Origin of the sequence: Spirosoma sp. (assembly GCF_026391055.1) — a bacterium.
Taxonomy (GTDB): domain Bacteria; phylum Bacteroidota; class Bacteroidia; order Cytophagales; family Spirosomataceae; genus Spirosoma.
The window spans coordinates 403,700-461,370 of the sequence record NZ_JAPLET010000015.1 but is presented as its reverse complement, the minus strand read 5'-3'; the positions used below and the strand labels follow the sequence as shown (position 1 = coordinate 461,370).

Below are 57,671 nucleotides of genomic sequence, written 5' to 3'. Positions count from 1 at the left end.
GCCGGTACTTCACTGGCCGGGCAGGTGGTAGGCAGCGGTATTGTTGTCGACATCTCGAAACACTTTGGCAGCATTGTTGGCATCAACGCGGCCGAACGGTGGGTACGGGTCCAGCCGGGCGTTATCCGCGACGATCTCAACGCTTTCCTGAAACCGCACGGGCTGCTTTTCGGCCCTGAAACGTCCACCGCCAGCCGGGCCATGATTGGTGGGATGATCGGCAATAACTCCTGCGGACTGCACTCCATTATCTGGGGCACCACCCGCGACCACCTCCTCGAAGTCAAAGCCGTCCTGAGCGACGGGGCTGAAGTTACCTTCGGCCCGCTCAATCAGGAACAGTTCGACGCCAAATGCCGGGGCGAAAACGTCGTTAGCCCCCTCGAACAGCGCCTGTACGTTCAATTCCGTGATTGGCTATCCAAACCGGATGTGCAAAAACACATCCGCGAAGGTTTCCCCAAGCCCACCGTCAGCCGAAGAAATACGGGCTACGCGCTGGATGCGATGGTTGGCTTTTGGACAGAGGGGTCTTTAAGGAGTGAGGAGCCAGGAGTAAGGAGCGAGGAGCCCTTCTTCAATTTCTCCCACCTCATTGCCGGTTCGGAAGGGACGCTCTGTTTCATTACAGAGGCCAAGCTGAACTTGCTGCCGCTGCCACCTAAAGAATCGGCGCTGGTGTGTGCGCATTTCGATACCATTCGTCAATCGCTGGAAGCCAATCTGGTGGCCCTGGCGCATACCTGTTCGGCGTCGGAACTGGTCGATGATTACATTCTGCAACTCACCAAAACCAACATCGAGCAGACCAAAAACCGGACCTTTGTGCAGGGCGACCCGAAGGCCATTCTGATGGTCGAGTTTTTTGACGACACCGTTATTGGCGTTAGTCAGAAAGCGCAGGATTTTGTCGATGCGCTCCAGGAAAAAGGATTAGGCTACGCATATCCAATCCTGTTCGATACCGAAACGCAAAAGCCCTGGGCATTACGCAAAGCCGGGCTGAGTATCATGTATAACATTCCCGGCGACGATAAACCGGCGAATGTCATTGAAGATACCGCCGTCGATGTCCACGACTTACCGGACTACATCGACGAGTTAGACCGCATGGCCTGGGAAAATCATGGCCTCAAACTCGAATATTCGGCTCATGCCGGGGCGGGCGAAATTCATGTGTTGCCACTCATTAATCTCAAATCATCGGAAGGGCGCGCCAAATTTCGGGCGTTGCTGATGGATACCGCGCAACTGGTCAAAAAATACGGTGGCTCACTGTCCGGCGAGCACGGCGACGGGCGGCTGCGGGGCGAGTGCATCGCGTTTATGCTCGGCCCCGAAAATTTCCAGTTGTGCAAAGACGTCAAAGAACTCTGGGATCCGCACAATACCTTCAACCCCGGCAAGGTCGTCAACACGCCCCCCATGAACGAGTCGTTGCGTTCGGAAGCGGACGTGGTGATTCCGCAACCCAAAACCGTGTTCGACTTCTCGAAAGACGGCGGCTTGCTGGAACTGGCCGAGAAATGCTCCGGCTCCGGCGACTGCCGCAAAACCGAAATCTCCGGCGGCACCATGTGCCCCAGTTACATGGCTACCCGGCGCGAACACGACACCACACGCGCACGAGCCAACATCCTGCGGCACTTTTACAGCAATACCGAAAAAGCCGTTGAGAGCGACTACGAAGCGGTTAAAGACGTACTGGATTTGTGCCTGTCGTGCAAAGCCTGCAAAGCCGAATGCCCATCCAGCGTGGACATGACCCGCATGAAAGCCGAATTTACGCAGCAACACTACCGCGAAAAAGGCATTCCGCTACGAGCGCGCCTAGTGGGTAATTTCACTAAACTTATGTCGCTGGCGAGTATTGCTCCCTGGACGTACAACGCCATCTACAACACCCCGGCGCTCCGGAAGGCAGCCAACCGCGCCATCGGTTTCCACCCCGACCGCACCATGCCCGAACTGGCAAAAACGACCTTGAATAAGTGGATTAAAAGGAGGAGTGAGGAGCCATCCGGCGGCAAACCAGGCGTCAGCAACTCCTCGCTCCTCGCTTCTCACTCCTCACTCCTATTTTTTTGTGACGAATTCACCAATTACAATGATGTTGAGGTTGGTCAGAAAGCGATTTTGCTGATGCAGCGGCTGGGGTATTCAGTTACCATTCCCGAACATGTGGAAAGTGGCCGAACGTATTTGTCGAAGGGGCTGGTGGACGACGCAAAGGCCATTGCCATTCGCAACGTGACCTTGCTCAAAGACCTCGTCACGGATGATAAACCGCTGGTCGGTCTGGAGCCTTCCGCCATTCTGACTTTCCGCGATGAATATCCGGTGCTCGTTCCCGACGAACTTAAAGAAGACGCCGAACGCATCGCAAAAAACGTTTTCCTGTTTGAAGAATGGCTGGCTAGGGAAGCTGATGCCGGACGTATTGACAGAAGCCTGTTCACGACCGATGCCCAACTGGTGAAGGTGCACGGACACTGCCACCAGAAAGCGCTGTCGTCCATGATTCCGGTCAAAAAAGTACTATCGCTGCCTAAGCATTACACGGTGCAATTGATTCCATCGGGCTGCTGTGGCATGGCGGGCTCGTTCGGATACGAGGCCGAACATTATGACTTATCGATGCAGATTGGCGAAATGGTGCTGTTCCCCGCTGTCCGGCAAGCCGAAACGGCCATTATTTCGGCAGCCGGCACCAGTTGCCGACACCAGATCAAAGACGGTACTGGTCGCAAAGCCCAGCATCCCGCCGAGATTTTGTTCGACGCACTAGTGTAGCCTTTACAACTAAACCTTTTGCCTTGCTGGTGGTTCTCCATAGACCTTAAACATTCACATTGTCATGGAAAACAACGCAAATCTCTCCGATGGAGCCAGACAGGCCGACACAGTCTCCAGCGAACACGCTGAAACGATGTTCAGTGCAGATCAGGCCGAAACCAATATGGTGAAGCTGGTAGATGGCAAGCTGGTCGCTATGGGCGATACAGAGGATGATGTCTCTGATGATATGCCCCGTATTCGGCTGGGAAGCGACGAAGAACGGGCCTTAACCGGCGATGATAAAAAGAAATACGAGAACTCGGATGCGGCTCTACGGGCAGGCACAATGTTCGACCCTTCAGTAATGCCGGACGATCCAATTGCCGTTGGCGATATCACGGGCAACCCCGACGCCGGTTCAGCTGTTAATACGGGGCTCCCCTCGGAAGACGAATCGCCCGAAACGAAAACAAATTCATTTAATGGCTGGAATTTCATTGGCGGAAACTATCCTTCTGCCGACATGATTCCGCAAACACCAGGTACACCAGACCCCATGCAGCCAGTACCGGGCATTCCCGAGACGCCACCGGCACCACCGGTTCCTGGTCCTGAAATCCCGGATTTACCCGGTTCACCGAACCCAACCACGCCCGAGATTCAGGAGCCAGACCAGCCTGACCGCTCGCACGAGATCAATGCGGGTTCGTTGAGTACCTTCACTTCGGGTTTGCCCAGTGTAATGCCTCCTGACGACCTAGAAACGAGCGAAACCGTTGCCGGAACAGCGTATCAGGGAGCAGCCGCCGGTCCCGACGATGAGGGAATGGAAGATAAACCCGATACCGGCAATGCCGCCCGTCCGTACGATGTTAACGCGAAAGATACACATGCCAATCAGCCGGGCGAACGCCCCGAGGAAGCGAAGGAAGCCCAAAACCTCCCCCGCGAACTGGCCGATGAGAGCAGTGTGACCGCACAGGATATGATTTCCGGCCCGGACCGCTCCGACCAGAAATCGACGGAAGGGCTGGATCGCAAATACAACGACCCGCAAGCCGCCCGCGACATGGCGAGTTAATTTTCCAATACTATTTGCAGTGAGCGCAAAGGAGGAGCAAGGATCGCAGAGAAAAAGACTTAGCGACCTTTGCTCCTCCTTTGCGCTCTTTGCGGTTTAAACTTACATTTAGCCTAAAATTCCAAACTACATGAAAAAGCTACTTCTTCCCTGCCTTTTGCTCGGCGCCTTTGCGTTTACTGCACCTCCCAAATGGACGGCTCTATTCGACGGTAAAACCATTAAAGGCTGGCATAGCTACCACAAAGATGGCGTAGTTGGCTGGTCTATCGAAGACGGCGCCCTTACACCCGACGGTACCGGTGGCGACCTTGTGACCGACAAAGAATACGAGAACTTTGACCTGGAGTTCGAGTTTAAAATTCCTAAAGGCAGCAACAGTGGTGTTGTTTACAAAATCATCGACAACCCCGATATTAAATCGACTTACATGTCGGGTCCGGAATATCAGGTTATAGACGATAAGGGCTATCTGGATGGCGACGGCAAACCCTACAAGCTGAAAGACACCCAGATGACCGGTGCCAACTACGACATGATTCCCCCTTCGGATTTCAGCGTTGCCAAAGCACCCGGCGAGTGGAACAAAGGCCGCATTGTGGTCAACAAAAATCACGTTGAGCACTTCCTGAACGGCAAAAAGTTGGTCGATTACCAGTATGGCTCTGATGAGTGGAAGGCGCTGGTAGCCAAAAGTAAATTTGCCAGCTGGCCTTATGCAACTCCCCATGCTAAAGGCAAAATAGCCCTGCAAAACCACAGCCCCAAAGAGCGTGTTTGGTACCGGAACATTAAAATTCGGGAATTGTAATATCCCTGAATTCAACTTATGAGGCCCTATTCTATTCATTAGAGTAGGGCCTTTTCTTTACTCACTAACCCATTAAATAGCATCGATCAATAGAAGGTTTCCGACATTCAGGGGCGATCTGCGTCGTTGAAAGCAGTAACCGCTCGTTTCCTCAGGACGTTGGGCATAGTCACAGACTATGCCGATCATCTAGCCAACTAACTCATCAGCGAGATCAGTTCGCCACCAAGATCACTTTGAGCTTCAGCAACCGAACAGACTAAAAGACGCGATGACTCATGTCTCTTTAACTATTAGTCTATTAATTAGCATCCATTTAAGGATTATTGAATTGCCGCGTTTCTTCGCTCTCTTAACGGTCAAGTCTTGAGCCAAAAAGGCCTACCTTTATGATATGATAGCCCCCTCTTCGCTCTATCCGGTTACTCCCCCCTGATTTAAAGCACCTGCTTTTCGTAGCGCATGTGTAATGCTGGCCGATGCTCATCGGTTAGTGGGTCCTTTTTTGTCTATCAGGCTAAATTTCAATGAATCAATACGTGAATTTATTCGACTTCAAACAACGCGTCGACTATAAAAACGAAATACTTTCCGGCTTAACGGTAGCCCTTGCACTCATTCCCGAAGCCGTTGCCTTTGCCCTAATCGCCGGTCTTTCACCCCTGACGGGCTTATATGCTGCGTTTGTAATGGGTCTGGTTACGGCTGTACTGGGTGGACGACCGGGTATGATCTCCGGCGCAACAGGTGCCGTCGCTGTAGTGATCGTCGCGCTCGTTAAGAGTCACGGTGTCGAGTACATCTTTGCAACGGTAGTGCTGGCCGGGCTCATTCAGATACTGGCGGGTGTTTTCCGGCTTGGAAAATTTATTCGACTGGTGCCCCATCCCGTCATGTTCGGGTTTGTTAACGGGCTGGCCATTGTCATTTTCCTGTCGCAGATGGACCAGTTTAAGGTGGCCGATGCGACGGGTACCCTCTACTGGATGACCGGGCCACCCCTCTTCATGTTACTGGGGCTGGTCGCGCTGACGATGCTCATCATCTGGGGCCTGCCGCGACTAACCAAAGCCGTTCCGGCCTCGCTGGTGGCTATTATCACCGTTTCGTTACTAACCATTGGCCTTAACATCGACACCCGTACCGTTGGCGATATCGCGTCAATACAGGGCGGCTTCCCTCCTTTTCACATTCCGGCCGTACCCTTTACGCTCGAAACGCTCTCAATTATTTTCCCCTATGCGCTCATTGTAGCCGGTGTGGGCCTGATCGAAAGCTTGCTGACTCTAAATCTGATCGATGAAATTACCCAGACCCGCGGCCGGGGCAATAAAGAGTGCGTAGCACAGGGATTGGCTAATGTCACGAGCGGCTTTCTGTCGGGTATGGGCGGCTGCGCCATGATTGGCCAGAGCCTGATCAATATCTCGTCCGGTGCACGGGCCCGCCTGTCGGGTATCGTGGCTTCAGTTATGCTGCTGTTCTTTATTATCGTTGGCGCGCCGATCATTGAAAAGCTACCGATGGCAGCACTCACGGGCGTGATGATCATGGTCGCCATCGGCACGTTCGAGTGGGCCAGCTTGAAAACCTTCGGCAAAATGCCCTGGCACGATGTGTTGGTTATGGTACTGGTGGCGGGTATTACGGTGTTATTTCATAACCTGGCGCTGGCCGTACTAATCGGCGTCATCATCTCGGCGCTGGTGTTTGCCTGGGAAAACGCCCGCCGGATCCGAGCCCGGAAATACGTTGATGAGGCAGGGGCAAAACATTACGAATTGTACGGGCCACTGTTCTTCGGCTCCGTGATGGCGTTTCGGGAAAAGTTCGACGTAGCCGGTGATCCAAACGAAGTAATTGTCGACTTCAAAGATAGCCGGGTTGCTGACATGTCGGGCATCGAAGCCTTAAGCAAGCTGACCAGCAGCTACCAGCAGGCGGGCAAAACGATTCACCTCAAACACCTAAGCCCCGATTGCCGACGCTTGCTGGCAAATGCGGAAAAACTTATTGATGTGAATATTCTGGAAGACCCTGACTACAGAGTGCTGGCGGATGACTAAATATTGGTCATCCACCAGTGACAGTTGAGGAAATCCCTTAACGCACGTTTAGCGAAACGTGTCTCCGGCAATAATCAGTAGCCTCGTGCCGTATTATCCGCTCTGGGATCAGATGCGCCTTCGTAGGAGCCGTCGGGGCGCACCAGCACGCAGTCCATACGGCCAAGGGTGTTGCTGAGTTGTTCCAGACTATAGCCACGACTTTTCAACGCTTCGATAGTAGTGCTGGAAAAAGCCCCATTTTCGAAAATCGTTTTGTCGGGCAGCCACTGGTGGTGAAACTTCAGCGCATTGACCGACTGCTGCATGGTCATGCCGTGCTCAATAACGTTCAGAATCGTCTGGTATACCGATGTCATGATCGTTGACCCACCGGGCGTGCCTACCACCATGAACAATTTGCCGTCTTTCTCCAGAATGGTGGGAGTCATGGATGAAAGCATACGCTTATGGGGCGCAATGGCATTTGCCTGGTTGCCAATCAGTCCGTACATGTTTGGCGACCCCGGCTTTATGCTGAAATCGTCCATTTCGTTATTCATGAAGAAGCCGGCACCACCAATCACGACCCGGCTACCGTAGCCACCGTTGAGCGTGGTGGTAATACTCACGGCATTGCCTTCTTTGTCGACCACCGAAAAGTGAGTGGTTTCCAGACTCTCGTAACCTGGAATGGTACCGCCACGCACCGCCCGGCTATCGGTTGCTTTGGCCCAGGAGAAGTCCGTCCAGCGGGTGCGCAGGTACTCAGGGCTCATCAGTTGTGTAGCGGGAACTTTCACAAAATCGGGGTCACCCAGAAACTTGGCCCGGTCGGCATAGACCCGTCGTTCGGCTTCGATCATGACCTGCACGGTGCTGTCCCGATTCCATCCCCATTTACGCAGCGGGTAGGGCTCCGTAAAGCGCATCATCTGCACCAGGGCGATGCCACCACTTGAGGTAGGCGGCATGGTAATAACGTTGTAGTTTTTGTAGGCCGCCAGGATCGGATCGCGCCAGATGGAGTGGTAGTTTTTCAGGTCCTCTTCGGTGATCAGGCCTTTGCCGCTTATCATTTCTTCGGCTAGCAGACGAGCCGTTTCGCCCTCGTAAAAGCCCGCCCGCCCCTGCGCCTGAATGCGCTGGAGGGTTTTGGCCAGATCGGCCTGTATCAGCAAATCGCCCTTATGCCAAGATATAGTATCGGTTGGCGCGGTACTTTTTAGAAAATACGCTTTGCCGGGATTAATCGTGTTCAGGTCCGTTTTAATCCGGTTGAGCCCGAGGGCATCCCGTTCCGTAAGCGGAAAGCCTTTGCTGGCGAGGTCGATGGCAGGCTGTAACACCTGCGCCCAGGTTAACTTTCCAAACCGCTTATGGGCTTCGACCATCCCGTCAACCGAACCGGGTACGCCACTGGCCAGATGCCCGCTGATGCTCAAGCCCGGCCGTACATTGCCCAGCGAGTCGAGGTACATATTCTGGGTAGCCCGTCCGGGGGCTTTTTCCCGGTAATCGAGCGAGTAGGCTTTCCCGGCCTTGTCCCGATACACCATAAAGCCGCCCCCGCCAATATTTCCCGCACCGGGATACACCACCGCCAGCGCAAACTGCACGGCTACGGCCGCATCAACCGCATTACCCCCCCCCTTCAAAATAGCCAGTCCCACCTGCGAAGCCTCCGGGTGAGCCGATGCCACCATGCCATTGCGCCCGATTACACCCACCCGATCCGAGAAAAACGGCTTTACCGTTGGGTCCTCATCGCGGTATTGGTACACACCCTGGCTTTGCTTAACTTTCGTATCGGCGGTTGTGGTTGTGGTCGACTGTGTCTTGCAGGAAGCGACCACCAGGGTAAATCCGAGCAGGTAGTAATAAGGAACGAGACGTATATTCATGGAGATTCTATTGCGGTTGCATCGTGTTGATTTACAAAAATAACGTTATCCCGACGATACCCAAATCCACCACTTATCCGCCCGAAGCTTATACTTGTCCAAAATGGTTTGGGGAAGCAGCGTCATTATCGTACTTTCATAGCTGGAGTTAGAATGGCAAAACATCCGTTCGGTGAAATGGCCGTTCACTCTTTCACTCTTTCGCTCTTTAAATCAGGTGAAGTTCCTTCGTCAGACTTTTGAAAGTTTTCGGTTCGCATGGCAGGCACTGCGGTCGAATCTGCTGCGTACGCTGCTTTCGCTGCTGGGCGTGACCATTGGTATTTTTGCAATCATCGCCGTTTTCACGTTGGTCGATTCGCTGGAAGGAAGCATCCGTACCAGCCTGTCGTTCATTGGCGATAAAGTCGTTTACGTGCAGAAGATGCCCTGGTCTTTTGGCGGAGAGTATCAATGGTGGAAATTCTTTCAGCGGCCTGAGCCGAAGTATTCTGAATATAAATTCCTGAGTGAACGACTGGAAAATGCTAAGGCCGTTGTGGCTATGAGTTTCAGAGGGCGCGTCACGGTTAAGCGGGAGAATAACAGTATGTCATCCCTGATTCAGGGAACAACGCTGGATTATAACATAATCTCAGATGTGCCGATTGAGAACGGCCGTTATTTTACACAGCAGGAAATTGATGTATCCCGCAACGTAGCGATCATTGGCTCCGACGTAGCCGAAAACCTGTTCCCCGGCGAAGACCCCGTTGGCAAAACCTTCAAGATCAGCGGCCTTAATTTTACGGTCATCGGTGTACAACGCAAGAAGGGTGAAAGCCTGCTCAACGTAGGCGGCAACCCCGATATCAAATGTCTGATTCCTTATGGTGCCTTTGCCAAGATGTTCAACTCCATCAACCCTAACCTCACCATCACCGTCAAAGGGTACGACACCGATGAGGGACTTCTCGAACTGGAGAGCGAAATTCGGGGGCTCTTACGTACACGACGCGGTTTGCGACCCGTACAGGACGACAATTTTGCCATCAATCGGCCCGAAGCGGCTGCTCAGGCAATTGGGGGAATTTTTTCGGTTCTGACAGTAGCGGGATGGGTAATCGGCGGTTTTTCTATTCTGATTGGTGGTTTCGGAATTGCCAACATTATGTTCGTCAGCGTAAAAGAGCGCACCAATATTATCGGTATCCAGAAATCGCTGGGGGCCAAGAACTACGTTATTCTGTTTCAATTTCTCTTTGAGGCCGTTCTGCTGAGTCTCGTTGGTGGGCTGACCGGTATCTTTCTTGTGTACTTGCTATCGTTCATGAGTTTAGGTAGCCTGGAGCTGGTTCTTTCGGCGAGTAACATTGCTCTTGGCCTGGGCGTTTCGAGCGCCATCGGAATCATTTCGGGTATCGTTCCGGCGTTCTCGGCCGCCCGTCTTGACCCCGTAATCGCCATCCGGGCAAAATAATTTTACCAGTATATCCGGCTCAGAGAAGTCCGGACCCTTCCCGAATACGTATCTATACCCATAAAAGGCGATGTAGTTCTTTTAATGATTACATCGCCTTTGCTGTTTATTTAAGCACCTGAAAAAGTTTAATTATGGATGATTATGTATCATTTCAAATAAGTAAGAAACTTACTCAGACGTAATACAGTTACCTATACGAAAGCAAGTTTCCAATTTTCTACTTTTTGGCTTATTTAATAGTCTCGTAACGTACGTTTGCCAATAGTTTGCTGATTTCTTCTTATCCTTGTTTTTCTTTTCAGTGCCTTTCTACTCAGCAAACGCTCTCTTCAAGTAACATACTCTTCGTTCTGGTTTCTGTGCTCATCACTCTTTTCAGAAAAATCTATTCAACATTTTTAAGGTAAATCTGAGTTCATCCGCATTTTATAGTATTTATTCACCCGTTGAGACGAGGTTTAGCCGATCGATCCGGGTAGTCAGAATAGAACTCATTACATGGCAGCCTCAACCTGGGTTATCCCTTGTTTCGGTTCAACTAATTGTTAACCACTAATGACAGGAAGTACCCGAACCGAGTTGGCGTTTAAGCCTGATCTACTGTCAATTACCAACTCGCTGGCTATCATATCCGGCAAATGGCGTTTGTATATTATCCTGACCCTGGGCGAGGAAACCCTTCGGTATAGTCAGTTAAGCGACAGAATGCCGGAAATCAGCCAGAAAATATTGGCCAGTGAATTAAAAGCGCTGGTTGCCCTGGGCATCCTGAGTCGGGAAGCCTATGCCGAAATTCCACCGCGTGTAGAATACAGACTCACCGAACGAGGTCGATTAACCCTGCCCATTTTACGGCAGATACAGGAGATCGGCCAAACCCTTAACTAATTCATTGATGTCAGCTTCATTAAAATTCAAAGACAGAACCCGCTCACAATTCTTTTCAACAGTCCGCAAACGAGTCGACGCTTATTTTATCGAAAACGGTGTTTCGTCCAATGCCAATGCGGCTATGTGGCGGAAAGCCAGCTTTTTCCTGATCGGTTACGCAACCCTTTACGGCCTTATCCTGTCGAACCAGTTTGGGTTATGGACCATGTTCGGCATGGCAATTGTGCTGGGCATGTTTGCCGCCTTTATTGGCTTCAATGTCTCGCACGATGGTCTGCACGGGTCGTTTTCGTCGCGCGGCTGGGTGAACCGGCTCATGGGCAACAGTTTTTACTTGCTGGGTGCCAACCCCTATATCTGGAAAATTACGCACAACATCGTTCACCATACGTACACCAACATACCGGGTCACGACGAAGACATCGAACTGGCTCCGGGACTGGTACGGCTGGACCCCCAGGAGGATCTTAAACCCTGGCACCGGTTTCAGCAGTGGTATACCTTTCCGCTGTATGCACTGGCTTCGCTGTCGTGGGTATTTCGCAAAGACTTCGTAAAGTTCTTCAAGAATCAGATCGGGCATCACGATAATTCGTCGCATCCCCGGCAGGAGTATGTGAAGCTGTTTGCGTCCAAGATCATTTATTATTTCTTCTTTCTGATTTTACCCGTTCTTGTTCTTGACCTGACCTGGTGGCAGCTGGCCGTGGGCTTCATCATGATGCACATTGCCGAAGGCCTGGTATTGGGGCTTGTTTTCCAACTGGCGCACGCGGTAGAAGGGACCGATTTCCCCATGCCCGACGAGCGGGGTGACATACAGGAGGCATGGGCCGTTCACCAGATGCGTACGACGGCGAATTTTGCGCCCGATTCGGCAGCTGCTGCGTTCTTCTGCGGTGGCCTGAACCGGCAGATCGAACACCATTTATTCCCGAAAGTCTGTCACATACACTACCCGGCTATTTCTAAAATTGTAAAGGATACCGCCCACGAGTTTGGCTTGCCTTACCTCGAAAACCGCACCTTCGGCTCAGCGCTTTTGTCGCACTTCAGGCTGTTACGGACATTAGGCCGTACCGAGCCCGTCAGGCCGTTGGTCGCTCAGCCTGTGGCGGTAACACAACAGGAACCGGTGCCCTTTCTGTAGAAGGTGCCGGTTCAACAATACGTACGTAACTTCCCTTAACTCTTCCTATCATGGCATCGCAGCAGGATCTTGACTTCACGTACACAACGATTGACAAAGTTTTCCGCCTGAGTATGGGCGAGACCGGCGACTACAGCGGTGCCATGTATAATGGTGATTTCTCCCTGACGCTTGAACAGGCGCAGGAACAGAAGCACAAATTCATTGCGGATAGCCTTAATGTGAAACCCGGCTCCAAAGTGCTGGATATGGGTTGCGGCTGGGGACCGTACCTAACTTATGCTACCAAAAAACGGGGGGCGATCGGTAAAGGTGTTACGCTCTCCAAAGGCCAGGCCGAAGCCTGCCGGGCCAACGGATTAGATGTCGATATTAAAGATTGTCGACAAATTACCCCCGCCGATTACGGCACCTTCGATGCGGTTAGCTGCATTGGCGGAATGGAACATTTCTGTTCCATTGAGCAGTATCTGGCCGGTGATCAGGATAAAGTATACGCCGACTTCTTCAAAAACCTATACGAACTCCTACCCGTAGGGGGCCGGTTTTACATGCAGACGATGGTGTTCGGGAAAAACATGATCCCTTACGAAGAAATCAGCCTCGACGCTCCCAAGGATTCGGATTCGTACATGCTGGCGCTGATGATTGCCCAGTTTCCGGGGTCGTGGCTTCCGTACGGACCGGAGCAGGTGATTCGGAATGCCCAACCGCTGTTTAAACTCATTTCTCAAAGCAGTGGTCGGCTCGACTACATCGAAACCATTGGTCAGTGGCGTAAACGATTCAGGGCCTTTAACCTGACCAAATACGCGCTGTATGCTTCGCTGCTACCAAAATTATTGACCAACAAACCCTTTCAGGATTTGATTGCCGTGTTCCGAAAAAGCCCGAACCGGGTGTGCTTCCAGCGGGAAACGATGGAGCACTACCGATTGGTCTTCGAGAAAGTATAGCGTAGCAAGCATTCACCTCATCATCAGCCATGTCTGTCCGTGTCGCCATTCACCACCATACCCAATATGATTATGACCGGGTCGTTTTTCTGTCGCCCCACCTGATTCGGCTCCGGCCCGTGGCCCATAGCCCGGCCATCATCGAATCGTATACACTGACGATCCAACCCGCTAATCATGTTATTCACTGGCAGCAGGACCCTTTCGGAAATTTTGTCGCCCGCGTGGATTTTTGGGAGTCGATGTCCATGATGTCGGTTGATGTCGACATCATTGCCCGGCTGGAACCAGTAAACCCATTCGACTTTTTCCTGGATACCTATGCCCAGTCGTTTCCGTTTAGCTATGATGCACAGCTCAAAAAGGGGCTTTTGCCATACCTGGATGTTAATGAACCCGGCCCTCAGTTTAGCCAGTGGCTACAGAGCATTGACCGCAGCCCTCAGGGAACGATCGATTTTCTGATAAAGCTTAATCAAAAAGTAGTTCAGGATATTGCCTATACCACTCGCATGGAGCCCGGCGTACAAACGCCCGACGAAACGCTTGAGCTGGCTATTGGCTCCTGCCGCGATTCGGGTTGGCTGCTCGTGCAGGCGCTCCGGCATGTTGGGCTGGCTGCCCGCTTCGTTTCGGGCTATCTGGCACAGGTCTTTACGACAGAAACCCAACAGAACGACCCATCGAAAGAAAACTCACTGGCCTTGCACGCCTGGGCTGAGGTATTCATACCTGGTGCTGGCTGGATTGGCCTCGACCCCACCTCCGGCATGTTAGCCACCGAAGGGCATATCCCCCTAGCCTGTACTCCCGACCCCGACGATGCCGCCCCTGTAACGGGTACTACAGACCTCAACGAAACGACTTTTTCGTACGAGAACACGTTGGAAGTTTTGTAGTCAGGTAAGTTAGTGGCGCAAGCCTATGACGCGTCAGCCACTTATCTGACTACAAAACTTTCATGACTACAAAACTACACCTCAATCTTAAATAGGTGCATGGGCAGTACGTAGGGATCGAGTTCTACGTAGTTGGATTCGCCCTTCCAGGTGTAGTAAGCCTCGGTGAGCAGATCACGAACTTTGTACGACTGATCAGGCCCGATACCCAGTTGCCAGATAGGCACCTGTACCATGCCCGCCCGACGTTGGTACGCATCGGTGTTGACCACAATCAGTAGCCGATTTGTACCCGACACTTTCAGATACGCCATAATAGCGTCGTCATTGACGGAGCAGAACGTGATGTTGTTGGTGGTTTGCAGGGCCGCGTTTTCGCGACGGATACGGTTAACGAGCGTGATCAGATACGTTAGCTTGTTTGTCTTATCCCAGTCCCAGTGGCGTATCTCGTACTTTTCGGAGTTCAGGTATTCTTCTTTGTTCGGGAACGGAATGTGCTCCATCAACTCAAACGACGGCCCATAAATACCGTAGTTGCTCGACAGCGTAGCCGCCATAAAATAGCGAATCAGAAACTGGGGCTCGTGGCCCGACTGTAAGCTGTACGGGTTAATGTCGTGCGTTGTTGGCCAGAAGTTGGGACGAAAATAATGCTTCATTTCGCCCTGCGTTAGTTCGGTCATGTACTCCTCCAGCTCAGCTTTGGTATTCCGCCAAGTGTAGTAGGTGTATGAATGTGCAAACCCACGTTTGGCTAACTCCTGCATGACTCGCGGCTTCGTAAACGCTTCCGACAGGAAAATCATATCCGGAAACTCCTTCTTGACCTCAGCGATAATCCATTCCCAGAAAACGAATGGCTTCGTGTGCGGATTATCGACCCGAATGATGCGCACACCCCACGAACACCACACCAGCAACACACGCTTTAACTCTTCCCAGAGGTTTTGCCAGTCTTCCGTCTCAAAGTAAACGGGGTAAATATCCTGGTATTTTTTGGGCGGATTTTCGGCGTACTGAATGGTGCCATCAGGTCGTTTCTTAAACCATTCGGGGTGTTCTTTCGCCCACGGATGGTCGGGCGAACATTGAATGGCGAGGTCCATAGCGACTTCCATGCCGTAATTTTTGGCGATAGCAATCAGGTGTTTGAAGTCGTCGACCGTGCCCAGTTCGGCGTGAATGGCATCGTGACCGCCTTCTTCAGCGCCAATACCGTAGGGAACGCCCGGCTCGCCGGGCTGGCAGATAACAGAGTTATTTTTACCCTTGCGGTGCGCCGTTCCTATGGGGTGAATAGGCGGCAGGTACAGCACATCGAAACCCATGTTCGAGATGCGCGGCAGCAGGGCCTCTACATCCCTGAACGTGCCATGAAGGGGCACACCACCGGCCAGATCGCGGGAAGCAGACCGTGGAAACAGGCAATACCAGGTGCTGAAACCCGCCCGCGCCCGATCAACTTCAACACCGAGTTCGTGGGCGTAGCGTGTTGGGTACTGGCGCTCGGGATAGCGGTTTGCGTAAAATGTAAACTGATCGCTTTCGGCAACGGACACGGCTTCGTCGTACCGGCTCTCATCGCGAAACAGGGCGGCCAGTTCGCGCAGGGCCCGCACATCGGCCGACTCTTCGACCGGCCCGGCTTGTTTTTTCCCTTTTCCTTTTGCCGGAAGGGTTGCTGGCAGGCCACCCGCCCGCTCAATCATGCCATCGATGTATTTGGCTCCGGCCAGCAATTCGCTTGTAATTCGCTGCCCGTCGGCTACTTTCAGGTGTACTTCGTGCTGCCACGAAGCCGGATGATTAACCCACCCTTCAAAGGTGTATAGGTAACGTCCCTGTTTCTCAACAATAAACGAAGCCCCCCAGCGATCATTCCAGGAAGGAGCCATTGCCAGTTCCGTCCAGGTGGTATCGTCGACGTGCTTATACAGCAGAAGGGCCGTCAGGTAATCGTGCCCATCCGCGAAAATGTCAGCTTCAACCGCGATCACATCGCCAGGAATGGCTTTTATAGGAAATAGCCCACCGTCTAGTTCGGGGCTTACACGTTCGATAACAACGCGGGATTGGCCAAAGTCTGGCTGTCCAGCAAGAGAATTAGGTAGACTCATCACTCAATCGTTTGATTTATTAATCGTAAACGGCTGGGCAATGTTACAAAAAAAGCTGGTTCTACGTCATTTATGTGGTATTGCCCGCAAACCAGCCTCCAACGCACATACCGGCTGAACCCATTGATTGATGGACTGCTAGGCTGTCTGAGCGTCAGTGAGCAGTCAGTAATTGCAGATCTTCTTCTTTAGGCTGAGTCCAGAGTTGGTACTGCAACCGCGCCCACACCAATAGACAACCCACGGCTTTGATATTGTAGGGCTGAAAAAACTGTTTCTGCACTACCTGTGGAAAAATATCCGTTGGCGACAGAGACGTGAAGATGATTACAAGAGCAAGTAAAATTTTATCAAGCCGGGTCGGGTCGGAGAGCGTAAGCCACCAGAGTGCCACGCCCGTTACTGCCATCACGTACGTTGGTGACTCCGCCATTTTATTAAACACAATGATAAAGAGAAAGAAATAGGCAATCATCCGCCGTTGAAACAGGCCGTTCGTCCAAAGACTGAACCGCAGAAACGGCAACAGAAACAGCGTAGCACCAATCATCTCGATAATCCGGTAGTTGGCGTCCGTTTTAGCCATACCGAACCACGACTCGGCAATACCCATAGTCGATACCTGCAAGCCTAATTTACTGACCACAATAACCCGAAACCACTCCTGGTACTCGGCCATGAGATGATCAAAGGGAATGATGGTTGCGGGCGCAATTCCCAGCAGCACGATCCAGCCGATCATGGCTAGAATAAACTGGGGCTTTTTGGGGTAAAACAAAAAGAAGCCCGCAGCTGCCATGCCGTAAAATTTGATGAAGCCGCACAGCACAAAGAAAAAAGCAGCCTGCCAAACCCGCTCGTTCCGCAGAAAATATAGCCCAAGCAGCATAGATCCCACGATGAGGTTATTGCTCTGTAGGTTTTGTGCCGTAATAAGTGCCTCCAGAACAATAATGAGCAGCGCAACCCGCCGTTGCCGGGCCGGGTCTTTTTCATTGGAAAGGTACAGCCACACGCCCAGCAGTAGCACTACGGTATTCAGCAAGTTCCAGAGAACCGTTCCCAGCCAGTCGGGCATGTAATAGAACGGACCCATCAACCAGGCGAAGGTGGGGCTGTATTTATAATTATCGTCGTACAGATCCGGGTGCAGGCCGTATATACTTTTATCCAGCAGAAGGTTGTGAAAAGGCCGTGCAAACATCAGGTAATTGTTGTACTGATGCAGAAACAGACATTGATTAACGGCGGCAAAACAGAAAAGACCTATGTACAATCGCAATAAACGAGGCAGGGTCCAATACTGTAGAAATCGTTGGAGAAGCATATACAGCAAAAATGAGCCCCAAAATTAAGCAGGCTTCGTGAACATAGTAGCTTAAAGGCGCTAAGGAATACTACCCATATTTGCCTAATTGCGGCTTATTATATGAACGCTCCTGCCGAGTATACTAGTAAGGAAAAGCACGACGCATACGGGTAGACAACCATTTTCGTTCTTCAACTCTGTGGACCTAGGCTACTCCTAACGGGCTCCATCAACTTTTGCATTGGCAACGGCCATCTGCCCGATTGTATTACCCAAAGCCATTCCGGCCTCCGTATCGAACCGGGTATACGTACCCGCGTATAGCCCGGATAGAGCGGCTTCCGTTGCTTTTGCGTTCAGATTCGCGGCTTCATCGGGGAAAAGATGAGCCAGTACCGCAGCTGCCGAAGCCGACGCTGCCGCCTGGTCCGATACGTAGGTGGGGGTGTTGGGGATAACCGTCGCCGTTTTAATGGTTGGGTCCAACTGCGCAGGGCGGGGCGTAAAATAGGTATACTTCGTGCGCCAGGCCGCCGTTGTGGCATCCTGGATGGCCCGGTTCAGGAGGGCGTATGTTCGGGCTGTCCGGAGTTCATTCTGACCGTTTTGCCGGACGAGGTCTTCAGCCAGGAAATTCCAGAGCCCGGACAGCGAGTAGGTTCCCGGTCCATTATCCCAGTAGCTGGCAAGGCGCCACTGCTCACGCGTGCGGGCATTGGCAAGATCACGGACCTGGGCCAGTGCGGTCTGCAACTCAGTCGAGGTAGTCGCCGGGGGTGGGCCGGGAATAGCCCGGGCAATTGCGGTTGAGTCGAACCAGGTCTTTACCTGTCCCGCTAGCGGCAGAACCGGAGTACGGGCGGGCAGTTCGAGACTTGTCCACTTACGATCGTAAGGTGCCGAAGCGAGTTTGGTTTGCCAGCTGTTTGTGGGGTCCTGTGCACTACTAAACCGATCGATTTTGGCCCGGTCAAGGACATTGGCCGTCACGGCTGCTGCCAGATCTTCTCCCGCTTTCAGATCCGTAGGTACATTGGCACCGGCCCAGATACGGCTCTGTTTGTGCTCGGTGGCTCTTGCCTTGAGCCAGGCAACTTCGTTCGGAAAGAAAAACGCCAGCACCTGATACGAAGCCTCCGCAATAGCCGCATCTTCCGAAGGGTACGACGGCACGTCCAGCACAGGTATCCGGGCAATAACGCCCTGCTGCTCCAGCGATGGCCGGTTGTACTGGTATTTGGCCCGCCAGGCAACCACCAGCGCATCGTACTGAGCTACACTCAACAAGGCATACACCCGTGCAGCAAACGGCGGACCGGCCATAGGATTGGCCGCAGGCGAGTCGTTAAGCTGACCCGTCAGAATATCGTAGCCGGGCGGGTTATTGTATTTGGCCACCAGTTGCCGGGCGATCTGATTCCAGCGCAGCACTCCCCCGGCAGCCCAAAAGTTAACCGCTGTGTTTTGTTCCGGGGTAGAACTCAGCACCCCATTTTTAACTCCCGTTAGCTCTTGCTGGTACGCAGCCGACATAACGGCGTCTGGCGGAGGTACGGGAATGGCAGCGGCTGATTTCAGTACGATAGGGCTCCATGCCCCGCCGTCGACGTCAGGGGAGCCTGGGGTGATAAACGGCAGAATACCCTCGTCGATAATCGGCTCCTTACAGGCCGATACACACAGGAACAAAGCAATTAAAAGTGTTGACGAAAAGGAAATTTTCATAGATGGGAGTGGTTGGTGGTTATTGGGTTGTACCTACGGGCCGCGTTCGGCTTTACCTTGTAGGTACAACCCAATAACCTAATTATTCGCGGTCCAATGACCAATGACTAAACCGGCATTGATCTGGGTGCTTTTGCCCGTATTGCGCCCGTCGAGGGTGGTGCTGTATCCAGCGGTCAGGCCAAACTGTTTGAGTAGCCGAAGGTAAGCCGTGGCCCCTACCCGCCTAAAGCCAATGGCATTGGTTGGAAAGGGAACGCCGGTACCAATATTTGTGCCTCTGTTATGCGGTGTCTGTTGCTGTCCCCATACATCGATGTTGCAGAATTTGGTTACGAAGCCCCCCCGAACGATGATTTCAGTTACGTCGGGGACATTTACTTTTGAGCTGCTGTTCGGATTAAGCTGATCGGGATCGTAATAATTGACCGGATGGTCGAGCGTTACCTGCCCGTTTCGGATGTAGCCCAGTTGACCGGTCAGGAAAAACGAACGAGCTTTAAAATGAAGCAGTGTACGGCCATCCAGGTTCTTCGACCCGCGTCCGATAGCCACTAGCGCATCGTTGACATACGGCTGAATGGGCATGGAGTAGCCAACAGCAAACTGCCAGGAGAGTTTCGACCGGCCTAGTTTATAATCGTAAGCCTCCCAGCGAAGTGCAGCTGTAACATCCTGAAAACCTTCCTGCTTCGAAAAATAGCCAGCACTGGCCTGTGTACGAACATAAGGGGCGGCCACAATCAGGTCGAGGTCGTAACCCAGGCCATAAGTGCCCACAACAGTCAGGGCTTCAGTCGTAACCGTGCCCAGGTTCGGATTTTTCGTTTCGGTCTTGTTGACGTAATACGTATCGTACGTGGATTGGGAGCCAAATACGGCCAGACTCGCTTTTCGCTGACCACGCATAAATCCATCAATCAACCCCTGCCCCTGCGAAGATATTACCAGCAGAACGAGCAGTACAGTAGCAAAAATTTTGAATCGCATACGTCCATTTTAGGTGGAACAAAAGTACTCGTTCAGACGGAGCATATCCTATCAACGACGGTTTTCCTCGTAAGTGGTCAACCGTACACTAGAAATCAGTTAGAAAAGCTTCGTCAGGGGCGGTATAACCAGAGAGCCGGACGTTCGGCCCGGCTCTCTGCATCAATCTGCATCATCCCGCTTGGTATCGGGATGGAAACTGCGCCACGAATGCCAGAACTCCTGATAGGCTTTCGGCATGGCATCAAGTCGTTTTCCCCGCAGCGGACCTGCCACGCAATGCCCCCGCCAGGTCCAGACCGATTTTGTTTCCTGATCGGTGAGTTGCCGGCTGGCATAGTGAAACGTGAGTGTTTGTGCCCCTACCCGCCGACTCCAGGCTCCGAACGATACACTGTCGGGCGCAATGGTCAGCAGTATGGGTTCGCCCCCTACTACATCGCTCAGCGTACGTTTTTCTACCAGTTTATTCCAGTCGTATGCCTTCGAAAAACCGGCTTTCTCCACACCGATAACCCACGATTTAGGTTGCCACGAAGCCGAATCGCGCCGGGTGAGTTTCCCCTTCGACAGGCCTTTTTCGTAGTTTTTCATGCCGGCAAACTCGTCGGCAAAGGTTGAATCAGCCTGCAATACGCGCGTGTTGGGGTGTTGGGCGGCCCACTCGCCCAGAGTCATGTGCTGCCCTGCCAGTTCAGTCAGGCTGTTTCCTTTTAACGGCCCCAGAATAGCCTCGCCCGTAGCTTGCCGCCACCAGGAACCCGTCCGTTTGTCTTCGAACATGGCGTTGAAATGATCCATACCCACCAGCCTAAACTCATCGGGCCGACCTTTGATGATCGGGCTGAATACGCGCCCTGTCCGGCAAACGGTACAATACGTGATCATAACCGGCTGGCCGCCCACCGTGTCGCGTACCTGATGATGGTAGCCAATGAGTTGAATCGGGTAGGCCGTTGCCTGTCCAATAGCGGTGAACCCCAGCACCAGTTTATTGAGCGGAATTTTGTTCTCACTCATGGAAACGACCCGCTTATTGATAGGTTGCTTAAACATCTGATCGGCCATCATCTCCTGATTCACTTCATAGAACACAACGCCATAAAGCGCTACCAGACCACCCGCCATATAGCGGTGCCACGTCCGCCGGGGTTTTGTAAACACCAGAAACGTCGGGTAGATCAGCAGCAACCACCCAACGACACGTAACCAGCCAATATTCCGGTGTAGCCAGTAGGCGAGTTCAACCCGGCCCAATGACGTGTGGCCCGAGTCGGATTCGCCGAGACCAAGCTGGCTACCGGGGAACGGCATGATAAAATAGACGCTCAACACCTCAAGGGCGATCAGCAGGAAAATAAACACCAGAAAAAACAACAGGGAACGCTTCATCGGCAAGGTTAAGTTGGCGACCCGGCGGTCGGCATGTAATGGTCTTCGTGGGTGTAGCCGTACTCGGCCACTTTCTGCGCCCGGTATTTATACAGAGCAGGGTCTTCGGGTGCCCAGGTGGCCAGACCATCGACATAGCGATTGAACATACAGAAAGCAGCGGCAATCAATACTGTATCGTGGACGTCGTGATCGGTAGCCCCCTCGGCGCGGGCCGCTTCGACCTGCGCCGGAGTCACCGCTTTACCTCCCTGCTGAACGCTTCCGGCAATAGTTAATAACGCCTTCATTTTCGACGAGATAGCGGCTTGCTGATAATCACATTTGACGGAGTTGACCAGCGACCAGTCGTCATCGCCGAGGTGCTGGCTGGCCACCGCGCCGTGTATCGTCTGGCAAAAAAAGCAGTCATTCAGCGACGATACATAGGTAGCAATCAATTCTCGCTCGCCTTCACTCAGGCCCGATTCAAACCGGTGGGCGTTTGATCGCAGTAGCACATTGACCAGGTCATTGAGTGGGCGGGCGGTTTCAGGACTAAACGCCATGGGTCCGCGAATGCCGGGCAATCCGGCGGGTAGTTCGATATGTGGCATTGTATGGGTTATCTGTCAATTGAGTATGTCCTTGTGGATAGATAGCGGAAAGCGTGTGTACAAAAGTACCCCAGCCACTTTGTGGCTGGGGACTAATTACTATACCTATGATAAATGCGTAGCAGGGCTGGCCTGCGGTGTTGGTAATTGATAGCCCATTGTCCCCATCCGCTCGCCCATGGCGTCATACGCAGCCGGGTCGGTGGGGGTCAGGGTAGCGAGTCCATCCACGTATCGATTGTACATGCAGAAGGAAGCCGCAATTAGTACTGTGTCATGAATATCGCCGTCGGTGGCACCTTCTGCCCGGGCTGCTGCAACCAGTTCCTCGGAAACGGTACGTGCATCCGCCCGAACGTGATCGGCAATGATCAGCAAGGCTTTTAGCTTGGCTGAAATTGGCGACGTTTCAGTATCGGCCAGAGTTTGATCGACAAGATCACGCTGGTCGGCGTAGAGGTAACGGGATGCCGCAGCGTGGCTCATCATGCAGAAATCGGTCTGGTTCTGTTTCGACACGAAGGCCGCAATCAGCTCGCGTTCGGCATTGGCCAGGGTGCTGTCGGGTGATCCGGCCCGTAACAGGGCCTGCGCCAGCGCATACAGATGCTGACCCGTATCGGGTCGGTAAATGACAAGGCTCCGAATGCCCGGAACGCCGTCTGGAAGTGGAATATGTGGCATATGTTAAATCGGACCGCCGAAGCGGAGCGATAGAATGAAAAAGTGAAAGAGCGAAACCGAATATTACTCACGTATCCAGATAGCACCAAAGGCGATCAGGAAGGCGGCAGAGAATACAACCAGTGCATTCCCAATACCACCCAAAGCCGTGGTCAGGCTACCCACGAAAAGCACAGCCGTAGCCGTAAACAGTCGCCCGATGTTAAAACAGAAACCCGTTGCCGTTGCCCGTATGAAAGGCGAAAATAACGTAGGTACGTAGCTCGACAGCGACCCCTGGCTAATTCCGAAGAACAAAGACAACAGAGCGACTTCGACATATACGACCGTCGAGAACACATGGTTAGTAAGAAAGAGCAATCCACAGGCCAATATACAACCGGTAAAGGTCAGGAGCAGCGTGGGCCGTGGACCAAGGCGAGCTACCAGAAAGCCCGATGCCACACCGCCCACAATGCCGCCCATTCCCAGAAGCATCATGGTAATGCCGCGTTCGGCCTGGCCGGTCTGGCCTGGGGGCAAAAGTGACTGCACCCAGGTTGGTATCCACGAGAAAATACCCCAAAGACCAATCAGGACGGAGCCAAAAATAATGGCCCCGCTAATCAGGTTGGGCTTATTTTCGGCACTGAACAGATTGGGTTTGTTTTGGGACAATTCGCTTCGCCCCTGTTGCCAGAGAGCTGATTCGGGTAGAAATACCCACACCAGAAATCCGACCGTAAGTGGCAGTATACCGATACAAAAAGCCAGTCGCCAGTCACTGAATCCGCTCACCAGGCCACCCGTCGCCACAATACCCACCGGGAAAGCGGTGGCCAGCACGCCCAACGCAATTGCCCGTGAAGTTACGGGCCAGACCTCCGATAAATAGACGGTCGAGATCAGCAAAATCCCCCCCACACCCGCACCCGTTAAGGCTCGGAACAGAAACAGCAGGTATTCGTTGGGCACGAATACCGTTGCCAGCATAGCGCCACCGCATAACCCCGTTGCCAGCGCCAATCCCCGTACACGCCCCAACCGGTCGGCGAGTGGGCCAAAGAGCAGCCCGCCCGTCATCCATCCATATAAAAAAGCGGCACTCACCCAGGCACCTACTTCCCCGACCTGCTCCGATGAAGCAGATCGACCGAGGAGTTCCGGCAAGGCTATTGGCAAATACGTAGCCATGAGTGTACTGGCCGTTCCCCCGAACAAATAAGCGACCAGACAAAGAGCGAAACTACCCCAGGGCAATTTTATGTGTTGTTGCTGATTAACAGAAATTTGAACCGTTTCCATATGTTCGTTTTTAGTACTGATAATATCTACCGCAACATACCCTGATCGAACGTCAGCGACAGGTAATACAAACCACCCACAGCCGGTGAACCATAAGCCTGCACGATGTACTGGTTAGTCAGGTTCGACGCGCCTATTTTGAGTAACGTCTTATAGGTTGGCAGTTTGAGCGTGACCTGTGCATCGATTAGATGATAGGCCTGAATACCGCCGGGGCGCAGGTCATTGAACGAGCCTACCCAGTCGAATGCATCCTGCCAGTGCCAAGCCACATTGAACCCTACATTCCGCACGATATTCCGATGCCCAACCGTCACATTGGTTTTATATCGGGGGGTGTTGAAAGCCGGAATATTGTTCGGATCAGCATTTTGCAGGTTGAAAGCCGACCAGGTGCCATTGCCCGTTAGGGTATAGCCGCTGGCGCTGGCGTAGTTCAGCCCAAGTGTGGCTCCTTGCGCCGTTACGCGGTCAGGCGCGTTGGTATAGAGTTGAAACGCCTGATAGGCCGAATTTAGAATATCTTGGGCAGCTGCGGGGTTGATGCTGCCATCAGCCGCCAGTACAGGACTGTTGGGCCGAATGACCACCGTGTTCAGAATAAAATTACGGTACGCACCGAAGTAATAATTCGCGTCGAGCGACAGCCGACTCGTCAGCAAGGCTCGGTAGCCAAGCTCGAAACTCTGTACTCGCTCGGGGGCGATGTACGGCACATTCGACTTGATCAGCTTGTTTTTGTTGTTCAGCACCGCCTGCTGGGGACCAACACTGTTGACTTCACCCATAAACCCGTTTACGAAGCCGCCAATACTGGTTGAGTTGAATGAGTTTTCGTATACCTTCATGCCCGCGCTGTTACTCGGCGCACCGCCCAGAATGGTGATAGGGCCAACGTTGAGTTTGATAAACTGGTCGCTGGGAGTTGGATTTCGGTAGCCCGTCTGAAACGAAGCCCGGAAGTGATGCCGGTCGCTGGGTGAGAATACCGCCGACGCACGGGGCGTAAAGTACCCCGCGAAGTTCTGGTTCTTATCGTACCGACCCGATACGGTCAGTTTCAGCTTATCGGCCAGTAACGACTTGCTCAATTGGGCAAATGCACCAACCTCGCTGTACAGAATCCGTCCACCTTTATCGTCGAACAGGGTTCCGTTGGTAAACAGGCTGAACTGCCGGAAATTACCGCCAACCAGCAAATCCGTACCCGATAACCCGGCCGCTTTTAGCGCCGGAGTGAAGTTATACTGCGCATCGGCATGGTACATGTTCGTCTGGCTCAGAATACCTGCTCCAGCCAGTCCCTGAATACCGATGAGCCGCGCCTTTTGCTGTTCATATTCGGCAGAACCGGGCAGCAAACGACCCTGATCGGCAAACGAACGGGCACTGGCATTGTCGCTACCTGTTACGCCCTGAATTTTCCCCTGATAGGCAGCCGTATAACGGTCGAACCAGGTCTGGTCTGCCACGTTCGGGGCCACCACATTTCCGTTGAGGTCGCGCACCCACGTCCGGCCAATCTGCTGGCCCAGCGAACGCGTGTTGTACGAGTCGTGCGAATCTTCCTGGTTCGTGTAGCCGCGCACCATAAAATTGGCTCCCCGCAGTTCAATCCGGTGCTGAAGCAGTGAAAAGCCGTTTACCGAAAATCGATTACTGCCCGTATAATTAGCCGTTCCTTTCGCGTAATTGAACGAGTAAATAGCCTCCAGCTTAGGCGTAATGCGATAATGAACTGCCCCGTTCAGTTTCAGGCTGTAGACGTTGTAGTCGGTCAGATCTTTTTCCAGATAACCCGTGCGGGCTACTTTGCCAATGCCCGTGATGGTGCGGTTCACCTCGTCGCCATAGACATTCAGCCCGTTGTAAGCCGGGTTACTGAGCCCCCGTTTTTCGGGCGATGTGGTGGCATCAACATCCGTATAATCGGTAGCAAACCAGTCGAGACCTTTCATATACGACGCCACCAGTTTTACTGCCAGTCGGTTATTAAAGGCTTTGGCATAACGCAGGCCGTAATCCTGAAAAATAGCCGCCCCTGTGTTGGGATCGTTGATGTGGTTTACCCCAACTTTTGTCTGTACGCTCAATCCCTGGTACGTAAACGGATTTTTGCTGGTCATGAGCAGTGCCCCGTTGAACGCAGCCGGTCCATATAAAGCCGAAGCGGCCCCCGGAACCAACTCAACGCTCTCGGCATCCAGATCGCTCAACCCAAACATATTTCCAACCGAAAAGCCAAACCCGGCCGGTTGATTGTCGACTCCGTCGATAAGTTGAAGAAACCGGCTGTTTCCCGTGCTGGCAAAACCGCGCGTGTTAATCTGCTTATAGGTCAGGCCACTGGTAACCATATCGACCCCTTTCAGGTTGTTGATGCCTTCGTAAAATGTAGCCGAAGGCGTTTCGCGAATGGCTCGTGCGTCCATTTTCTCAACCGTTACGGGAGCAAGCAACAAACTCTCCTCCACCCGCGATGCCGCCACAACCACATCCTGCAAGGCATTCGTGGCTACTTGAAGACCCACCGAAACAGCCTGATCCCCATCGGCCACAGCAACTGTCCGGCTTTGGTAGCCAACCATCGAGATTTTTAGTGTTACACCCCCTCGTTGACTGGTCGTCAGCGAAAAGTGGCCGGCGGCATCGGCAACGGTGCCTATCTGCTGACCTTTAATAACCACACTGGCACCTGCCATTGGCTGGTTATTGTCGGCATCGCGCACCGTACCAAACACCCGACGCGACTGTGCCCAAGCGGTTTCTGGAACTATATATAGCATTGCCAGCAAGGCAATTAATACTCTTATTTTCATAGCTATTTGAGAAAAAAAGCAAATGAGGGGGTAGACCGACCAAAAACGGGTAGTTTTTGGTCGGTGAAAAAAGGCCAGTAAATGCGTGAGTCGTTTTTTTGAGGTTCGCTGGTTGGTGGGTTTGTAAAGCTGACCAACCAGAAAACTGCTTACAAATCAGTTAGTGGGTTTGTACTGGATACCCGCCCGGTGGCCGAACATAGCCCCGGCTGGTGATCCGCTCACCAAGCATCTGGTAGTATGCGGGATCGGCCGGGGCTACTGTTGCCAGCCCATCCACATACTTGTTATACAACGAGAACAGTGCGGTTATCAGCACCGTATCATGAATCTCGCGGTCGGTGGCACCGGCCTCACGAGCGCGGGCAACGGCTTCGGGCGTTACAGCTTTCCCACTTTGTTGGGTGAATGCCGCAATCTGAAGCAGGGCTTTCATCTTCTCGCTGACGGGTGCCGTTTCGATGTCCTGTTTCACGGCACGGGCCGTTACATCGTCGCCCAAAAGTAGGTCGGCGGCTTTGGTATGGGCCGCTTCGCAGAAGTTGGTGCAGTTTCGCGACGACACCAGCGCGGCAATCAGCTCACGCTCCCCCTGCGACAGGGTCGATTCTCCCCGTAGCAAAAGTTGCGTGAGTTCGCGAATGGGCTGAGCCGTATCCAGCCGATTTTCGAGCAATCCCGTAATGCCGGGAAGTTGTTCAGGCAGCGGTATATGTGGCATAGGGTGCGTTATTGATTCTGTTCTACAAACCTGACCCGTCGGCTTTACCCCGCGCTACGGCGTAAGACCCGATGTTTTTGCCACACGTTAACCCTGTAGTGCAATCGAAACGGTAGTGGATCAGTCCATATATCCGCGAGTCAGAAGCCTCCTGCGCTTTCTTCCAGAAATCGTCGGCCTGGTCGGGGAAGATGCTGCCCAACACCACAGCCGCTGCCGCCGAGAAGGTGGAGTGCCCTGAGGTATAGGATGGAAAGTTGGGTAAGCCAACCGACGTTTTCAGTCCGAACTGCTGCGGACGTGGATAGTAATAATACGATTTGGTATCCCAGCAGCAAACGCCCGCATCCATCAGCGCCGTAGCCACCAGCGCGAGTGTCCGGGCCATGCGTACCTCGCTATATTTCGCATCATTGGCCGCATTGGCAGCCGCCCGCATCCAGTGGCCGGGGGGCGTATACGTACCCGCGCCATCGGCCCAATAGTTAGCAATCCGGGCCTGTTCGCGGGTCTGGTTTTTATTGATGGCTTTCAGCTCGTCCAGCGCCGTGGTAAACTCCGGGCTTCCGATGGCGGGTGGCGGACCGGGACGTAGTTTCACTTTCGTAGCGGCATCGAAGTTCCAGTTCATGACCGCACCGTAGTTCGGCAACATGGGCGGACGAGCAGGGGTTTCCTGACTTACCCACACTTCAGTCAACCCCCGGCCTTTGGCAGCTTCGATCATACCGGCCGTCAGCGTCTGGTTATTGGCGGTACTCATGCCATCCGTTTTGGCGCGGGCCATCACCTTCGCAGCTACCTGACTTCCCAGATCGACACCGGCGTTCAGGTCGCTTATGACGTTCATACCGGCCCACAGGCGGCTGTTGCGGTGTTCGGCCAGCTTGGCATCCAGAAACGGCACTTCGCCGGGAAACATCGCTTTCAATACCGTGTAGGAAGCAGCCGCTACCACCGCATCCTCCGACGGATATGAGGGTAAAGCCGAAGCCGGCAGCGCAACCCGTACAGAAGCATCCGCTTTTGAAGGAGCCGACCGCTTGAACTTGTATTTATAGTTCCAGGTCGCTACCAGGGCATCGTACTGAGCTACGCTCAGGTAGGCAAACGCCCGTGCCGTATAGGGCGGGTTAGCGAACGGGAACCTGGGGTCGGCCAGTGGATTGGCGGCATCGGGCACGGGATATTTACCGTCGGGTGTGGAAGCTGGTGGCACGTTATACTTGGCGGCCAGTTCGCGGGCAATTTCACCCCAGCGATACACCGCTCCGGCACCCCAGTACACGACCGCTTCCTGCTGCGCCGTCGTTAAACTCGCCGACTGCGACTTAAGATCGGCCACTTCGGCCAGGTACTCCGCCGAGGTAACGGCCGATGGCGTAGCCACGGTTACGTCGGTGGGGGCAGTGAGCACGTACGTTTTCCAGGTACCAGCCTTCTCATCGACACTGGCGGGAGTATACCCTACTCGTAATGGTTCGGTAATGCTTTTATCGCAGGAAATAATGGCGGACGATACCCCAACCATCACGCAACTGATCAAGAGTAACTGACTATATTTTTTCATAATGCTACGGCTTCTGATTATTTCTTGAAATTGATTTGATACAACAGGCCCAGCATATAGCTAGTACTTTGGCCTACATTCATCCCGTCGACCACGTACCCGATGCGGGCGTTAACCCCGATGTTGTGCGGCTGCACTTTGGCATACCAGCCCACCGATGTGGCCTGCATGTTGTTGGTTGGAAACGGCATGTCGTTCCGGCGAATGTTGTCGCCGTTGAGACATGCCGTACGCTCAGCCCAGAACTCCGTCTGAATGCCCTTCCGCAATATCCCCAGCCGAACGGCCGCATCGTAGGTATTAGGCACCTGTACTTCGTTAGTGTTGTACACCCGATCATTGGCCTGGTAGGCGTCCTGGTCGATACGCGTATTACCGCGCCAGCCATAGCTGCCATGCGCCGTTATGTACAGACCGGTTTTGCGCTCCCGATAATTGAGCAGCAACCGCCCGGTTACAGTTCGACACTGCAAACCAATGGACATCGGTAGGAAGCTCGGCACGTAATTGCCCAATGGGACCGACCCGCCCACAACGGCATTGACCGAAAACCCACCGACCTGAACGGCTTTCACCTTCAGCCAGGCCGACGCATCCTGAATACCCCGCTGCCCCATCAGGTTACCCGCACTGGTACTCGTCCAGACGTACGGCAGACTCAGAATGACATTAACCCGCTTACTAATGCCAATGACGGGCATGAGCATAAAGCTCTGGGTGGTGTGCGTACCGATATTCAGGTTCTCGCGCTTCAGGCTTCCCTCCCAATACTGGTTCCAGGAGCTGTAGCCATACATGCCGGCCACGCAGATTTGCCGTTTGTTCATGTAAATCGCGTCCTGCGGCATCTGCGCCTGAGCCGCAAAAGGCGTTAGTAGCGCGGCAACGATCAGGCATTTTAAAGTTGATTTCATTGATTCGTTTTTTTGATACGATGGAGCTTCTATTGTTTCGGGAGTTATTACCTCCTCAAATCGTCAACCCAACAGTTAGTACTGCGCTTCGACCGTCCGACGACCACACGCCTGGTCCGGGGTAAAAGGTTGGGCGTTTGGTAAAGTATTCCTTGTTCAGCAGGTTGTTGACACTGCCCCGCATGGTGAGTTGGCGGTTGATGTGCCAGGTACCATTCAAGTCCCACAGGCTGTAGGCGGGCACCGGTCCCACGGCGCCATTGGCCGATGGAACCGGCGTATTGAGCGCGTCGGAGAAGGTTTGGCCGACGTAGCTGTATTGCAGCGTTACACTGGCGGTTCCATAGCGGGCCGTTAGTCCGTTGCGGCTGGTCCACCGTGGTGCCGACTCGACCTGATTTCCCTTCACCGTCCGGTTTTCCGTTCCGGCCGCTACCCGACCGTTGAGGTAGCGGGCGTTGTTGAACGCTGTCGACGTAAAGCCGCTGATCAGCACCTTTCCTAGCTGCGTAAGCTGTCCTTCAATGAGCGCTTCGATACCCGTGCTCCGGCTGTCACCGATATTGGTGCGGAAGATGTAATTCGACCCGTCGGTATTGGCCAGCAACAGGGTGCCCAGCCGGTTCCGATATAGCAGATCGAAGACCGTGACGTTCAGGTGTACACCCTGCCATCGACCATCGATGCCGATCTCTGCATTGTAACCGTAAGCATCTTTCAGATTTTTATCGATACGCTCGTAGACCGACGTGGGAATGATGTCTTTGAAAACAACTGGACGATACGCCTGCGACCAGCCTCCGTATACTTTCACGGCATCATTGACGCGGTATTCGCCGTTAACGCCCAGCAGCACAAAGTGGTGACTGATGTCTGTTGGCAGATTCTCCGGCATGTAATACGCGATAGTACCCCGCATTTCCGTTTTGCCGTGTTCCAGCCGCAGTCCCGGCGAAATGGTTAACCGGTTGGTCAGGTTGATCTGATTTTCAACGAAGGCCGCCATATTCCGGGTTCGGTAATGCAGGTCACGTCTGAACGGATTGGTCAGTGTGAGGTCGAAATCAGTGCCGGTCGTACCAACACCCAACTGCTGACGATGCAGATCGTTGTTCATCAGCTGCACGCCAGCCGCCAGCGCCGACCGGACACTGCCAATGGTATACTGATGCAACAGCCGAAGTTCGGACGTATAGCTATTGAAGTGATCGACGTCAACCTGCCGGGCTTTGTACAGACCCGTCACCCGACTAATGGTATCAGGAACGGTCGCAAAGGCATCGAGCTGAACACTGTTTCGGGCACCCAGCACCGCTGAAACCGTCCACGACAATCGTGTATGGTCCGAGAGTGTCCAATCGGCCTTAAGCGACGGGATATAAATATCCGGGTTGAAGTAGTTACGGCTTCGTGTCGACTGGCGCGGGTCCTGGGCAAACATGACATCGGTCAATGGGCCGGGAATCTGGTATGTGTACGTCGACCGGCCAAACTCGGCGGTCAGGCTCACCTTTCGACTTGCCTGAAACTGCAGGCGTCCAAACTGGGCTTCGGCATTGGACTGACTGTTCTGCCGATATCCATCCGAATGCCGCCGGTAATAATAGGCGTAATACGTCCATTTACCCACCTGGCCCCCAATTGCCGAATAGGAACTCCGCATCCCGAATGAACCAACCGAATTGATTGTTTCAAAACCAAACCGGCGCGTGGTATCGGCTCCTTTGGTTACGTAATTGAGCATACCGCCAAACTGCGCCCCGTACTGAAGCGACGCCGTTCCGCGAACGAGTTCAATGCGGTTGATGCTCTCCATTGGGGGCGAGTAGTGACTGGCCGGGTAGCCGTACATATCCGAGTTGGTGATAACCCCATTCTGGCGAATGTTATTTTCCCAGGACCGGTGCGGGTCTAGCCCTCGCGTAGCCATGTTGATCTGATTTCCTGTACCATCCATGTCGTAGACAAACACGCCGGGAATCCGGGCAAAGAGTTGCCGGGGAGTTTTTTCGGCAACGTTCGCATCGATTTCCGCCAGACGTATCACTTCGCTTTTCTTCCCACTCATCAAATACGTACCCCGTATAGTAGGCAGCGATTCCACAACCGTCGTCCGATTTCCTTTCACCGTCACCTGATTCAGCGTTCGGGCGGGCAGAGAATCCGTCGTCTGGGATCGATAGACCATTTTTTGACTGATTAGCTGAGCCGATGCATTGCTAGATAAGCACGCACTCAGCACAGCCAGCCATAGCTGTAATACCTTACTTTTCATAAGCAGATTGCAGGCTGAACGGAGGAAACAAGGTGATAGCCTTTTTCCTCCGTTTTACGCGAAAAGGCAGGAATTAAAACCAGCGTGATACGTTGATAGAGACCAGATAATCGGCGAAGGCGGCATCACCATGTTTCAGCCCCAGCGGATCAAGCCGGTCGGCGTAGCTGGTGATGCGGTTGCGGTACACAGCCACGGGCACCGTAGCAGCTATCGACGTTTTGTGACGCATGTACGACAGACCCGGCTCTACTGATACGATATAACCCGGACGGCGGAAACCCGAGCTACCGCCAAAGGCGTCGATAGCTGGAACACCCTCCACCCGACCACCCAGCATAACGGCCAGACCCGGCACCGCTTTGATCGACTGGCTCAACCCAACGCGGGCGGCAAACTGATCAGCAACGGAGAATGTGCCCGTTACCAGATCGATGGTTGTGGCCGTTGGGTTGCGCACAACACCGTTGGTTTCCCGCGGATTGAACAGGTAGAATCCGTTGGCATAGGCCGTCAGGGTTTTCGTGATGGAGGCATAGCCCTGAAGTTCAACACTAACGCCAACACCCCCATCGCCCAATTGAATTGACTGATCGACAGGCTGATTGATGGTATAATCAACCCCTTCTTTGGTCAGTTTATGGAAGTTGTCCGTTGCTGCGTAATTGCCCGTTGGCAATTTTACGCCCAGGCCTGCCGCCAAATTGACTTTGGGCAGTTTGGCGGGATTCACCAACCAGTAGCTACCCGAAATGCGCAGGTCGCCGATACCTTGTGAACCGGTATGAAAGCGTTTTTGCTGAGGGTTTTGTGCAATAGCGTTGCCGTAATGCTCATAGAGCGATGAGCGGTCATTGTCCTGAAGGGGCAAATTGACCGAAAACGACAACCGCTGGTTGACCATGTAGGTAAGCCCCAGGTCGATCGCATGCGACACGTTGATGACGTTGGTTCCCTGTTCAACGCGTTGTTTCTGTTCTTCATCGCCCACAAAGTGCTTGTAAGAGCGAAAGAAACGGTACCCTGCCGACACCTGCCAATGTCCGTTGCGTTGTTTGAAATAATCGGCAGAACCCGCCGGAGCCGCACAGCTCATGTGCCGAACGGCCACACAACCCTGCGCCGATGCAGATGCGTTAAGAAGTACGATATAGGCAAAAGCCAGAACGATTGTATAAATCGATTTCATGGAAAAAAATGTCTGAGATGGAAAATGAATGAGTTACGGTACGATCCATTCTGACATACATCGATGCAGTAGCCGGTTCGTGCGGTACACAAACAGATACTCTGAATCAACCCATCAGAGGGAATTGAGCCGTACGGTCGCGTGGGGTATCCGCAAACAAGAAGCCCGATAAGGAATGTATCTGGCACAGCCAGCCGCTATCTGAGGCTCGTTAACAGTGCTGGTAAGCATTGAACAATTCCCAATGGCTGTGCAGGAACGCACGGCCAGATAGCCAGCAAAAGCCAGTGTAAATACACTCGAAAACGCGAAAGGAAAGTCACCTCAGACTTCCGGAGGGGGTGAATGAACGGGCAGGGCGCGGGCCGCAATCACAAACAGCGTGTCTGGAATGCGGATAGCTTCGCGCCAGTTGGGCGAGAGAAAATCAAACACAGCCCGTGGATTGGGCGAGTATTCTTTCAACAGAAACTTCAGCAGCTGATTCGCTTTCTTGCTCGAATCGGTAGCACCGCTGATGTGGTCGTTCAGAAACGACAGTAAATCACTTTGCCAGAAGGAGCGGCTTTCCGACTGCAAACCGGAAATATTCAGGGTGTCGCCTTTAATTTCCAGGCTAACCACACTATAATATTGTCCCCGGTAACTGAATCCGTCTGATGTGGTTTGGGTAATCGTACTGGCATCCGGCGAATCCTTCAGCGGAATCTGAAACTCAACAAGGCTATCTACTGACCGATACACCATAAGCCGTTCCGAGAGGTCATGTTCAGCCTGCCACCACATACCGACAAACACCAGCACATAGGCCAGCGTGTGGTAGAGGAATAAGCCAAAAAGACCGATGGAAACTGCTTTCTTCACAACTATAGTCAGTGAAAATTTTCTCAAAAATAATACTAATTCTTAAACAAAAACAACATTCTCTAGTAAGCCAGTATTTTTACTTAATTATCGCTGTACAAATAGCGCGGCATAAGCTTACGAACATGGCTGCCCGTTTTCGAGAATCAGTACGAAAATAGCAAAAACTGTGGTTCACTGCTTTGCAACCTTACCGTTAAGAGGTTGGGCTCGTAGCCTAGATTCACATTGGTGCGTGCAATCAAAAGCTGTAGATTTGTGTTAGTTTGATACTGCATGATTTACGACAACCACAACCGCCCTATTTCCTACCTTCGGCTGGCCGTTACGGACCGCTGCAACCTGCGGTGCTTTTACTGCATGCCTGAAGAAGGAATCAAGTATCTGCCCAAACATCAGGTGCTGACCTACGAAGAAATGGAGCGACTGGTGCGCGTACTAGCCCAACTGGGTGTACAAAAAGTGCGTATTACGGGCGGAGAACCGTTTGTGCGGGCGGGGCTGATGGATTTTCTGCATCGCCTGGCCGAAATTGATGGTCTCAACGATATTTCTTTGACAACCAATGGCGTGCTGACGGCTCCGCACATACCGGCGTTGGCGGCTCTGGGTGTCAAGTCTGTTAATTTGAGCCTCGATACGCTCGACCGGGAGCGATTTCATAAAATCACCCGGCGCGACGAACTGCCCGCCGTACTGAAAACCCTCGATGCGCTGCTGGAAGCGGGGATTCAGACCAAAATCAACGCGGTTGTCATGGATGGGCAGAATACCCAGGATCTGGTGCCGCTAACCGAAATGACCCGCACCATGCCCGTAGATGTGCGGTTTATTGAAGAAATGCCGTTTAACGGCGAGGGGAGCCATTACCCCATTCTGAACTGGACGCACCGGCGTATTATCGACGAAATCCGGGCACACTTCCCCGACCTGCAAAAACTTCCAGACCCGCCGTTTTCGACCTCGGCCAACTACCAAATTCCGGGTCATCAGGGTACTATTGGCGTCATTGCAGCCTTCAGCCGGACATTCTGCGGCACCTGTAACCGCATTCGCATGACGGCCCAGGGTACCCTCAAGACCTGTTTGTACGATAACGGCGTACTGGACGTTCGGGCGTTGCTGCGTGGCGGAGCTTCTGATGATGAACTTACAACCGCTTTTCTGAAAGCTTTTTCTCACCGCCCCGCTAACGGTTTTGAAGCCGAACAGCAACGCGACACGGTCACCGAATCCATGTCGACCATTGGAGGTTGATTCAGGGCATGCTGGCGCGGGCATTGGTCGCATAGGCGCCCCTATCGCATCATGGCCGGAACGCCTTCCAGGTATTTATTAGTGAAAAGCGTATCGACGTCCATGCGCTGGATCAATTCACCATCTTTGTCGGTGAGCAGGTGGTTACGCATCATCCAGTTCGTAAATGATACCCAGACGTTCCGGTGCATGAAGCCCCAATGTCCTTCGCCGTCCAGATAATACCCGGATACCATTTGCTGACTCTGTTCCAGAAAATTACGTTTAGTAAGTGTTGGGTGATTGGCCGTTTTCATTAATAGACGAACAGCTTCGTCCGGATTTTTAATGGCGAACCGGTACCCCGCAGCTGTTGCTTCCAGAAACCGGCGCAACGCATCACCATTGTGCTCTGTCCATTGACTATGGGCCGTCAGAATAGGATTGTATCCGTACGGTATTTCGTATTCGTCGAACAAAAACTGGTTCAGATCGACACCCTGAATATCGGCCTGCACACCCTCCCAGGTCAGCCAACACCAGGCGGCATCCACTTCGCGGGTAAGCAAGGCCCGCCAGATACCCGCCCAGCCCATTTTATGGGATATAAACTGCCCACGGCCGTCGTCATTCTGAATAAGCTGACGAATCATATCATCTTCATAGCGGGCTCCATACGAGCCGTATACTTTACCATCCAGTTCACGGGGCCGACTGATCCCGCTCTCTTTCAGGGTAACGATAGCACTGATATCGCGGGCCAGCACAGCAGCTACGGCGATTAAGGGAACTCCGTTGGTTTGGTAGCTGATTACACTCTCCGAGGGTGTAATGGCCAGTTCGGCCGTACCCTGCGAAACGCGTCGGGCGGGCATTGTGCGGTAGTCGTCCTGATCAGGTGAAATGAGTTCAACATCAAGACCGGCCTGAGCATATGCTCCTTTGGCCAGGGCAACATAAAATCCTGTGTGGTTGGTGTTTGGCGTCCGATCGAGGGCTAAACGGATATGAGTGCTCATACTGTACGATGCAATTACGGCCTCTGGCGAGACAGGTAAACGACTAATTTCAATTCAGGCTGTTCAATTAGCATGCTAATTAACTGGAAACAAAGCGGTTAATCAACCACAACAAAATACTATCTGGTTATCAGTACACCTTACGGCTGCGCCACTACTTAACAATCCTAAAGGGGTAAGGTTTTAATGTATAGAGTTGGGTAGGCAACAAGCAGGAAATATCCAATTAAATACTCCTATTCGGCAAAAAAAGCGCTTCATCCAGCGCTTTTTCGTATTTTCCCTTATCAAAAAGATAGAAATAAAGTGCTTTGTGTACGCCACCAATTTTTCCTCCATCCGGTCGATTCAGCAAAGCGTAGCGCAAAAATTCCTTTATCATCTGAAGGCAGGATCTAACGTAGTGCCGACGAGGACGGCTCGGCGCATTGACGGATGCGCGACAAAAACAATAAAAGCGACCGAAGCCGCTCTTATCATCCCTGATACTCTTCAGCGACCTAGTCGAAGCTTTGAATCATGTTCCTGTACATGGTCGTTGCTTTCCACTGGCCCCCGGCAATAATCCGGCGAACGGTGTAGAGTGGCATGCTGTCGTCCCGCTTATCGGCCAGCGTGAACGCAGCCACATACCCCCGTTTCTGTAGTTCGGGCAGTGCCTGTTTATTCCATAAACCGAACGGATATGCAAAATACTTAATCGGCTTTCCGATGATCGTTTCCAGTTTCGCCTTAGGCTCTTCAAGCTGGATTTTCCAATCGTCGCCCTGGTATTTCTTTACGTTATGGTGATCCCAGGTATGGGCCCCAATGGCGTGTCCGCGATCTGACAAGTCTTTGATCTGGGCTTTGTCCATATACGGCTGTTTCCCATGTCGGCCAATGGCTACGGTCATAATGAAGAACGCGCCTTTAAAACCGTGCTTTTCGAGTTCGGGGGCAGCTACCGTGTACTGGTCGAGGTCGCCATCATCGAAAGTCAGCATGATTGGTTTTGAGGGTAACGGCGCACCGGTTGTCAGATACGCATACAGTTGGTCAGGCAAGATGGTATGGTAACCACTATCGGCCAGCATTTTCATCTGTTCGCGGAAAGCAGCTACCGGTATGATATAGTCTTTAGCCGATTTGGAATCGCTGGCACGCCAATCGCGAATCTGGTGATAGCATAAAACAGGCACCTGTGGCCGGGCCAGAATGGTAGCAGCACCGGCGATTTTATTGGCCGGAATGCTTGATGGATCAGGCGTAGCGGCTACAGGGGCTTCCGCATTTTTGTCAGCTGGTTTTTCGGCCGTTGACGGGTTGCCGGATGTGTTAGCTGCTGAATCGGCGGTGGTTTCGGCTGTTGCCGAACCTTTTGACTGACAACCCGACAGACCGTTGGCAAGCAAAATAGAGAGCCCAAAGGCCGCAGCAAAAGAAAGAGTTTGACGACTGAACATAGTTAATAAATATGGATCAAACATACTGAAAACCGCGTTGCCAGCAACGGAAACTTAGCGAACGAAAAATAATTAATTATATAGGACATATAGAAAATATAATTATAAATGCAGCATTTATCTGGGAATTGGTGCCAAGAACCCACTCCCGATCATCCACGCAACCACCGTTTACTAACTGAGTCATAAAACTTCCCCGGTTTTTAGCAACCCGCCCCCCTTAACTTAGTTAATGGCGCTAGTCTTACGCGTTAACCACATACATTTAGCATATGGTTTATATAGATTGATCACGAATTGCCAATGCATTTCATGAACGGGAAACGGCTCCCCGGATGAAATTCCTGTAAAGGATGAATGAAAACCGATAGTTTCATTTTCACTTAACCAATAGTCTGCCGGTAAGTAGCGAGGGGGTTATCCAACCGTTTGTCTGTAGTACACCGATCGCCTGATGGGTGTTAACGTTAGCTTCGTATTGAGGGGTCGGCCAGGTATTTTCCTCACTGACCAGGGCCTTACGAAGGATAATTTATTCGTACTTCAATAGCTTCTATTTATCTCTCAATCTACCTTTTAAAACATGAAAAAAGTATTACTCACATGGTCTGCGCTGCTGATCATGGCTGCTTCTTACGCTCAATCAAATACGTCCACACTCAGCCAGACCGGCAACGACAACAAGGCCATGCTTACCCAAACGGGAGAAGGGCAGCAGGTAATTGCGGTACAGGAAGGCAATAACAACCAACTGACAACTTCCCAAACCAGCACGTACGCCCAGGAAATAAACATCAGTCAGGTCGGCACAAACAATAAAGCCGTTGCTACTCAGGATGAGGGCCCCGGTCCTGGAACGTTCATTCAGATTTTACAGAATGGCACTAATAATGACGCACTAGCCAATCAGTCGGACTTCCTGACCTATGGCAGCGAAGCGTCAATAAATCAGTCGGGGCAGAATAATAAGGCAACGATCAATCAGCTTACGGCTATTGGGAGTTCGGCGGGTATTGAGCAGACGGGAGTTGGGGCAGGCAACACCGCTACCATTACCCAGACTAACCTGAGCTACCAGGATGCTGCCGAAATTCGTCAGAGTGGGCAGAATCAAACGGCCACTATTTTGCAGAACGGAACTATTTACCTGATTGGTGGCAACGAAGCCTACATTAATCAGACAAGTACGTTTGCCCAGACCGCTCAGATTACTCAGGAAGGAGATCAGAACCTGGCCGAAATCTATCAGGAAAATGGAGCCGGTCCGGGTAATGTGGCCAGTACATTCCAGTCTGGCTATGGCAACGTCAGTTACATTGATCAGTCTAACTTTGCGACAATCAATAGTACGGCGGTCACGTCGCAGGTCGGCCTTTTCAACCAGGCTACTATCGAGCAGTTTGTCTCTATCAACGGACAGGCTGTTATCAACCAAACGGGTGATGAGAACCAGGCTTACATTGGTCAGGGCCAGGCCGGACAAAATCTGAGTTACAATAACAACGCCCAGATTACCCAGTCGGGCGATTTTAACGTTGCGGGCGTCATTCAGACCGGCGAAGGCAACCAGGCTATTTTTCAGCAAACAGGTAGTGGTAACGCCATCCTCAACCTGACATCTACGAATTTTGTCCTTCAGCAGGGGAACAACAACTCCCTGACCGTTACCCAGACCGGCATGGACAATCTGTTGCAGATTCAGCAGACGGGCAACGGCAACATTGGCATCATTAACCAAAACTCAGGCACCGTATTGCCTTAGTGGTATGGCTGGTGGCAGGGCAGATTGATGCATCATCTCCCACCCTGCCGCCAGCCATTATCCCGATCCGTATTTCACTGAAACGACAAAAGGCCGGAACACATCCGGCCTTTTGTATTCGTATCAAACTTACCCGACTTAGGGCGTTACCGTTGGTAATTTTGCCATCAGGTCGGGGTTGCCGTCCGGATCGCCGGATACGGGTCCGCGGGAAACCGGTTTGCCGTAGAGCAGGATACCAGCTACGTGGGGCGTTGCCATTGAGGTGCCACTAATAGTCCGATAACCACCCGAACGCCAGGTCGAAAGCACATCGACGCCCGGTGCGCACCAGTCGATGGGCGGATTGCCGTAGTTGGAGAACGACGCAAATTTATCGTTATAGTCGTGGGCCGAAACCGTATACACGTTGGGGTGTTCCGTACGGCCCGGAGAGGAGTTATTTGCATTCTGCGACTCATTGCCTGCCGCCAGTGCAAACAAGATGCCTTTGCTGGCTGCTCCCTTTACCGCATCGTCAATCGGTGTATAAACGGGTCCGCCCAAACTCATGTTCACCACATCGCCCGGCGCACCCGCCGTGGCAACGTAGTCGATACCGGCAATAACGCCGGAGTAGGAACCACTTCCCGACGCCGACAGTACTTTCACGGCGATTACCTTCACGCCCGGCGCAACCCCTACTACCCCAAAGTTGTTGTCTTTGGCACCAATAGTACCGGCCACGTGCGAGCCATGCCCATTGTCGTCGTCGGCATCGCGACGTGGGTTGTTGAAATTACGGCACAGCGGCAGGTCGACATTCAGGTCGGGATGATCGAAATCGATACCTGTATCCAGAACCCAGGCCTTATGCGGACCCGTATAGGTTCGAACACCACCCACCCGGCTAATTCCCCAGGGTATAGTCTGCGCTCCTACCGTTATGGCAGTACCGGTTGGCACGGCCAGTGAAACGACCTGATCGGGTACGATACTGGCAATGAACGGCAGTCGCTGCAGCCGGGCCAATTCGGCGGCTGTTAGCTCAACGGCAAAGCCCCGGATCGCCGTTGTGTAAACCTCCTGGGTTTTACCGGCAATATCGGCTCCCACCAGTCGGGAAATCAGCCCCTGCATCTGTTGTACCCGGGCATCATACGCTCCGGCATTGTCGGGTAGCGAGCGGGTAATGAGTGGATCGGCTTTAAAGGTAACAATGTACTTCTGCACATCGGCAGTGGCCCGTGCCGACCCTGTCTGACTACCGTAACGAACCACATCATCCGGCTGACGCTGGAACGTATCGGTGGGCTGACAGGCCGCAAGTAACGCCGGAACTAACGCCGACCATAGAACTTTTTTCAGGGAGTGATTGAACATGATGACTGGAAATTAGAAGAGTGAAACAAAGATGAGCGCACAAAAGCATGCTTCGCCAAGTTATACATAAGCTTAAAATAGCACAAGAAGATTATATCCATAGGGTTAAATAATATTCAATGGTATATCCAGACACGTCAGAAAGTATTAAGCAAGGTGTTGTAGAGAAGCTACGGGCAAGGAGCGAGGTAGTACGTCAGATGAACCGTCACAGAGTGTATCTTTACTGTATGATTTACCTGGACAACAACGCCACGACGAAGCTGGACCCGCGTGTGCTGGACACGATGATGCCATTCCTGACCGACAACTTCGCCAATGCTGCAAGCACGCATCCCTTTGGTGTTGGGGCAAGTGAAGCGGTAAAGACGGCCCGCCAGCAGATGGCCGACTTGTTAGGCTGCGAAACCCACGAACTGGTGTTTACCTCAGGGGCTACCGAAGCCATTAATCTGGCCATTAAAGGCGTTGCCGAGAATTATGCCAGCAAAGGCAAACATATTATAACGGTACAGACCGAGCACAAAGCCGTACTCGATGTGTGCACATACCTAGAAAAGCGCGGCTATGAGGTAACTTATCTGCCCGTTCAACCTGATGGCTTATTGAATCTGGACATTGTAAAAGCCGCCCTCCGCCCCGATACGATTTTGGTGTCGGTCATGGCGGTGAATAATGAAACCGGCGTTATTCAGCCCATCGAGCAAATTGCCGAACTCGCCCACGAAGTCGGGGCTCTGTTCATGACCGACGCTACCCAGGCTGTGGGTAAACTGCCGCTGGATGTGGATAAGTCCGATATAGATTTGCTTGCCTTCTCGGGCCACAAGTTTTACGGCCCTAAAGGCGTGGGCGGCCTATTTGTGCGGCAGCGTAGACCGAATAAAGTGAAGCTGGAAGCCCTCCTGCATGGTGGTGGCCACGAACGCGGCTTACGCAGTGGCACGCTCAATGTGCCGGGTATTGTGGGCATTGGCAAAGCCGCCGAACTGGCTAGGCTGGAAATGGCTGGCGCGAAGGAGAAGCGAAGGGTCGCGTCTCTACGAGGGCTGCTCGAAATGTCACTCCTTACTATTCCTGGAACACACATTAATGGCAATCAGGAACATCGACTACACAATACCACGAATATCTATTTTGAAAACTGCGACAGCGACGCGCTCATTATGGGTCTGGAAGGCATTGCCGTTTCCAATGGCTCAGCCTGTACGGCGGCATCCATTGACCCCTCGCACGTGTTGCTGGCTATGGGTCTGACCGAAACCGAAGCCTTTTCCTGCCTGCGGTTCAGCCTGGGGCGCTTCAACACCGAAGCCGATGTGCTAGCGACGGTTAACGCAATCAAGGGGGTTGTGGAGGAATTGCGGGCGTTGGTGTAGGATGATTAATCAAGTAAACTTTCAATCCGATTGAAAATTTACTTGATTAACAGCGACTCAGGCTACGCCTTAAGGCAGTTAATCCTGCAAATTTAAAGTGAGACTTAAAATTTGCAGGGTTAACAAACACCGATAGATCATCGAGTTACTTTTTAAAATGGTTATTAAAAGAGGGGTTCGTTTTTGAATAACAAATCACCAAAGGGGATGAGAATGTTGACAGTAACCGAAGTTGAACACGTAGGCCAACACCGCTTACGACTCAAATTTTCGGATATGACCTCACAAGTTATTGACTTTGGGCCTTTTCTATCAGCCCACTCACATCCGCAGCACGATAAGTACCGTAAACTGGCAAATTTCAAGCGATTTAAGATAGAACGGGGCAACGTAGTCTGGGGAAAAGACTGGGATTTAATTTTCCCCGTTGCGCAGTTGCATCAGGGGTATGTGGGGCCAGCGGTGTATTGATGGCTTCTTCAAAACCGCATCCTGTCCACAACGTAGCCTGAGAATCTGGCATCAACTTCTATTCCTTTAACAAGTCAAACAAACGTGTATTGATAAACAGGGTTTCCTTCCACTTCTGCTCAGAGCGTAGTAAACCTAGTTTTTCAATCGTGCGTAAGTATTTGGATGCGGTTCGTCGGTCAACGGCCAGCCGATCAACAACGTATTCAATCTTGCTGTACGGATAAAGAAATAAGACTTCTACCAACTCCTTACTGTACACATTGGGTGCTTCCCGCCGAATATGCTCTGCCGTCTGCTCAAAAAGAGCTTGAATCTGAAGAATTTGCCCAATGGTTTGCCGGGCTGTTTCTTCAACCGCCTTCAGTATGAATAAAATCCAGTCTGCCCAATTCTGCCGCGTTCGAACCTCCTGTAATAAGCGATAATAGTCAGCCTTATTGTGAATAATGTATCCACTCAGGTAAAGAACCGGCTCGGTGAGCAACTCCTGTAAGATCAAATACAACACATTGATAATTCGGCCTGTTCGACCATTACCGTCATAAAAGGGATGAATACTTTCAAACTGATAATGCTGAACAGCCAACTTGATCAGGGGCGAAACGTCATCCTCCGTGTTTGTATTCAAATAGAGTTCCAGATTATGCATCAATGCCTGAAGCGTATCCGGGTCGTCGGGCGGGGTATAAATAGTTTCCTGCGTTCGGTCGTTCCGCAAAGCTGTTCCCGGCAGCCGCCGGATACCTGCCTGATTGGCTTCGAGTTCCTGCTGAATGGAAACGATTCCGTTTGTACTCAAAAAGCCGCGACTCCGGATAAATCGATAGCCCGTATACAATGCCTGACGATACCGAAGGACTTCTTTTGTGGCATTGTCTGTAGTCGGCTCTTTCGCGGCTAAAGCCTGATAGAGTCGATCACTGGTTGTAATGATATTTTCAATTTCAGAACTGGCTTTCGCTTCCTTGAGCACCAGCGCATCGACCAGTATGGCGGGGTTCGGCAAAAGCCGGGTCATTCCTTTCAACTCAGCCAACGCCCGCATGGCACGGCTTTCCTGCCGAAGAATGAGTACGCTCTCTATCTGCTCACGCAAAGGTGGCAACAAAGGCAACTGATTATAAGGCTGCTCAGGTAGGAAATCTATCATGTACAATAATACGCCTTTTTTGTACATGATGCAGAGGTCGTGTACATTTCGTGTACATGATGATTAAGCATGGCAACGTAGTCTGGGGCCGCGATTGGGATTTGACTTCCCGTGGCGCAGTTGCATCAGGGGTACGTGGGACCAGCAATGTATTGATTTATTCTTCTTCGCCAAAGTCGAATATAAAAGGGTTTATATCTCCCTCTTTCCAATCTCGTGCATTTGCTTGCTCTGCTTCTTTTTTTAAATACTGTTCTGTAGCGTCATATATTATATGATCAAACTGAAGCTGTTGTTCCTGAAAATGCACGATGCCTGATATAACTGTTTGACTATACTTTTCGGCATTATGCATATGATGAATGGATTTTTGGCCTAATACCGTCCAGAAGATACGTAACCCCTGCTCGTTTAACATTTTAAACAAATCGGCTTTACGAATTAATAGGCAAGAATCGCCTTCTTTCTCTACACTCGGATCAAAACAGACAATTTGGTTATCAGCGTTTACAAATGCACCTTCCATATCAGCATACTGCAACTTCATTTTTTCAAAGAGAAAGCCATTAGGCATATGAAAACTTATGGTTTCTTCTTTAGAGGCATCGTATTGTTCTGACCAAATATAACTCTGAGTGGGAACCATTACGGGACCTAAATTTTCAATTCCTGAATTTTGATGACTATATCTAATTGATATTCGTCTCCAAGGCTCTTCAATACTTTCATCCTTCTGAGCTCGTGCCGCCAAGGCTTTATAGGCTGGAGACCAGTAGAACTCACGGCTGAATACTTCACGTCGATCCCAAGATTCTGGCATCCACTTACCAAAGAAATCCTGATTCCCCCCCCATTCAATGAATTCATTATAGCCCTCTTCAGGTACAATATAAGCTCGGATTTGATACCAAAGATTTTTCTTAGATATTTGGTATTCATCCTCATGAGCAAAAGTTGGCTCTTGCCAAGAAGGATGTGACTCAAGTGAAAGCCACTCTTCCCCATCTACTGGATTGATAAAATGTATCAACTTTCTTGGGTCGGGAAAATCATCATGGAAAGCGATCCAATCTTTATGAGGGATTGACCAATCAAAGCTTTGGGCTGGGTTCCACCAACTTGTTTTACCCTTGGCAACAGCAGTTTTTTTGATTAATATGGAAGGGTCTATATCTCTTACAAAAGGGTTCCAAGGACCTTCAAAAGGTTCTTCTTCATGCTCTCCCCAAGAGTCCCGGAGAGTGAAGTTGTCTGACACCCGAGCTAAGAGTTCGTGCATTGCAATCCATTGGTATTTTTTTCCAATACGCTCACTCTGCACATCATGCCGATCCGTTTTGAATCGACCTATGTATTGCTCAAACTCTCCAAGCTTTTCAACATCATAACCGTATTTTTTAAAAATCCATTGAACTGCAAGATTACTAAGTCTATTTACATTTACTTCTTCCCTCCATCCATCAAAATTATTTTCAAAAACATATCTACCAAAATCTCCATATCCTCCGACTCCACGACCGTATTCAGTAGTCATTGATTTTAAAATATTATTTTGCGACCATTGATGTTTTTTAAATTCTGACGATTTATAGTCTAATTTATACTTTTTATCAATTTCTTTATTTGTTGGAAATCGTTTAGGCATTTGACTTTTATAAGGAGGCCTAATTTTTATTAAATCTAATTCCGTAACAAGACCTAAATAAGAAGTATATTCAATCACTTGTCTTGCATAATCCCGAAGTAAAATATGAGGATAAACCTCTTCCTGATTAAATATGCATTGATAAGTATACTCGCTCAATGGCTTCAAGAACTCTTTCTGTTTAGTTCTCAATGTACACCCATATACTACAGCCCATAGACGCTCATATACGTAAGGATCATTTATTTCTTCAAACGCTTGAAGTACTTGAATGAGAATTAAAATCCGATTCTCAAAAAGAGATACTAACGCTTTTGTAGCAGAATCTCGTAAGAGCCGATTGGAACTGGTCAAGAACCAAGCAATGGTTTGTCCCATTAAGCGTGCGGCCTCAGCTTCTATGTTTTGCTTAGATACTACGGACCAAGCCCAATCTATAAGACGTTGTACCGCTGTAGGCTCTTCAGGACTATGGCTATATTTAAAATGAATGTACTTTGACCACCAAGCGTCACGATCCACCATTGTTAATTTCATTAGTGACTGGTGCAAAAAATCGCTATTGAATGGATGGCTTGGTGAAGCCGTGACCAGTAGTAGATTTTGGAATAGACGATTAAACCAATATTCTTGGTCAGTATCTGCAATACTAATAAGATACTTTTTGGTCTCATCAGTAAATGACGTTAGTTTTCGCCAAAGTAAACTTTCGATAAAAGCTCCCGCCACTGAACCAGTATTTGCAAACTGAGGAAGTACTTGATGTAACTCAATACCTATTTTCTCAGGCAACTGAATAGCCATTGCTTCTACTAAGCCTTCGTTTTTATGGATAGCATTATCACCTGAGATTAGTAATTGAAGTTTAGTATCCTGTTCAAAAGATTCTTTTGGCTTCACTTTATTAACGTAATTATCAATTAAATGGGAAACCATGAGATGATCACCAAAACGTTCATAAGTAAAAAATAGTATTTCTTCACCTTTCAATTGTTGAGTTTTTTGATCCCAACGTTGCAGAAAGTTTTTACTTAGGATACCTTCAGAAATTAGGTCTTCTATATACTGTCCACGGCGCGGCTCAGATATGGCTTTAAGTTTTGGGAGATCAATCAACCAGTAAAAAGTTTCTTCAAATGATATGCTGCGAGCTTCTTGCTCTAATAATTTTGCCGCTAATTGGTCAACTATTTTTTGAGTGAGCCTTAAGGATGTTGGATAGTGCAGTTTTTTTGCTAATACTTCATCTATAGCATCAATTAGAAATGTAATTATAGCCGTAATGCCTTCATAACCATCCGGTATGCGATTTAGTCCTTTCTTCTTTAAGCCTTTACAAAACAGGTGTAAAAACAAAGGATTACTAAATTCAGGGTGTAGTAGCGGTATACTCGGTAAGAGTAGACCGTAATATTCAAAGAATCGCTTAGTTGCCTGATATTCAACTGCTTTGAATCCATGATGTACAACTCTAAGTAGGCGATTGTCCTTAGCTATACTTTCTGGCAAAAGAAGCTCTTCATAAGAACTACGCACACTGATTACTAAGCCGAGCCAAGGATAATGAGCAACTTCATGTAAAAAGCCCCTAATTGAATGCTCCCAGATGAATCGGCCTTGACCTTCATTAATTGCATCAATTATGAGCAATACTCGTGAGCCTAATGTTTCTCCATAAGTATTGAGAGTTGCTAAGAATATATCACGGTTGCAGGATAAGTGTAGCAGACGAAGTATTTGTGTCCAAGGCTCATCCGTTGTCGTAAACTGCTGGCCTAACAAAAGCACTGTTGGTAAGTTCTCCTCCTTACGTTTTTGAGCGATATCCGCTAGTAAATGAGATTTACCCATTCCAGCATCACCGGACAATACCATAGCTGGAACATTTGCAGCTTTTACTTCTAACCCATTAATGTAACCTATGTATTCGTATAAATTCCTATTGACTTCACGGCACCTTTCAATATCCCATCCAAAAGCATTTGAGTATTCGCTATCACGCTGACCTGTAGTCTTTTTTTTCTCTACTTCTATTCTGTTCAATTCATAGAACCGACTTATAATTTGATCCACATTAGCTACAAGTTGCTTTAGCATATTTGAAAAGGCGCCCTGATCAACTATTGACAAACGATTTGGACGGTTAGCTTCCTCAAATAGGTTCAGCCGGCTCAAGAGCTCTTTGAATCTATCAACTTGCTCATTAAGGTCTTTATCCTGTACATTTAACTGGTGTATAGCTTTATAAGCTACAGTCTTTAATTGGTTGAATTCTTCAGACCAACGAGTTAAGAAGGAATTATTCCTTGCGAGTCCATTAAATACCTTAACTACGGGTAATTGAAAGTCAACTTCGGGTGTATAGCGGCTACCAAGATTATGAATACCCTCTTCAAGTCGGTGGGTAAACCATTCTTCGGTCAGTTCAGTCTCTTGAAACCAAAAATTAAGTCGTCCAACATTGACGGGACGGCTAAGACGCTCAAACAATTCATAATTACCCCAATAAATAAATTCAACTGTTCGGCCCATCTTCCGGGCGAGTTTTTGCCATTTACCCACCCACTCAATCCACTTATCCATAAACCATCGCTGATTTTCAATCCGAGGATCCTCACGATCAAGTGGAGTACAGATATAGTAGCGAGTTAGTCTAGGATGTTTATCTAAGACTTTCTCAACAGATTCATTCAATTGTTTCCACTGGCCTTTGTCCATTGAGGTAAAAAACTTGGCTTGCCATCCGTATTCGTCACCATTATTCAAAATCCAATATGCTTCTTTACCTCCATCAGGCGCTGCAACTCGAATGAACTGAACACGGTTCTCTATTGGCTCATACTCTGCCAGTTGGCAAACCATTTCTTCAAAAGCTTTTCTCAGATCGCCATCATAAAGGCGAAGTTTCAACCATTCAGTATTCATACTTGCAAATTACATTTTAAATCGCTCCCGCATGTGCCATCGGAAACTCTCCATTTTTGGGTTATGCACGTCACCGAATGGCAATCGCAAGGGTTGGCCATGAAACTGCTTTAGATTGTAAGGGCTGGCCATATTATCAGCTAAGGACGGCGAGACCACTACGCGTAACTGGTCATCTACCCCAATCATACCCCGATCAAAAGCGGTGTGCAGATTGGGGCACAGGGCAATGCCGTTGGTGACTTTATCATCACCCGATACGCTGATGGGTACGATATGACAAGCTTCAATCAATGAAGCCCCATCAACCGAAATGACTTTCATTCCCGAAATCGCGCAGGTAAAATCATATACTTTCGGTACCAGCTTCTTGAACAGGCCACCACGTACAAAACGTATCTCTTCATCGTCTGTGGCGACAAGGGGTGCGTACGGCACTTCTTTTTCGTTCAGCATGTAGGTCTCCAGATCGTACAGGTAGCTACGTCCGGTATCTTTGATGCGGAGAAATTCTGTTTTGGTTTGTGGAAAATAATAGTCGAGAAGGGTGTTTTTCAAATGCAGACGAGCGTAATCATCCAGCAGTAGATTGAACAGATCGTCGGCAAAGTAGCCGAAGTCGAGCCGGTCGCTGAGGGTTTGTACACTTCGGATATAGGCATCGAGCTTCTCCCCGGTTTTTGTCTTCAGAAACCAGAAACCATCGTTTTGCAGGTAATAAAACGGTTGCGTGAAATCGTCTTTATGCGCCGTTTGTACCAGCAGTGAGAAGTTCTCTTTAAAGATCGCTACCAGTTCGGGCGTAATGGTCACCCGGTTTTCGGTGATGAGCCGCTTTTCTACCAGTTCAAGCAACGTGAGCAGGAAAACAGGCTTATGGGGAGCCTTGCCGTATTTGGTGCCCCCTTGTTTAAGCTTCGTAAATTTTCGGGTGTAGATAGCTACCTGTGTCTGATCAAAAAGAGGCATAAGTCAGAGGAAATTGAGCAGGTAAATATAGCATAGCACCAGCCACACACCCGGCTTATAAATTTGCTATCTTTATCAACAGCTGTGTGTAACACCGCCCCAACCCGCTACACCAACAAAATCCCTCACCAACGCGGTATTATTTGGCCTTAACCGCCTTTTGTAAACCGTACTTAGCTATACACAACGGATGAACAGACGGGAAGCATTATCACGGGTTAGCCTCATGCTGGGCGGAACCCTCTCGGCCCCGACATTACTGGCCTTTGACCGCTGGAGCCAGACGAACCCCGAAAGTCGGGAAAACGGCGCGTCCATACTCAATGAAGAGCAACGGGAGATTATGGCGCGGGTAGCCGAACTCATTATACCGAAGACAGATACACCCGGTGCCGTCGATGCCGGTGTTCCGGATTTTATAGAGATTATTCTGCGCGATTGCTATGCCAAACCCGTGCAGGATGTATTTCTGACGGGTCTTGGTGATCTGGCGGGTAAAGGACTCCTGACCGCTTCGCCCGATCAGCAAACAACACTCCTCAAACAAGTGGAAGTACAGGCGCTGGCCAACACCAAAGCCGGTTCGGTGTCGTTCTGGCAATTGATCAAAGAGCTGACGGTTTGGGGGTATTTCACGTCGGAAGCGGGCATCAAGTCATCGTTCGACTACCAGCCGATACCGGGAAAATTCGAGCCCATCAAGATAAAGCCTGGTCAGAAAGATTTTATGTACGGCAACCAGGTTTAATCCTTCACTTCGTCGATCATTTATTCTATGAATCTGAATATAAACGCACAAAAAGCCCAAACCTACGACGCCATCGTGGTGGGTTCCGGTATGACGGGGGGCTGGGCCGCTAAAGAACTAACCGAAAAAGGGCTGAACGTACTCGTGCTGGAACGCGGCTACGAAATCAAACACGTTGAGGACTACAAAACCGCCATGCAGGACCCCTGGGAATTCGAACACCGGGGCAAGATCACGACGGTAGCTGCCGAAGAGCACTACGCCAGCATGTTCTTCTCGGCCAAAGAGGGCAGCCAGCTCAATTTCACCAACGACAAAGAGCATCCGTACATCCAGAAACGGCCCTTCAACTGGATTCGGGGCTACCATACGGGCGGTAAATCCCTGATCTGGGGGAAACATACTTACCGCTGGAATCGGGAAGATTTTCTGGCCAATGCCAAAGAGGGACTCGGCATCGACTGGCCCATTCGCTACGAAGATCTGGTGCCCTGGTATACCTACGTCGAGAAATTCGTGGGCATCAGCGGACAGGCCGAAGGGTTAGCCGTTTTGCCGGACAGCATATTTCAGCCGCCCATGGCGATGACCGCCCCGGAAGTGCATTTTAAAAAATCGGTCGCGCAGAAGCTAAATCGTCCTATAACGATGGGTCGGGTGGCGCACCTCACCAAACCTCAGCCCTGGCATACGGCGGTGGGGCGGGCAAGTTGTCAGTTTCGGAACCGCTGTACGCGGGGCTGTCCGTTCGGGGCTTATTTCAGTTCGCTGGCGGCTACCTTACCAGCCGCCCGAAGCACCAACCGGCTGACGATCCTGCACAACGCCATCGTAAAAGAGATTATCCTGGACGATCACGCCCAGAAGGCCAAAGGCGTACGGGTCATTGACCAGAACACGCTGGAAGTGCGGGACTTCTACGCCAAAGTGATTTTCCTGAATGCGGGAACGATTGGCTCTACGTCGATCCTGATGAACTCGAAATCGGCCCGCTTCCCCAACGGCCTGGGCAACGACAGCGATCAACTGGGCCGCAACCTGATGGACCACCACCTGGCCGTTGGGGCCAGAGCCGATATTGAAGGCTTTGAAGACGACTACTATTTTGGAGCCCGTCCGGGCAGTTTGTACATCCCCCGCTTCCGCAACTGGGGAAACGACAAAAAACGCGACTACCTGCGCGGCTTCGGCTATCAAGGCGGAGCCTCCCGCGCCGACTGGTCGCGGGGGGGTGCGGAGCAGGGTTTCGGTGCCGACTTCAAGAAACGCATGACGCAGCCCGGCCCTTGGAAGATGAGCCTCACCGGCTTCGGCGAGGTACTGCCCGACCCGAACAACCGGTTCTACCTCAGCCCCGACAAAACCGACAAATGGGGCCTGCCGCAGGTTGTGTTCGACGCCGATTTCAACGCCAACGACCGGGCCATGCGGAAAGACATCATGAACGACGGTGCCGAAATGCTGGAAGCCGCCGGTTTCAAGAACGTTACTACTTACGACAATCCGGCGGCACACATGGGGCTGGGTATCCACGAAATGGGCACCGCCCGCATGGGACGCGACCCAAAAACGTCGGTGCTTAACAAATACAACCAGGTACACACCTGCAAGAACGTATTTGTCACGGATGGCTCGGCCATGGCGTCGGCCTCGAACGTAAACCCATCGCTGACCTACATGGCCCTCACCGCCCGAGCCGCCAGCTATGCCGTGGCGCAGCTGAAAGCGAAGAGTTTATGAAGGGGGTCTGTCTGAGCCAAGCTGGAACGGTCCGCCGTAGCGGCTTGGCCCGGACAGACCCCGTTATTATTCTTCAAATTTCGTCAGGCTAATAGTATATCCGTTAGGTTTTGAGAAACCTAACTTATCAGTTTTAAGAAACTGACACTACGACAAGACAGCAGGCCGGGGGCCGGTGCTCTGCTGTCTGATACAAACTTCAACTACATGCCGTCTTCTCTTATTATTGGGGCGGGTATGGCTGGTCTGGCCGCTGCCCGTGCTTTACGTTTACAAGGTTGGGATGTCGTCGTGCTCGATAAAGGTCGGGGTGTGGGTGGTCGACTGGCTACCCGGCGCATCGAACAGGCCCGCGCCGATCATGGTGCGCAGTATTTCTCGGCCACTACAGCCGAATTCCGGAAGGTTGTTCAGGAACTGCTGGCCGACAACGTCATTGCCCAATGGGAACCCGCACAGCCCAGTCCGGCCGACACCGCCACCGACCAGCTACATTACGTGGGTATCGACGGCATGAACGCCGTGGCCAAAGCCCTGAGCCGCAACCTGACCGTACTGACGTCCCAGACGGTCGTATCGTTCCGGGTCGACGGGAGCCAGTGGCTTGTGGAAACAGAGGCCGGAGCGTCTTACCGGGCCGATGCGCTGCTCATCACCGTACCGGCTCCACAGGCATTGGCGCTCGCTGACCGGAGCGGATTTATGCTGTCCACGGCCAACCGGTCGGCGCTCTCGGCCATCAGTTATCAACCCTGCATTGCGGTGATGGCAGCGCTCCACCAACCGGTTTCCATGCCCAACGCCATCCGCTACGAAACCGGCGACATTGCCTGGGTAGCCGACAACTGGCAGAAAGGCATTTCACCCGGCCAGCCCTCCGTCACCCTACACGCCAACGCCGACTTCAGCCGAACGCATTTCGACGATGACCTCAACGCCATTGGCCGACAACTGATCGATCAGCTACCGGACCTGATTCCGGCTGCCAGCATCAGTACCGTTCAGGTACACCGCTGGCGCTACAGCCTGGCCGACCAGCGGCACCCATCCCCGCTTCTGGTGGCAGAAGCCCCACTGCCGCTGTTGTTTGGCGGTGATGGTTTCGGCGAAGGCAATGTAGAAGGGGCATTTACGTCTGGGTTGGCAATGGCAAAAGCTTGTAGCGCGGATCTTTAGTCCGCGTAGCCGTCAGGCTACTAATACGCTCTATCTTAGCCTGACGGCTACGCGGACTAAAGATCCGCGGGTACAGAGGTAAGAGTAGAATACGACCATAATAATCTCTGTTTTTTTGAGAACCCGTCGTGTTCACTCCTGCCTTTACCTCATGGAACGAAGAGAATTTATTAAGACCACCGGCCTGATTGGCGGGGCCTATGCGCTGGCGGGTCAGCCGTTGATGGACAACGCCTTGTCGCCAACGGAAACGCGATGGCTCGACGGGCCAATGCGGTGGGCACAACTGGCCTTTGTGGAGCGCGACCCCGGCCATTACGACCCCGATTTCTGGCTGAGTTACTTTAAACGAATTCATGCTGACGGGGCTTTACTCAGCGCCGGGGGCGTGGTCGCGTTTTACCCGACCAACATCCCGCTGCATCACCGAAGCGATTACCTGGGTAACGCCGATACGCTGGGCTATCTGGTAGAAGGCTGTAAAAAACTGGACATGAAGATCATGCTCCGGACCGATCCCCATGCCGCCCGGCAAAATGTGTACAATGCCCACCCCGACTGGATCGCGGTTAACGTCGATGGCAGCAAACGACGTCACTGGGCCAATCCCGACTTGTGGGTCACCTGTTCACTCGGGCCGTACAACTTCGAGTTTATGCCGCAGGTGAACAAAGAGATTATGGAGCGATTCCAGCCCGAAGGCATTTTTTCGAACCGATGGGCTGGTCACGACATTTGCTACTGCGAGCATTGCACCCGCAACTTCAAAGTGGCATCGGGTCTGGAACTGCCGAAGAAAATAGAGCGGCTGGACCCTACTTACCGAAAATGGTCGGAATGGCGAACCAACCGGTTACGGGAGGTATGGGCCTTGTGGGATGCCGGTATCCGTCAGCAGCGGCCCGCGTCCCGCTTCATTCCCAATGGTTTTCCCGATAAAATTGTCACCGGCAAAGAAGCCGATCTTTTCTTCGCCGACCAGCAGGCCCGGCGCGGACTGATGGCGCCCTGGGCCAATGGCAAAGGCGCTAAAGAACTGCGCTCGACGCTGGGGATGAAGCCCCTGATCGGCATTTTCAGCGTGGGTATTGAAGAGGAATACCGCTGGAAAGACTCCGTTCAGAGCGATGCTGAAATCCGTATCTGGGTGGCCGAAGGAACGGCCAACGGGATGCGGCCGTGCTTCGTCAAGTTCGGGGGCGACATCTACGACAAACGCTGGATGGAGGCCGTGGCTAAGGTATACGAGGGTTATCACAAAAACGAAAAATACCTTCGTAATACGGCGTCGATGGCGCGGGTGGGCGTAGTCTACTCGGAGCAGACCGACCGTAATTACGGTGGCAAACCCTGGCAGCAGAAAAGCAGCGACCACCTCGATGGTATCTACCAGACCCTTGTTGAAAGTAGAATTCCGTTCGATATGGTGAACGACCGGCTGCTTACGCCCGACGACCTGAAGCGGTTCAAGCTGCTGATTCTGCCCAACATTGCCGCCCTTTCCAATAGCCAGTGTACCCAATTACAAGCGTTTGTCAACGCGGGTGGTAGTCTGATGGCGACTTTCGAAACGTCGCTGTATGACGAAGAGGGCAACCCGCGTCCGGACTTCGGTCTGGCGAGTTTGCTGGGGTTGTCGTATGCCGGTAAGGTGGAAGGCCCCATGCGAAACAGCTATCTGCACCTCCGCCACGACGCGAAGAACAGCCAGAGCCAGACCATTCTGAACGGTCTGGACGATACGCCCCGCATCATCAACGCCATTTATAAAGTCGACGTAAAACCCACGGCAACCTTTCCCAGCCCGGTTACGCTCATCCCCACCTATCCTGATTTGCCGATGGAAGACGTATACCCGCGCGTGGCAGAGACCGATACGCGGGAGTTGTACCTGCGGCAGGTGGGTAAAGGACGCGTGGCCTACATCCCCGGCGACCTGGACCGTTCGTTCTGGCAACTGCTCAATGTCGATCACGGGCAATTGTTGAGCAACGTCATTCACTGGACCCTCAATGAAGAGCCCATAGTCGCTGTAACGGGGCCGGGTGTGATAGATGTCAACGTCTGGCAGCAGGCGAATTCCATGACCGTTCATCTGGTCAACCTGACGAATCCGATGATGATGAAAGGGCCATTCCGGGAGTTGATTCCGGTGGATGCGCAGGTATCGGTTCAGGTCCCTAAAGGTGCTACCGTGACGGGCGTGAAGTTGCTCATGAGCGGGCAGAAGCCCAAATTTGAGATCAAAAACGGAAAGGTATCGGTAAGCGTACCGAAGGTTCTCGACCACGAAATTGTAGCGCTGGATTTAGCGTGAGTTACCCCCAACCCCCACCCTTATGATCTGGAAACAAGTTATTGACCCATTCAACAACATTACGTTGTCCGTACTGGTCGCGTTGATTCCCATTCTGTTTATCTTCTGGGCGTTGATCATCCGGAAAATGAAAGGCTATCAGGCTAGCTTGATCGCTACGGCTCTCGCCATGCTCATTGCTACGCTGGTGTATGGTATGCCCGTCGGGCTGGCGCTACTGTCGGCGGCACATGGTGCTCTGTACGGCCTGTTTCCTATCTGCTGGCTGGTAATCATGGCGGTTTTTCTGTTCAATCTCACCGTGAAAAGCGGGCAGTTCGAAATCATCAAACACGTCATGGGGTCCATTACCGCCGACCGACGGCTACAGGGGCTGTTGATTGCCTTTTCCTTCGGTTCGTTTCTGGAAGGCACCGCTGGTTTTGGCGCTCCCGTGGCCATTACGGCGGCTATGCTGGTCGGGTTGGGATTTAACCCGCTCTATGCGTCGGGCATCTGCCTGATCGCCAACACCGCTCCGGTGGCGTTTGGCTCCATCGGCATACCCATTACCGTGGCTTCGCAGGTTTCGGGTATTCCGGAGCTGCCCATTTCGCAGATGGTGGGTCGAACGCTGCCCATCCTCTCCGTCATGCTGCCGTTTTATCTGGTCAGCATCATTGCCGGATTCCGAAAAGCGTCTGAAATATGGCCCGCCGTAGTGGTGTCGGGGGTTTCGTTTGCCTTTCTCCAGTATTTTTCGTCAAACTTCCTCGGCCCCGCCCTGCCCGATGTCATTGCAGGGCTGGGTTCCATTATTTGCCTGATGACGTTTCTGCGCTACTGGAAACCCAAAACCATCTGGCGTTTTGATAACGAACCAGCCGCTACGGTCGATACCAGCATCAGCTATACCGCCGGACAGGTGATTCGGGCATGGTCGCCGTTTATCGTGCTCACGATCATCATCATTTCATGGGGTATGCAACCCATCAAAGACGTACTCAATTCGACGGGTATGTTTCAGTTCGAGTTTCCGGGGTTACACAACGCCATTCTGGGCAGCGATGGCAACCCGATACCAAAGCTTTTCAAAGTCAACTACCTCTCAGCGGCTGGAACGGCTATTTTACTGGCAGCTCTCATCGCTATCCCGCTGGTCGGGCTGACATACAGAACGGGGTTAACCGTTTTCGGGGAGACCATCCGGCAATTGCGGTTCCCCATTTTATCAGTGGCCTCGGTGCTGGCCTTTGCCTATATTTTGAACGATTCCGGTATTACGCTCACGCTGGCGGCCGTTCTGGCGAGTACGGGCATCCTGTTTCCCTTCTTCGCGCCCGTACTTGGCTGGCTGGGGGTATTCATTACGGGTTCCGACACCTCGGCCAACGCCTTGTTCAGCAAACTGCAGTATGCCACGGCGCAGTCCATCGGCGTCGATCCGGTGGTGACGGTAGCGGCCAACGTGTCGGGGGGGGTGGTTGGTAAAATGATTTCGCCCCAATCCATTGCTGTAGCAGCCGCAGCCGGGAATCTGGTCGGCAAAGAGTCGCAGTTGTTCCGGTTCACGGTGAAACACAGCTTTTACATGCTGATCTTCATCAGTTTTCTGACGCTGGCACAGGCCTACGTGCTGAAATGGATGATTCCGGTCTACGAAATGCTCGACGGTAAGAAAGCCGCTGTTCTGCCCGATCTGACGAAAGGGTATCTCTATTTGGGTATATTAGCCGTGGTTTTGGTAGTGATTGGAATGTTTATCAGGGTGATGGCGGGAAAGGAAAAACAGATACCGAAGTTGGTCGATTGACCTTTTTCAGTCCACGGCTAAAGCCTTGGGCTGATACAAAACCCGGTTTGCCCACATACCGTTTATCAACAGGACAAAAGAAACAACCAGAAATGAAGATTGT

The 57,671-nt window shown here is 51.7% G+C and carries 42 protein-coding genes (2 of these 42 running past the window's edge); 19 read left to right on the top strand and 23 right to left on the bottom strand.

All coding sequences use genetic code 11. From position 1 onward, the window contains the following. The 4 genes from NT073_RS07505 to NT073_RS07490 all read left to right on the top strand — a co-directional run. On the top strand, positions 1-2,793 hold the 3' portion of the coding sequence (locus NT073_RS07505) for an FAD-binding and (Fe-S)-binding domain-containing protein (protein WP_297371135.1). 231 nt of this gene lie to the left of the window's left edge; 2,793 of the gene's 3,024 nt are visible here — the last part of the coding sequence; its start codon lies beyond the left edge, outside the window; its stop codon occupies positions 2,791-2,793. Positions 2,794-2,857: 64 nt separating this feature from the next. Further along, complete coding sequence (locus NT073_RS07500) at positions 2,858-3,859, top strand: hypothetical protein (protein ID WP_297371132.1); 1,002 nt, start codon at positions 2,858-2,860, stop codon at positions 3,857-3,859. Positions 3,860-3,989: 130 nt separating this feature from the next. After that, positions 3,990-4,670 (top strand): DUF1080 domain-containing protein, encoded by a 681-nt coding sequence (locus NT073_RS07495; protein WP_297371128.1) that lies wholly within the window; start codon positions 3,990-3,992, stop codon positions 4,668-4,670. A 527-nt stretch (positions 4,671-5,197) separates the two neighbouring features. Then, entirely contained in the window at positions 5,198-6,736 is a 1,539-nt protein-coding gene (locus NT073_RS07490) for a SulP family inorganic anion transporter (RefSeq protein WP_297371124.1), read from the top strand. A gap of 74 nt (positions 6,737-6,810) precedes the next feature. Here NT073_RS07490 and ggt read toward each other — a convergent pair whose 3' ends face one another. Next, a complete protein-coding gene (gene ggt, locus NT073_RS07485) occupies positions 6,811-8,619 on the bottom strand; it encodes a gamma-glutamyltransferase (protein WP_297371121.1) in 1,809 nt (602 codons plus the stop codon). 217 nt (positions 8,620-8,836) lie between these two features. Here ggt and NT073_RS07480 point away from each other — a divergent pair, with 217 nt between their 5' ends. The 5 genes from NT073_RS07480 to NT073_RS07460 all read left to right on the top strand — a co-directional run bounded on the left by NT073_RS07480 (position 8,837) and on the right by NT073_RS07460 (position 13,977). Then, complete coding sequence (locus NT073_RS07480; protein ID WP_297371117.1) at positions 8,837-10,078, top strand: ABC transporter permease; 1,242 nt, start codon at positions 8,837-8,839, stop codon at positions 10,076-10,078. Positions 10,079-10,636: 558 nt separating this feature from the next. Next, positions 10,637-10,969 (top strand): helix-turn-helix domain-containing protein, encoded by a 333-nt coding sequence (locus NT073_RS07475; RefSeq protein ID WP_297371113.1) that lies wholly within the window; start codon positions 10,637-10,639, stop codon positions 10,967-10,969. A gap of 7 nt (positions 10,970-10,976) precedes the next feature. Further along, the gene (locus NT073_RS07470) at positions 10,977-12,122 is read left to right on the top strand and encodes an acyl-CoA desaturase (RefSeq protein WP_297371110.1); all 1,146 of its coding nucleotides are present in this window, start codon (positions 10,977-10,979) and stop codon (positions 12,120-12,122) included. Between the two features lie 50 nt (positions 12,123-12,172). Continuing rightward, positions 12,173-13,078, top strand: a complete 906-nt coding sequence (locus tag NT073_RS07465; RefSeq protein ID WP_297371107.1) for a class I SAM-dependent methyltransferase — start codon at positions 12,173-12,175, stop codon at positions 13,076-13,078. A 29-nt stretch (positions 13,079-13,107) separates the two neighbouring features. Further along, positions 13,108-13,977, top strand: coding sequence for a transglutaminase family protein (locus tag NT073_RS07460; RefSeq protein ID WP_297371104.1), 870 nt, complete (start codon positions 13,108-13,110; stop codon positions 13,975-13,977). Between the two features lie 74 nt (positions 13,978-14,051). Here the strand turns inward: NT073_RS07460 and NT073_RS07455 are convergent, their stop codons facing one another. The 15 genes from NT073_RS07455 to NT073_RS07385 form a co-directional block, all read right to left on the bottom strand. Beyond that, a complete protein-coding gene (locus tag NT073_RS07455) occupies positions 14,052-16,097 on the bottom strand; it encodes an alpha-1,4-glucan--maltose-1-phosphate maltosyltransferase (protein WP_297371100.1) in 2,046 nt (681 codons plus the stop codon). A 154-nt stretch (positions 16,098-16,251) separates the two neighbouring features. Continuing rightward, positions 16,252-17,424 carry a glycosyltransferase family 87 protein gene (locus NT073_RS07450; protein WP_297371096.1) on the bottom strand — a complete coding sequence of 391 codons (1,173 nt, stop codon included), beginning with the start codon at positions 17,422-17,424 and terminating at the stop codon, positions 16,252-16,254. A gap of 198 nt (positions 17,425-17,622) precedes the next feature. Continuing rightward, positions 17,623-19,131 (bottom strand): PA-phosphatase, encoded by a 1,509-nt coding sequence (locus NT073_RS07445; RefSeq protein ID WP_297371093.1) that lies wholly within the window; start codon positions 19,129-19,131, stop codon positions 17,623-17,625. 78 nt (positions 19,132-19,209) lie between these two features. Next, positions 19,210-20,121, bottom strand: coding sequence for a hypothetical protein (locus NT073_RS07440; protein WP_297371090.1), 912 nt, complete (start codon positions 20,119-20,121; stop codon positions 19,210-19,212). Between the two features lie 162 nt (positions 20,122-20,283). Further along, positions 20,284-21,513, bottom strand: coding sequence for a DUF3179 domain-containing (seleno)protein (locus NT073_RS07435; RefSeq protein ID WP_297371087.1), 1,230 nt, complete (start codon positions 21,511-21,513; stop codon positions 20,284-20,286). An 8-nt stretch (positions 21,514-21,521) separates the two neighbouring features. After that, positions 21,522-22,109, bottom strand: coding sequence for a carboxymuconolactone decarboxylase family protein (locus NT073_RS07430; RefSeq protein ID WP_297371083.1), 588 nt, complete (start codon positions 22,107-22,109; stop codon positions 21,522-21,524). A 105-nt stretch (positions 22,110-22,214) separates the two neighbouring features. After that, complete coding sequence (locus NT073_RS07425) at positions 22,215-22,793, bottom strand: carboxymuconolactone decarboxylase (protein ID WP_297371080.1); 579 nt, start codon at positions 22,791-22,793, stop codon at positions 22,215-22,217. A 63-nt stretch (positions 22,794-22,856) separates the two neighbouring features. Next, the gene (locus NT073_RS07420; RefSeq protein ID WP_297371077.1) at positions 22,857-24,077 is read right to left on the bottom strand and encodes an MFS transporter; all 1,221 of its coding nucleotides are present in this window, start codon (positions 24,075-24,077) and stop codon (positions 22,857-22,859) included. 26 nt (positions 24,078-24,103) lie between these two features. Beyond that, positions 24,104-26,896: a TonB-dependent receptor gene (locus NT073_RS07415; protein ID WP_297371074.1), complete on the bottom strand. Its 2,793-nt coding sequence runs from the start codon at positions 26,894-26,896 to the stop codon at positions 24,104-24,106. A 160-nt stretch (positions 26,897-27,056) separates the two neighbouring features. Further along, positions 27,057-27,617 carry a carboxymuconolactone decarboxylase gene (locus NT073_RS07410; RefSeq protein ID WP_297371071.1) on the bottom strand — a complete coding sequence of 187 codons (561 nt, stop codon included), beginning with the start codon at positions 27,615-27,617 and terminating at the stop codon, positions 27,057-27,059. A 22-nt stretch (positions 27,618-27,639) separates the two neighbouring features. After that, on the bottom strand, positions 27,640-29,187 hold the full coding sequence (locus tag NT073_RS07405) for a phosphatase PAP2 family protein (RefSeq protein WP_297371068.1): 1,548 nt from the start codon (positions 29,185-29,187) through the stop codon (positions 27,640-27,642). A gap of 17 nt (positions 29,188-29,204) precedes the next feature. Further along, the gene (locus tag NT073_RS07400) at positions 29,205-30,101 is read right to left on the bottom strand and encodes a hypothetical protein (protein WP_297371065.1); all 897 of its coding nucleotides are present in this window, start codon (positions 30,099-30,101) and stop codon (positions 29,205-29,207) included. A 55-nt stretch (positions 30,102-30,156) separates the two neighbouring features. After that, entirely contained in the window at positions 30,157-32,376 is a 2,220-nt protein-coding gene (locus tag NT073_RS07395; RefSeq protein ID WP_297371062.1) for a TonB-dependent receptor, read from the bottom strand. A gap of 73 nt (positions 32,377-32,449) precedes the next feature. Continuing rightward, entirely contained in the window at positions 32,450-33,565 is a 1,116-nt protein-coding gene (locus tag NT073_RS07390) for a hypothetical protein (protein ID WP_297371059.1), read from the bottom strand. A 324-nt stretch (positions 33,566-33,889) separates the two neighbouring features. Further along, complete coding sequence (locus NT073_RS07385) at positions 33,890-34,429, bottom strand: hypothetical protein (protein ID WP_297371056.1); 540 nt, start codon at positions 34,427-34,429, stop codon at positions 33,890-33,892. A gap of 276 nt (positions 34,430-34,705) precedes the next feature. On the opposite strand from NT073_RS07385, the gene moaA reads away from it, so the two are divergent. Continuing rightward, a complete protein-coding gene (moaA, locus tag NT073_RS07380; protein WP_297371053.1) occupies positions 34,706-35,686 on the top strand; it encodes a GTP 3',8-cyclase MoaA in 981 nt (326 codons plus the stop codon). A 41-nt stretch (positions 35,687-35,727) separates the two neighbouring features. On the opposite strand, the gene NT073_RS07375 is transcribed toward moaA, so the two are convergent. From NT073_RS07375 to NT073_RS07365, 3 genes are all read right to left on the bottom strand, one after another. Further along, the gene (locus NT073_RS07375) at positions 35,728-36,684 is read right to left on the bottom strand and encodes an ABC transporter substrate-binding protein (RefSeq protein ID WP_297371049.1); all 957 of its coding nucleotides are present in this window, start codon (positions 36,682-36,684) and stop codon (positions 35,728-35,730) included. A gap of 226 nt (positions 36,685-36,910) precedes the next feature. Then, positions 36,911-37,066: a hypothetical protein gene (locus NT073_RS07370; protein WP_297371046.1), complete on the bottom strand. Its 156-nt coding sequence runs from the start codon at positions 37,064-37,066 to the stop codon at positions 36,911-36,913. Positions 37,067-37,184: 118 nt separating this feature from the next. Next, positions 37,185-38,129 carry a polysaccharide deacetylase family protein gene (locus NT073_RS07365; RefSeq protein ID WP_297371043.1) on the bottom strand — a complete coding sequence of 315 codons (945 nt, stop codon included), beginning with the start codon at positions 38,127-38,129 and terminating at the stop codon, positions 37,185-37,187. 583 nt (positions 38,130-38,712) lie between these two features. Here NT073_RS07365 and NT073_RS07360 point away from each other — a divergent pair. Further along, on the top strand, positions 38,713-39,891 hold the full coding sequence (locus NT073_RS07360) for a hypothetical protein (protein WP_297371040.1): 1,179 nt from the start codon (positions 38,713-38,715) through the stop codon (positions 39,889-39,891). A 138-nt stretch (positions 39,892-40,029) separates the two neighbouring features. On the opposite strand, the gene NT073_RS07355 is transcribed toward NT073_RS07360, so the two are convergent. Then, on the bottom strand, positions 40,030-41,253 hold the full coding sequence (locus NT073_RS07355; protein ID WP_297371037.1) for a S8 family serine peptidase: 1,224 nt from the start codon (positions 41,251-41,253) through the stop codon (positions 40,030-40,032). Positions 41,254-41,483: 230 nt separating this feature from the next. Between NT073_RS07355 and NT073_RS07350 the strand changes: the two genes are divergently transcribed. Continuing rightward, positions 41,484-42,632 carry a cysteine desulfurase family protein gene (locus NT073_RS07350; RefSeq protein ID WP_297371034.1) on the top strand — a complete coding sequence of 383 codons (1,149 nt, stop codon included), beginning with the start codon at positions 41,484-41,486 and terminating at the stop codon, positions 42,630-42,632. Between the two features lie 276 nt (positions 42,633-42,908). Next, positions 42,909-43,103: a hypothetical protein gene (locus tag NT073_RS07345; RefSeq protein WP_366107231.1), complete on the top strand. Its 195-nt coding sequence runs from the start codon at positions 42,909-42,911 to the stop codon at positions 43,101-43,103. A gap of 58 nt (positions 43,104-43,161) precedes the next feature. Here NT073_RS07345 and NT073_RS07340 read toward each other — a convergent pair whose 3' ends face one another. From NT073_RS07340 to NT073_RS07330, 3 genes are all read right to left on the bottom strand, one after another. After that, positions 43,162-44,256, bottom strand: coding sequence for a Fic family protein (locus NT073_RS07340; protein WP_297371031.1), 1,095 nt, complete (start codon positions 44,254-44,256; stop codon positions 43,162-43,164). 157 nt (positions 44,257-44,413) lie between these two features. Further along, complete coding sequence (locus tag NT073_RS07335) at positions 44,414-48,826, bottom strand: ATP-binding protein (protein WP_297371028.1); 4,413 nt, start codon at positions 48,824-48,826, stop codon at positions 44,414-44,416. A 9-nt stretch (positions 48,827-48,835) separates the two neighbouring features. Next, on the bottom strand, positions 48,836-49,795 hold the full coding sequence (locus NT073_RS07330) for an HNH endonuclease (protein ID WP_297371025.1): 960 nt from the start codon (positions 49,793-49,795) through the stop codon (positions 48,836-48,838). Positions 49,796-49,985: 190 nt separating this feature from the next. Between NT073_RS07330 and NT073_RS07325 the strand changes: the two genes are divergently transcribed. The 6 genes from NT073_RS07325 to NT073_RS07300 all read left to right on the top strand — a co-directional run. Continuing rightward, positions 49,986-50,543 (top strand): gluconate 2-dehydrogenase subunit 3 family protein, encoded by a 558-nt coding sequence (locus NT073_RS07325; RefSeq protein WP_297371023.1) that lies wholly within the window; start codon positions 49,986-49,988, stop codon positions 50,541-50,543. 27 nt (positions 50,544-50,570) lie between these two features. Further along, positions 50,571-52,283: a GMC family oxidoreductase gene (locus NT073_RS07320; RefSeq protein WP_297371020.1), complete on the top strand. Its 1,713-nt coding sequence runs from the start codon at positions 50,571-50,573 to the stop codon at positions 52,281-52,283. Positions 52,284-52,490: 207 nt separating this feature from the next. Continuing rightward, positions 52,491-53,459 carry an FAD-dependent oxidoreductase gene (locus tag NT073_RS07315; protein ID WP_297371017.1) on the top strand — a complete coding sequence of 323 codons (969 nt, stop codon included), beginning with the start codon at positions 52,491-52,493 and terminating at the stop codon, positions 53,457-53,459. A gap of 151 nt (positions 53,460-53,610) precedes the next feature. Further along, a complete protein-coding gene (locus NT073_RS07310; RefSeq protein ID WP_297371015.1) occupies positions 53,611-55,776 on the top strand; it encodes an alpha-amylase family protein in 2,166 nt (721 codons plus the stop codon). Positions 55,777-55,798: 22 nt separating this feature from the next. Continuing rightward, positions 55,799-57,568: a lactate permease LctP family transporter gene (locus tag NT073_RS07305; protein ID WP_297371011.1), complete on the top strand. Its 1,770-nt coding sequence runs from the start codon at positions 55,799-55,801 to the stop codon at positions 57,566-57,568. A gap of 92 nt (positions 57,569-57,660) precedes the next feature. Next, positions 57,661-57,671, top strand: partial view of a D-2-hydroxyacid dehydrogenase gene (locus NT073_RS07300; protein WP_297371009.1) — the start only. 946 nt of this gene lie beyond the right edge of the window; 11 of the gene's 957 nt are visible here — the first part of the coding sequence; the start codon lies at positions 57,661-57,663; its stop codon lies beyond the right edge, outside the window.

Bases quoted from the DNA above. Each gene is read 5' to 3' on its own strand.
- NT073_RS07500 (WP_297371132.1), top strand. From the start codon at position 2,858: ATGGAAAACAACGCAAATCTCTCCGATGGAGCCAGACAGGCCGACACA.
- NT073_RS07495 (WP_297371128.1), top strand. From the start codon at position 3,990: ATGAAAAAGCTACTTCTTCCCTGCCTTTTGCTCGGCGCCTTTGCGTTT.
- NT073_RS07490 (WP_297371124.1), top strand. From the start codon at position 5,198: ATGAATCAATACGTGAATTTATTCGACTTCAAACAACGCGTCGACTAT.
- ggt (WP_297371121.1), bottom strand. From the start codon at position 8,619: ATGAATATACGTCTCGTTCCTTATTACTACCTGCTCGGATTTACCCTG.
- NT073_RS07475 (WP_297371113.1), top strand. From the start codon at position 10,637: ATGACAGGAAGTACCCGAACCGAGTTGGCGTTTAAGCCTGATCTACTG.
- NT073_RS07470 (WP_297371110.1), top strand. From the start codon at position 10,977: ATGTCAGCTTCATTAAAATTCAAAGACAGAACCCGCTCACAATTCTTT.
- NT073_RS07465 (WP_297371107.1), top strand. From the start codon at position 12,173: ATGGCATCGCAGCAGGATCTTGACTTCACGTACACAACGATTGACAAA.
- NT073_RS07460 (WP_297371104.1), top strand. From the start codon at position 13,108: ATGTCTGTCCGTGTCGCCATTCACCACCATACCCAATATGATTATGAC.
- NT073_RS07455 (WP_297371100.1), bottom strand. From the start codon at position 16,097: ATGAGTCTACCTAATTCTCTTGCTGGACAGCCAGACTTTGGCCAATCC.
- NT073_RS07450 (WP_297371096.1), bottom strand. From the start codon at position 17,424: ATGCTTCTCCAACGATTTCTACAGTATTGGACCCTGCCTCGTTTATTG.
- NT073_RS07445 (WP_297371093.1), bottom strand. From the start codon at position 19,131: ATGAAAATTTCCTTTTCGTCAACACTTTTAATTGCTTTGTTCCTGTGT.
- NT073_RS07440 (WP_297371090.1), bottom strand. From the start codon at position 20,121: ATGCGATTCAAAATTTTTGCTACTGTACTGCTCGTTCTGCTGGTAATA.
- NT073_RS07435 (WP_297371087.1), bottom strand. From the start codon at position 21,513: ATGAAGCGTTCCCTGTTGTTTTTTCTGGTGTTTATTTTCCTGCTGATC.
- NT073_RS07430 (WP_297371083.1), bottom strand. From the start codon at position 22,109: ATGCCACATATCGAACTACCCGCCGGATTGCCCGGCATTCGCGGACCC.
- NT073_RS07425 (WP_297371080.1), bottom strand. From the start codon at position 22,793: ATGCCACATATTCCACTTCCAGACGGCGTTCCGGGCATTCGGAGCCTT.
- NT073_RS07420 (WP_297371077.1), bottom strand. From the start codon at position 24,077: ATGGAAACGGTTCAAATTTCTGTTAATCAGCAACAACACATAAAATTG.
- NT073_RS07415 (WP_297371074.1), bottom strand. From the start codon at position 26,896: ATGAAAATAAGAGTATTAATTGCCTTGCTGGCAATGCTATATATAGTT.
- NT073_RS07410 (WP_297371071.1), bottom strand. From the start codon at position 27,617: ATGCCACATATACCGCTGCCTGAACAACTTCCCGGCATTACGGGATTG.
- NT073_RS07405 (WP_297371068.1), bottom strand. From the start codon at position 29,187: ATGAAAAAATATAGTCAGTTACTCTTGATCAGTTGCGTGATGGTTGGG.
- NT073_RS07400 (WP_297371065.1), bottom strand. From the start codon at position 30,101: ATGAAATCAACTTTAAAATGCCTGATCGTTGCCGCGCTACTAACGCCT.
- NT073_RS07395 (WP_297371062.1), bottom strand. From the start codon at position 32,376: ATGAAAAGTAAGGTATTACAGCTATGGCTGGCTGTGCTGAGTGCGTGC.
- NT073_RS07390 (WP_297371059.1), bottom strand. From the start codon at position 33,565: ATGAAATCGATTTATACAATCGTTCTGGCTTTTGCCTATATCGTACTT.
- moaA (WP_297371053.1), top strand. From the start codon at position 34,706: ATGATTTACGACAACCACAACCGCCCTATTTCCTACCTTCGGCTGGCC.
- NT073_RS07375 (WP_297371049.1), bottom strand. From the start codon at position 36,684: ATGAGCACTCATATCCGTTTAGCCCTCGATCGGACGCCAAACACCAAC.
- NT073_RS07370 (WP_297371046.1), bottom strand. From the start codon at position 37,066: ATGATAAAGGAATTTTTGCGCTACGCTTTGCTGAATCGACCGGATGGA.
- NT073_RS07365 (WP_297371043.1), bottom strand. From the start codon at position 38,129: ATGTTCAGTCGTCAAACTCTTTCTTTTGCTGCGGCCTTTGGGCTCTCT.
- NT073_RS07360 (WP_297371040.1), top strand. From the start codon at position 38,713: ATGAAAAAAGTATTACTCACATGGTCTGCGCTGCTGATCATGGCTGCT.
- NT073_RS07355 (WP_297371037.1), bottom strand. From the start codon at position 41,253: ATGTTCAATCACTCCCTGAAAAAAGTTCTATGGTCGGCGTTAGTTCCG.
- NT073_RS07350 (WP_297371034.1), top strand. From the start codon at position 41,484: ATGATTTACCTGGACAACAACGCCACGACGAAGCTGGACCCGCGTGTG.
- NT073_RS07345 (WP_366107231.1), top strand. From the start codon at position 42,909: ATGACCTCACAAGTTATTGACTTTGGGCCTTTTCTATCAGCCCACTCA.
- NT073_RS07340 (WP_297371031.1), bottom strand. From the start codon at position 44,256: ATGATAGATTTCCTACCTGAGCAGCCTTATAATCAGTTGCCTTTGTTG.
- NT073_RS07335 (WP_297371028.1), bottom strand. From the start codon at position 48,826: ATGAATACTGAATGGTTGAAACTTCGCCTTTATGATGGCGATCTGAGA.
- NT073_RS07330 (WP_297371025.1), bottom strand. From the start codon at position 49,795: ATGCCTCTTTTTGATCAGACACAGGTAGCTATCTACACCCGAAAATTT.
- NT073_RS07325 (WP_297371023.1), top strand. From the start codon at position 49,986: ATGAACAGACGGGAAGCATTATCACGGGTTAGCCTCATGCTGGGCGGA.
- NT073_RS07320 (WP_297371020.1), top strand. From the start codon at position 50,571: ATGAATCTGAATATAAACGCACAAAAAGCCCAAACCTACGACGCCATC.
- NT073_RS07315 (WP_297371017.1), top strand. From the start codon at position 52,491: ATGCCGTCTTCTCTTATTATTGGGGCGGGTATGGCTGGTCTGGCCGCT.
- NT073_RS07310 (WP_297371015.1), top strand. From the start codon at position 53,611: ATGGAACGAAGAGAATTTATTAAGACCACCGGCCTGATTGGCGGGGCC.
- NT073_RS07305 (WP_297371011.1), top strand. From the start codon at position 55,799: ATGATCTGGAAACAAGTTATTGACCCATTCAACAACATTACGTTGTCC.